This window comes from Neoaquamicrobium microcysteis, from assembly GCF_008180155.1.
Taxonomy (GTDB): Bacteria; Pseudomonadota; Alphaproteobacteria; order Rhizobiales; family Rhizobiaceae; genus Aerobium; species Aerobium microcysteis.
The window spans coordinates 1-56,601 of sequence record NZ_VSZS01000059.1 but is presented as its reverse complement, the minus strand read 5'-3'; the positions used below and the strand labels follow the sequence as shown (position 1 = coordinate 56,601).

Sequence of the window (56,601 nt, the reverse complement as noted above, 5' to 3'; positions counted from 1 at the left end):
GACCACTACATCGTCAAGCGCATGCCGCTCAGCGGCGGCGAGCACGACCCTTCATGCGAGTCTTTTGAATCACCATACGAACTTTCCGGTCTCGGCGCATTGCTGGGAAGTGCGATCCAGCTCGACTCGCAAAGCGGGATGGCGGCACTCAAGCTGGATTTCAGCCTGTCGAAGACCGGAAGCCGTGCGGCGGCAGCTCAGACCGGACCGGGGTCGAACAGTGTAGCAGGCGAGACGAAGAGGCTCTCGCTGCTAGGGCTTCTCCACTATCTCTGGCACGAAGCCGAGTTGACGGTCTGGACGTCGCGTTGGGCCGGCAAGCGGCACTGGTGGAACGTGCAGTGGCATATTGGCGAGGCCGCGAAGCAGATGATCGTCAAGGGAAGCTCCTTGGCCGAAATCCTCTACGTGCCGGAGGCATTTCGGAAGGAAAAGAAGGAGGCGATCGAGAAGCGGCGCATGGAGGCGCTCTTGCCGGCTATCCCGCCGAAGACGGGGTCGAGGCGGTTGATGGTTCTCGTCGGGGAGGTTAAATCGTTCGATCCCGCGCGCACCGGCCACAAGCTGGTGGTGAAGCACATGCCGGGTTTTCCGTTCATGGTGGACGATGTCCTGCACCGTCGCATTCTATCCCGGTGTGAGAAGGAAATTTCGCTGTGGGAGGCGGATGATCGATCTCATCTGATGGCGATCGCGACGTTCGGTCTGAATCCGGCCGGTTTGGCGATCATCGAGGAGACCGCCTTGATGGTCGTGGGTGAAAACTGGGTTCCCTATGAGACGATCCATGAAAAGAAGCTGGTCGATGCGCTTGCGAAGGTGAGCGAGAAGAGCGTGAAGGGCCTGCGCTACAATCTCCCGGCCGATCAGCCGATCGCGAATGCACTTTTCCAGCATAGGCCGAGCCCTGTGGCGCTCTACATTGTGCCGGTCGGCGCTGGTGAGAAATACGAGGCTGCGCTTGAGGAGATGATCGCCGCGCGACCGGAGATCGGCGCCTGGGTCTGGCGGGTCGGAGATGGCGACATTCCGCTTTTGCCGTAACGGCAACAGAAGATCTGGCGTTCGCGGTCCATCAGCACGGTGAATCGGTAAGGCTGGACCGATTCAAAATAGTCGTTGGACAGCTCAAGAGAAAAGATTGAGCGAGTCACAATGGCGAGGGACGAGGGATATCGCGATTTGAAGCTGAACGTGCTGCGGCTTTGTCCGGTGCCCCGGTTCGATGACGGGCTTTGCTTGCTTGTCGTTTCGGCGGGTGTAGGCTTCGCCGGCGACATCGGCGAATTCGACAATGGAAGCCTTGGAGAGCCTGTCGAGATATGGCTCGCACGTCGGCGCAACAAGCTGGGTACAGAACCCCTAGCGGGTGGACGATAGCGGTCCGTAGCGCTACATGCGATGCCGAGCCTTGCAACAATCCGGTTTTCATCAAGAGAAAGCAAATGAAGCGGCAGACCCGACCGTTCGTGGTGGAGGTCAAGAAGAGACGTGGTGGCCTGGTGGGGAAGCGTCCGATCTGGGCCGGCACCGATCTGGCGGCGTTTGCGAAGGACGCCGCTTTTTCGCCGGAGGCGCCCGATCAGCGTGCGCAATTGCCGGGGCGGTATACTCCGAAAGACGCATCATCGAACACGGAGGAACAGGACGCTCAGTCACATGGTGCTGAGACGATCGTCCAAGCAAAGTACGATTTTGATGTGACCAAGTCCGACACCGAAAAGGACAGCGCCGCGGTTCGGGCCGAACCGGCCGAGGGAGGATCGCGACGGATACGACGACGCTGCCGGTTGCACAGGCTAGCTGTCGCGGATCTACCGAGAGGTCAGCGCTGGAAGCGTCGACTGCCGGCGGTGCTCATGCGTCACAAGAAGCGGGAAGCATGTGCGTCGCCGTATCAGCGGATTAGTGGATCAGTGCGAGCGCGGAGGATCGCCGCTCGAGGGTCATGACCGTGTCAGTCATGAAGTTACGGGCTCGCCTTCCCGGAACGCGCCTTCTTTCGTCCAGATCAGGAGGGAGGGGGATAGCGGGAACAACCTCTCATTCGAGATCCCAGCCTCCTTCCAGAAGGTCTGCGTGAAAGTCGAGTAAGAGATCTGACGCGAAATCGGCGATCTCTATCGACCATTCGCAAATGTGCGGTGAGCCAACCTTGTCCCGTATAGATAGCGTGTGGGCCAAATCTGCAACATGGTGGTGCCTGAACTCAACATCGCCGTCCGCATGGGGGACGCCGCCCAGCATCTGTCAGGCATGAAGGACTCCAAGGTCATCATCGCCATCACAAGGACGAGAAGGCCAATCCTGCAGATGGCCGATTATGGCCTCGCTGGCGGCCCGTTCACAGCTGCGCTGGTCACCGTGAAAGCGCTGTGTTGCATCTTCGTCCGCTTTGCGGAGAGACAATTTACGACACCTCGGTGCTGTGCGCTTTTCGTGTTCGTGAGTCGGGATCTCGCAGATACCGCTTCATCTTGCCATCAACCAGAGGACGAACTATTCATCTCTGGATGTCGATCTTTTCTCGCCATCTTTGCGACGCCCGGCAACCCCTTGAGGGTGGATCGGCACAGCTACGCCTCAATTGTGCTCAGGCCAGGCTATTCCCTTGAACAACTGGTCGACAACCGCCTGCGCAACCTGATCAGGTGAAAGGTCTCCGTCAGGCTTGTACCAACGTCCAATGCCGTTGAGACTGCTCAAAACAGTGAAGGTGGCGATCTTGATGTCGCAGGGTGGTATCGAGCCGTCCTCGACCGCATCGCAGAACAACGATCGCACCTGGTTATCGAAGCGCCGTTTCTGCTGGCTGACGCGCTCGCGGCTTTCCTCCGACAAATCCGCAGTCGAGATGCGCGCGGTGCATTTGCCATAGTCTTGGGTCAGAATCTCCGAATAAGCGACCAGCACGTCGCGTAGACGTTCCGCGCCGGTCTTCGCCGCCTCGCCCTCTCTGTTTAACGTCGCCTGGATCATCTCGAAGCCGGCCTCGAAGCAGGCGACGAGTACATCCTCCTTGTTCTTGAAATAGTAGTAGATCGTCGGCTTGGTGACGCCCAGCTCGCTGGCGACGTCGCTCATCTGCGTGGCCGTGTAGCCTCGCTCGCAGAACATCGACGCAGCCGTCCGCATGACGGCCTCACGCTTCATCTGCCGCTCGCGGTCCTTGTCTTCCGCCGAAGGAAACGGGGAGGCCCGCGCCGTCATGATCGATTGCTGCACTGCGCTTTCCTTGAGAATCCGTTGGCCCGCCATCTGGAACCTACACCAACCCAACGCGAAATCATAGTCCCGGAGAAGCTGAATTTACCCGCTAGTAAGTCGACATTAAGTATGGTAGGACACCTTCATTGAAGTCAGGGAGGACCTCATGAAACCCAGCATTTGCACTCTCGCTTTCGCATCGGCCCTGCTGGCCGGCGCGGGAACCGCCATGGCCCAGACACGGGGCGTCACCGATACGGAAATCCTGCTCGGCAGCTCGGTCGATCTCACCGGCCCGGTCGCTTCGATCGGCGTGCCGATGAAGGCCGGTTTCGAGATCGCCGCAGAGATGATCAATGAAGCGGGAGGCATACACGGACGCAAGGTCCGCGTCCTCGTCGAGGACAACGGATACGACACGAGACGCGCGATCCTCGCCGTCCAGAAGCTGATCAACAGCGACGAGGCATTCGGGATCATCGGCCTCCTGGGCTCGGCGATCACCCAGGTTGCCCTGCCGATCACCACCGAGCAGGGCGTGCCTATGCTGTTTCCCGCCGCTCCGACGCATGTCGTCTACGATCCGCCTCAGGAGCTCTCCTTCGGGCTCGTGACCGGCTATGACCTTCAGATGGAGGCCGCGACAAGCTACGCCCATGACGAGCTCGGCCTGCGCAAGTTCTGCATGATGTATCAGGACGACGAAAGCGGCGAGCAGTCGCTCGCCGGCGTCGAAAGGAAGCTGGGCGAACTCGGACTCTCTCTCGTCGAGAAGACCAGCTACAAGCGGGGCGCGACCGACTACAGCGCCCAGTTCGCCCGCATGAAGGCGGCCGATTGCGACGCCGTGATGCTCGGTACGATCGTCAGGGAAACCGCCGGCGCGGCGCTCGAACGGGAGAAGATCGGCTGGGACGTGCCGCTTTTCGCGCCGCAGGGTGCCGTGTCGAACGCCGTGATCGCACTCGGCGGCGCGGCTGTCGAGGGGCTGTACGCCTTCACGCCGTCGCTGCCGATTTCGCTCGTCCTCGACGACGAGAAGATTGCGGCCGCCGTCGAAAGATACAAGCAGCAGAGCGGGCAGGACCGCAATCCCGACGACTACTTCCTCGTCAGCCTGGCGGGGATGCTGCTGTTCGCCGAAGGCGCGCGCAACGCCGGCCCCGACCTGACCGTCGAGAGCTTCGTGGCCGGAATGGAGCAGGTGAAGGATTTCGACGTCGGCAAGGGCTGGGGCCGGATGACATTCACCGCCGAGCGGCGTCTGGGTTCAACCAAGAACTTCGCCATGCAGGTCAAGGACGGCGCCTGGGCCATGATCAAGGAAATTGACTGATCCTCCCGGGGCCGCGGACGGCGTTCCGCGGCCCCGCCTTTTTTGTTCCGCTCCACGTGCAATCAACTGACAGGCGGCGAAGGTGGTTCAGTTCCTGCAACAGGTTATTTCCGGCGTTTCGATCGGATGCGTCTATGCGCTGATCGCCCTCGGCTTCGTGCTGATCTACAAGGCCACCGAGACGGTCAACTTCGCCATCGGCGAGTTGATGATGATCGGCGCATTTCTCGGCTTCACCTTCATCGTCATCTGGTCCCTGCCACTGTGGCTGGCGGCAATCATCGCCATCTCGGCGACCGCGCTCCTGGCGGCGATGCTCGAGCGCGTCTTCCTGCGGCCCATGGTCGGCGAGCCGGCCTTCGCGATCCTCGTGGTGACGATCGGCCTCGGCTTCTGCCTTCGCGCCGCCGCGCTCATGGTGCCGGAATGGTCGTCCGAGACCGTGCGCATCTTCACGCCGCTGAGCGGCTCGGTGGTACGGCTTGGTCCGATCGTCATCTCGGCCGACCATGCGGCGGTGATCGTGGCGACGGCGCTGATCGTCACCGGCTTCTTCGTCTTCTTCAAACGCACGCGCATGGGGCTTGCCATGCAGGCGGTGTCGCAGAGCCAGCTTGCGGCGACCTATATGGGCGTGCGCACCCGCTCGGTCTCCACACTCGCCTGGCTGCTCGCCGGCGCGATCACGGCGGTCGCCGGCCTGCTTCTCGCCCCGATCGCCTTCATCCACGTCAATATGGGCGTGCTGGGCCTGAAGGCGATCCCGGCGGCCATCATCGGCGGCTTCTCCAGCCTGCCTGGCGCGATCGTCGGCGGCATCCTTCTCGGCGTATGCGAGAGCCTTGCCGGCTTCTACCTGCCGGCAGGGTTCAGCGAAGTCGCCGCCTATATCCTCGTTCTTGTCGTTCTCACCATCCGGCCCGAGGGTCTGTTCGGCGAGACGATCCACAAGCGGGTGTAGCCATGCGATACGTTCTGCGCACCAGCTACCGACAGGATACCCGGCTCTTCAAGGAGGGACTGCCGCAATATGGCTGGTATCTCGTCTGGCTGGCTCTCGCACTGGTTGCTCCGCTGTTCCTCGGCGTCCATCTTGTCTCCCAGCTCACCTTCATCCTGATCTTCGCCATCGCGGGCATCGGCTATCAGATACTCCTGGGCTACACCGGGCTCTTGTCGCTCGGCCAGGCGGCGTTCCTGGCGATCGGAGCCTATGCCTGTGTCTTCCTGGAGAAACAGGGCCTGCATTTCGCGCTCGCCCTGCCGGCCGCCGCCCTGCTGACGGGCGTTGTCGGCGCGGTGCTCGGCCTGCCCGCCCTGCGGCTGAAGGGCCTCTATCTCGCTATGGCGACCATGGCGATCGGCTTCATCGTGGAAGAGGTCGCCGCGCGCTGGACCTTCGTCACCGGCGGCAACTCGGGTGCGTCGGTGCCGCGCATCGAGGCGTTCGGCTATGTGTTGAGTCGCGACGTGCCGTTCTACTTCCTTTGCCTCGCGCTTTGCATCGCTTCGCTGTGGTTCGCCGCCAACATCCTGCGCTCGCCGACAGGCCGCGCAATGGCGGCCGTGCGCGACAGCGACATCGCCGCGCAGTCGATCGGCGTCGAGGTCGCGCAGGTGAAGACCAAGGCCTTTGCGCTGTCAGCCTTCTTCACCGGCATCGCCGGCGCGTTGATGGCGCACAAGCTCAGCTTTATCAGCCCCGAACAGTTCACGCTGCATCTGTCCATCGAGCTGCTGCTGATGATCCTGATCGGCGGCATCGGCTCGCTGCGCGGCGTGGTCTTCGGCGCGGCCTTCTTGGTCGCGATGCCCGAGCTGATCGCCGAGATCGAGAGGATGCTGCCCGGCGGCAGCCAGCCGGCGTTGCGGCCGATGGCCTTCGGCCTGCTGCTCGTCCTCGTCATGCTGTTCGAGCCGCGCGGCATCAACGGGCTCGTCGAGAAGATCACGGGATATTTCCGGCTGATGCCGCTTTACCGCAAAGGCATGTTCGCTCGCCAGCGGGGCTTCGCCAAATCGGAGCGCTGGTGATGCTGCTGGAGGCGCGCGAGCTGTCGGTTTCGTTTGGCGGCATCAAGGCCGTGGACAGCATTTCCTTCGCCGTCGAGCCGGGCGAAATATTCACCATCATCGGTCCGAACGGGGCCGGCAAGACGACAATCTTCAATCTTGTCAGCCGCATCTACAATCCGACCGGCGGGGAGATCGTCTTTGACGGCCGGCCGATCACCCGCGTTCCGCCTCAGGCGATCGCCCGCATGGGCATCGCCCGCACCTTCCAGAACATCGAGCTGTTCGACCACGCCTCCGTGATCGACAACCTGCTGGTCGGCTGCCACATCAGGAGCCGGACCAACCTTCTCGCCGACATGCTCTTCCTGCCGGTCGTGCAACGCCAGGAAGAAACGTTCCGGCGCAAGGTGGAGGAGATCATCGAGTTCCTGGAACTGGAGCACCATCGCGAGGCGACGATCGGCTCGCTGGCATACGGTATCCGCAAGGTGGTCGAAATCGGCCGGGCACTTGCGCTTGAACCGAAACTGCTGCTGCTCGACGAACCGTCCTCCGGCCTCAATCCGGAAGAGACGGACGATATGGTTCACTGGATCCGCGACATCCGCGACGATCTCGGCGTGACGATCATCATGGTCGAGCACGACATGTCGCTGGTGCGGCGGGTCTCGGACCGCGTGCTGGCAATGGAATCGGGGCGCATAATCGCGCTCGGCGCGCCGGACGCGGTGGTGTCCGATCCGCAGGTGGTGCGCGCCTACCTCGGGGATTGAAGACGATGACCCAGCCGCTCCTGACCTTGTCGAACGTCGAGACCTATTACGGTCGCATCATGGCCGTGCGCGGCGTCAGCCTCGCCGTGCCGGAAGGGGCGATCGTCACCATTCTCGGCTCCAACGGGGCCGGAAAGTCGACGATCCTCAAGACCATCAGCGGAGTTATGAGACCGCGCAAGGGTGCGATCACCTTCGCCGACAAGCCGCTCGCCGGCGTCGAGGCCGCCGACATCGTCGGCCTCGGAATCTCGCACGTCCCCGAGGGGCGTGAGATTTTCCCGTTCATGACGGTGCGGGAGAACATCCTCATGGGCGCCTATCTGCGCGCCGACCGTACGCACATCGAGCAGGACATCGAGGATTGGCTCGACCGCTTCCCCATCCTGCGCGAGCGCGCCGGGCTACCGGCCGGGCTCCTGTCGGGCGGCCAGCAGCAGATGCTAGCGATCTGTCGCGCGATGATGAGCCGGCCGAAGCTGCTTTTGATGGACGAGCCGTCGCTGGGCCTCTCGCCGATGCTGACCAGGCAGATCTTCGAGATCATACGCGAGATCAACGAGCGTTTCGGCACGACGATCCTGCTTGTCGAGCAGAACGCGAAGCTGGCGCTTTCGACGGCCCATCTCGGATACGTGCTGGAAGTGGGGCGCATCGTTCTGGAAGGCCCGACGACCGAATTGATGGACAATGCCGACGTGAAGGAATTCTACCTCGGCCTCTCCAACGAAGGCGTGCGCGGCGAGCGGCGCTGGAAACGCAAGAAGATGTGGCACTGAAGGCATGGCGGAAACGATGACGGCGACGACCCCGGCCACCAAGCAAACAGACTTCGACGATCTTTCGTGGAAGGAGACGCCGCCCTTCATCCGCAATTTTTCGGACCTGTTCCTCGCCCGCGCGCACAAATCAGGCGACCGTCCGGCCCTGTTCGAAAAACGGCTCGGCCTGTGGGAGCAAGTCACCTGGCGGAGCTATGCCGAGCGCGCCGCCACGATAGGCCATGCGCTGATGGCGCTCGGTCTCGCGAAAGGCGACGTCGTCAGCGTGCTGGCGCAGAACTGTGTGGACTGGGTCGCGGTCGACATGGGCACGCTCGGCATGGGCGGCGTGTGCAGCGGCATCTACACCACCGACGCACCGGCCCAGGCCGAGTATCTCCTGAGGGACTCGCGCACGCGTGTCGTCTTCGTCGAGGACGAGGAGCAGCTCGACAAGGTGCTGCTCGGCCGCGAGCGCTGCCCCGACCTGATCAGGATCGTCGTCCTCGACATGAAGGGCCTGTCGCATTTCTCCGATCCGGCGGTCATGGGCATGGAAGCTCTTCTCGACCTTGGCCGGTCGCACGCCGCAGCGCACCCGGGCGCGTGGCACGAGGCGGCGGCCAGGCAGTCGCCCGACGATCCGGCGATCATCGTCTACACCTCCGGCACGACCGGCCCGGCAAAGGGCGCGCTGGTCACCCATCGCAGCCTCACCTTCATCTGCTACAGCGTGCGCCAGTGCTTCGACAGGCCGGAAGGGGATGCGCTGCTGTCCTTCCTGCCGCTTTGCCACATGGCCGAGCGCATCGTCGGCTCCTACCTGTCGATCATGTGCGGCAATGTCGTCTACTTCGCCGAGAGCATGGAGACGGTTCCCGAGAACCTGCGCGAGGTGCAGCCTCATTTCGTGCTTGCGGTGCCGCGCATCTGGGAGAAGCTGTCAAGCCAGGTGACGGTCGCGCTCAAGGACGGCGTGCCGCTGCAACGCTGGCTCCATGCAACCGTCCTTGCAGCGGGACAGCGCCGCGTACTCGCCGCGGAAGGGGGCCGGCAGCCGGCCTTCGCCGACCGGCTCGTCTTCGCGGTCGGCGAAAGGCTGATCCTGCGCAATTTGAAGCGCATGATGGGGCTGTCGCGCGCCCACAGCCTGCTCACGGGCGCGGCTCCGATCTCACCCGACCTGATCCGCTGGTTCCGCGCGCTGGGCTTGAGGATGCAGGAAGCCTACGGGCAGACCGAATCGACCTGTTTCCTTACCGTGACGCCGAAGGAGTATCCGAGGCCGGGCGTGGTCGGGAAGGCGATCCCCGGCTGCGAGGTGAGGCTGTCGGAGGAGGGCGAGATCGTCGCGCGCGGCGACAACGTCTTCCTCGAATATCTGAACAAGCGCGACAAGACCGAGGAGGCCAAGGCCGGAGGCTGGCTGCATACGGGCGATGTCGGCCGCTTCGACGAGCACGGCATGCTCAAGATCGTCGACCGGCTGAAGGACATCATCATCACCGCCGGCGGCAAGAACATCACGCCATCGGAGATCGAGAACCAGCTGAAGTTCAGTGCCTACATCACAGATGCGGTCGTCATCGGCGACGCGAAGCCGTATCTCACCTGCCTGATCATGATCGACCACGAGAACGTGGCCAAGTTCGCGCAGGAGAAGAACGTCCCCTTCTCGAACTTCGCCAGCCTGACGCGAGCCTCCGAGATCGTGAAGCTGATCGGAGAGGAAGTGGAGCGCGTCAACGCCCTCTTCGCGCGGGTCGAGCAGATCAAGCAGTTCCGCATCATCGACCGGGTACTGACGCCCGAGGACGAGGAAATCACCCCGACGATGAAGCTCAAGCGCAAGTTCGTGCACCAGAAGTTCGCAACCTTGATTGAGGAGATGTATCGTTAGCGATCCGAGTCAGGAAGGGATCGCATGGACCCGAATCCGGTCAGGCTGTGGCATCACGCCATCGAGACGAACGACCTCAGCGGCTTCGAAGCGGCCCTCGCCGAGCACGCCGTCTTCCAGTCGCCGGCCGTGCATGCGCCGCAAGCGGGCAAGGCGCTGGTGGCGAAGTATCTGCGCGCTGCCTTCGCCGTGCTCAACAGTCCGACCTTCCGCTATGTCGAGGAATGGCACGGCGACGGCTCCGCCGTGCTGGAGTTCGAGGCGATGCTGGGCGACATCCACGTCAACGGCGTCGACATCATCCGCTGGAACGGTGACGGCCAAGTCGTCTCGTTCAAGGTCATGGTGCGGCCGATCAGGGCTCTGAACACGCTGGTTGCCCTGATGGGCGCGGAGTTGAGACGCGGCGAAGCCTGAGCCGCTACAGGATCAGCCCGCCGCCGGCGACGACGATCTGGCCGCTGATATAATTCGATTCCGGGCTGCAGAACAGGAACACCGCGTCGGCGCCCTCTTCCGGCGTGGCGCCGCGGCCGAGCGGGATGAGCTGGCGCATCGTCTGGATCAGGTTTTCCTGAACACCAACCTTGATCTCCCGCCCTCCGACGTCGATGGTCTGCTGCTCGGTCTGGATCGGCTGCGTCAGGCGCGTCTCGACATAGCCGAACGCCACGCAATTGACGTTGACCTTGTGACGGCCCCATTCCTTTGCGAGCGTGCGCGTCATGCCGACCAGCGCCGCCTTGGCCGAGGAATAGGCGACCTGTCCGAAATTGCCGTAGAGCCCGGCGATCGACGAGATGTTGACCACCTTGCGGAACACCTCGCGGCCTTCGGCCGCCTCCTTCTTCGCGGCGATGCGGATCGGCTCCGACGCCGCCCGCAGGATGCGGAACGGCGCGAGCACATGCACGTCGAGCATGGCCTGGAACTGCTCGTCGCTCGCCTTGCCGACGGTTGCGTCCCATGTGTAGCCGGCATTGTTGACGATGATGTCCACGCCGCCGAACTCCGAAAGCGCTGCGCCGACGAAGCGGTCGCCGAAATCGCCCGCCGTCACGTCGCCGTTGACGGCGATGGCACGGCCGCCCGCCTCCCGGATCTCGCGGGCGACCGCATCGCCCGGTGCTTCATCCAGATCGTTGACGACCACGCTCGCGCCTTCGGCCGCGAGCTTGAGCGCGATGGCGCGACCGATGCCACGACCGGAGCCGGAGACCAGTGCCGTCTTTTCTTCGAGCTTTCCCATCGGTTTCCTCCCTCAGATCGCCACGACCGCTTCGCCGGCCAGCTTGACGTCGCCATTCTGGTCGACGGCCCTCAATTCCAGGAAGGCGACCCGTTCGCCATTGCGCTCCGTCACCTCCGCCAGCGTTCCCGTGCAGGTGAGTTCCGCGCCGAGTTGGGTGATGGCCACGAACCGCGCCGAGAATGAGCGCAGCCTCTCTGGCGATACGGCGTCGGTGATCGCCTGGCCGAGCCAGGCCATAGCGAGCATTCCGTGCGCGAAGACGTCGGGAAAGCCGGAGGCCTTGGCGAAGTCGATGTCGACATGGATGGGGTTGTGGTCGCCGGAAGCGCCGCAGTAGAGCGCCAGCCGATGGCGGGTGATCGCCGGAAACGTCCTCGACAGGACCTGCGCTCCGATCTCGGCGCTCGCAATACCACTCATTGCGTCCCCTCCCCGTTGCGCACCACGATGGTGCGGCGCATCGAGGCGACCTTCTCGCCGCGCTGGTTCTCGACCTCGGTGGACTGGATGACGAAGGTGAGCGCGCCGCCCTTCTTGTCGAACACGTCGCCCACCCGCGAGCGATAGGTCAGCCGGTCGCCGATCCCGACCGGGGCGTGATACTCGAAACTCTGGTCACCGTGCAGCACGCGACCAAGGTCGATATCAAGCTCTTTGAGGAACACGAACGGGTCCGGCGCATCCATCATCTCAAGGCAGAACAGGTAGGTCGGCGGGATAGTTTTCGGCGTTCCGTCCTCTATGATAGCGGGATTTTCCTCACCGATCGTCTGAAGGAAGAAGCGCAGCCTGCCGGGCTCGACGGAAGCGAAGGTCGGCTCGAAACTGCGGCCGATGGCGGAGCGGTCAACCATGGCCGGCCTCGCGCTCGTAGAGTGTCACCACGCAGGCGCCGCCGAGGCCGAGATTGTGCTGGAGCGCGATGCGCGCGCCCTCGACCTGACGCGGGCCGGCCTGCCCGCGAAGCTGCCAGACGAGCTCGGCGCACTGCGCCAGCCCGGTCGCGCCGAGCGGATGGCCCTTGGCGAGCAGGCCGCCCGAGGGGTTCGTCACCACGCGGCCGCCATAGGTGTTGTCGCCGTCCTCGACGAAGCGTTCGGCCGTGCCCGCGGGCGTGAGGCCGAGCCCCTCGTAGGAGATGATCTCGTTGGCGGTGAAGCAGTCGTGCAGCTCGACCACGTCGACATCGTCCGCGCCGAGCCCTGCTTCGGCGTAAATCTGCGCCGCGGCGGCGGCGGTCAGGTCGAACCCCACCACCTTCATCATGCTGTTGTCCTCGAAGGTGGAGGCGAAGTCGGTGGTCATCGCCTGACCGCGTATCAGGACGCTGCGGTCGAGCCCGCGCTTCCTCGCAAAATCCTCCGAGACGAGGATCGCGGCGGCCGCGCCGCAGGTGGGCGGACAGCATTGCAGGCGGGTCAGCGGGCCGATCATCTTCTGCGAGGCAAGCACCTCCTCCACCGTCACGGGCGCGCGGAAGATCGCCCGCTCGTTGTGCTCGGCATGCCGCCGCGCCTTCCGGGTGATCTTCGCGAACGTCTCGTCCTTCGCGCCGTAGCGCGCCTGGTACTCCGCACCTGCCCCGCCGAACAGCCTGATCGCCATGGGTGCCGCGCTGGCCTCGGGGTCGACGGCGTCGGCGATGTCGAGGAAGCGGCCGAGCGGATTCGGCCGGTCGGAATAGACCGCCTGAAGCGCGCCCGGCGCCATCTGCTCGAAGCCGAAGGCGATGGCGCAGTCGACCGCGCCGGACGCGACCGCCTGCCGCGCGAGATAGAGGGCGGAGGAGCCGGTCGAGCAGTTGTTGTTGACGTTGACGACGGGTATGCCCGTCACGCCCACCTGATAGAGCGCGCGCTGGCCGCTGGTGGAGTCGCCGTAGACATAGCCGGCATAGGCCTGCTGCACGTCCTGATAGCCCAGCCGCGCATCCGCCAGGGCAAGCCGGACAGCCTCAGCGCCCATGTCCGGATAATCCGCGCTTGTGCCAGGCTTGACGAAGGGGATCATGCCCACGCCCGCCACGTAAACCCTGCCCATCGCCACCTCCCTGACCCAAAGTCTCCATATTTACTTTCGGGTAACGTATCGGAGTGATTCCGGCAACGTCAAGCGGGAGGCGCAGGAAATTTACCTTATAAATTTTATTTTACCCATGAGTAGGATGTGATGTATGCTTTGTCGGACTCAGAGGTTGGCAAGCGAACTGGATCGATAGATGAACGAGCATGTGATGGTTGGCGACGGCGTATTTCCGACGACGCTTTTCGCGGGCAAGCGGGTGTTCGTGACCGGAGGCGGTAGCGGCATCAACCTCGGCATCGCCCGGGCGTTCGCGCGGCTCGGAGCGGACATCGCCATTTGCGGCCGCACGCAGGAAAGGCTTGACCGCGCCGCGCAAGAACTGGGTGGACTGGGCGCGAGAGTCGTCGCCAAGGCCGCGGACGTACGTCAGCCCGACGAGATGCAGGCCGCCTTCGAGGCGGCGCGAGAGACCATCGGGGACATCGACGTACTCGTCTGCGGCGCTGCGGGGAATTTTCTCGCGCCGGCCGATCAGCTCTCTCCCAACGGCTTCCGCACGGTGATGGACATCGACCTCTACGGCTCGTTCAACGCGGCTCGGCTGGCTTTCGACCAACTCGTCCGCTCGCGCGGTTCGATCATTTTCATCACCGCCCCGATGGCGCATGTGGCGCACGCCTACCAGGCCCATGTCGGTGCCGCCAAGGCCGGCGTGGAAATGCTGATGAAGAACCTCGCCCTGGAATGGGGGCCTTACGGAATACGCTGCAACAGCATCATCCCCGGCCTCGTCGAGGACACGGAAGGGCTTCACCGCATCAGCGACGAGGCCGGCCGGCAGAGCTTCCTCGACCACATACCCTTGCGCCGCATGGGCGTGGTCGAAGAGATCGGCCATGCCGCCACCTTCCTCGCCTCGCCGCTGGCGTCCTACATAACGGGAACCTCGCTGTGGGTGGATGGTGGGCAGGGACTGCCCGGCTCCGGCTTTTTCAACCGCAACGGGGCCGATTTCCTGGCCGCCAATCCGCGCGGCGGCCGCTGACCGATACTGGGAGGAAACGATGTCTGAAAATCCCGTGCTGTTCAAGATCGACGGGCCGGTCGCGCGTATCACCTTCAATCGGCCCGATGTGCTCAATGCGTTCGACCGCGTCTGCGCAATGGCCTTGCTGGAAGCCTTCCGGTCGATCGAAGCCGATCCCCGCATCCGCGTGGTGGTCATGAAGGGCAACGGCCGCGCCTTCATGGCCGGTGGCGACGTAAGCACCTTCTCGGTCGGCCCCGAGGATGCCCCGGCCTACTTCAAGGGCCTGCTCGACCCGTTCCACGAGGCGATCGAGATCATGATGGGCCTCGACCGGCCCGTGGTCGCTGCGGTTCACGGCGCGGTCGCGGGCGCCGGCTTCAGCCTCGCCATGGCGGCCGATCTGGTGATCACCTCGGCGGATGCCCGGTTCACGATGGCCTACACGAAGCTTGGGGTCTCGGCCGACGGCTCCATCTCCTGGTCCCTGCCGCGACTGGTAGGCTTGCGCAAGGCGCTCGAAATGGCGCTTCTCTCCGACCTCTACGACGCAGAACAGGCGCTGTCCCTCGGGCTCGTGAACAGTATCGTGCCAACCGACCAGTTTGAAGGGGAAGCGGAGCGCGTTGTGCAGCGCCTCGCCGCGGGACCGACCATCGCCTTCGGCCGGATGAAGAAACTGCTTCGCCTGTCTCTCGAACGAACGCTGCCGGAGCAGTTGCGCGCCGAGGAGGATGCCTTGATCGATTGCGTGGTGACGCAGGATTTCGCGGTGGGGGTCAGCGCCTTCCAGAAGAAGGAAGAAGCGCGCTTCACGGGGAAGTAGACCGCACGCGAGGCATGGGACTGCGGCTGGCGTCCGCCGTCATCCGTTCTCCTGCCCGGATCCGGCCGCACGTTCAAGCCGCGCCGCGACCTCCTCCAGCCGCTCGACTACATCGGGCGGCTTCGCCCTGTCGCTGACGAGCCCGCGATAGATCATGTCGGCAATACCGTCGGCGGTGTTGTCGAGGTCGAAATCGCCCTCGTTGCGCAGGAACGACCATGTCCGGTGCTCGATGCAGCCGTAGACCATGTCGCGCACCAGCGAGGGGGATGCGTCGGCGCGGAACTCGCCGGTCTCGATCGCGGCCCTGACGACATCGGTGAGCTTGTGCGTGTAGATCCTGTTCAGTTCGAACACTTGCGAGCCTCGATAGCCCGGATCGGGCCGCAGTTCCTGGAAGACCAGACGGCTCAGCGCCGGATCACGCCGGATGGTCAGAAGGTGCCGGTGGATGATGAAGCGGAGCTGGTTCCAGGTTCCGCGCATGCTCGCGAAAAGCTCTTCTTCCTCCTCGATGAGCGCCTGATACCAGTCTTCGACCACCCGGACCAGCAATTCGCGCTTGTTGGCGAAGAAACGATAGATGCTGCCTTCGACCACCCCTGCCCGCTCGGCGATGTCCGATATCAGCGCCTCCTGATAGCCCTTCTCCGCGAAAACCGCACCCGCGGCAGCCATGATGTCGGCAATGCGGCGCTCGGCCGGAAGCCGGCTCACCTTGCGTCGCTTCGCGCGAACCAGTTGTTCCACCGCCATCTCATGCCTCCTGCGCCTGCCCTGTTCTCTATCTCAACTTAAGCGGTGCCTTGCAAGCCGGCCTCCGCGCGCCAGCCCGTAAGCCGTCAAGGCTCCCGCCGCTACGTCACCACGCGCTTGAAGAGAATTCAATTCAATAACTTTTCGTGAGCAGTCGACGCCTGCCTCCCACAGATCCCGGGGGTTTCGGATCGGCGACTAATCCTTGTTCGACAGGCAAAGGACTCATTCAAATTCCGGGCTCCCGATGAGCGTGGACTTGGTGGCTGAGCGACCTTTTCGCGGTGCTCCGCGAGGACAAGGCTTGACTAAATGAATGAAGTTCATTTGAATGCCGGCAAGAGGAAGGAAGATCGCCCATTGAAGGCGATCCGGGAGGAAACGGTTGACCAACGCGCCGACAAGAACGGCGGCTGGCCGGCGTGAATCGTCGGCGGCCTCCGCGACCGAAACCGGACGCATCCCGGTGGGTCAACAGGCTGTCCTGTCCTGCGCCGGCATCGAGCGGTCGTTCGGCGGGCTGAAGGCGCTCAAGGGCGTCGGGCTGCATGTCGAGGAAGGCGAGATCTTCGGCCTCGTCGGCCCCAACGGCTCCGGCAAGACCACCATGGTCAACGTCATGACCGGCTTCTATCCGCCGAACGCCGGCACGGTGACGCTGTTCGGCCGTGATGTGACCGGCATGGCCCCGCACCGGATCGCCTCGCTCGGCGTGTCGCGCACCTTCCAGAACCTCGCCCTGTTCAAGGGCATGAGCGTGCTCGACAACATCCTGCTCGGCCGCCACACCCATATGCGGCCGGGCGCGCTCGCCTCGCTGTTCTACTGGGTGTGGGCGCAGCGCGAGGAGCTGGCCAACCGGCGCGTGGTCGAGGAGATCATCGAGTTCATGCAGCTCGAGGACATCCGCGACGAGCCGGTCGAGGTCATCCCGATCGGGCTTCAGAAACGCGTCGAGCTGGCGCGCGCGCTCGCGGCCGAACCGCGCTTCCTGATCCTCGACGAGCCGATGGCCGGCATGAACCAGGAGGAGAAGGAATATATCGCCCGCTTCATCCTCGACGCGCGCGACGAGCGCGACGTGTCGATCCTGATCATCGAGCATCACATGGACGTGGTCACCGCGATCTGCGACCGCGTCGTCGTTCTGTCCTACGGCGAGATCATCGCCGAGGGCGAGCCGAGGGCGGCGATCGCCGATCCGAAGGTGGTGAAGGCCTATCTCGGCGAGCGCGCCGCCGCCCGGCATGCGGGGATCGCGCCATGACCGTCCATGCCGGCAGCGCGCACTCCGCGAAGGGCTGGGCCGTCCGCGACGACGGCTTTCCCGCCACGCTGGTCGATGCCGTGGCGCGCAATGCCGGCGAGGCGGGCGGACGCGTCGCCTTCCGCGAGCGGCAATACGGCATCTGGCGCGAATGGAGCTGGAGCGAGGTGCGCGACCAGGTGCTGGCGCTCGCCGCCGGCCTCGATGCCATCGGGCTGGAGCGCGGCCACGCGCTCACCGTGGTCGGCGACAACCGCGCCTCGATCTATTTCTCCATGCTCGCGGCCAACGCGTTGGGCGCGTTCCCAGCGCCGGTCTATCCGGACGTTCCCGTCGACGAGTTCGGCGCCTACATGCGCTTCGGCAACCCCCGCCTCGCGCTGGCCGAGGACCAGGAGCAGGTCGACAAGCTGATCGACCTGCGCGCCCGCACCGGCCAGCCGGAGATGATCCTGTTCGACGACCGCCGCGGCATGGCGGCCTACGGCGTGGACGGTATCCTCCCCCTCGATGCCGTGCGCGAGAAGGGTGCGGCGCGGCTCAAGGCCGAACCGGGTCTGCGCGCCGACCTTTCCGGGCGCGCGAAGCCGGACGACATTGCGGTGCTGCTCTACTCCTCCGGCACCACCGGCATGCCCAAGGGCATCCCGCTCAGGCACCGCAACGTCGTCGGCGGCGTGCGCAACGCCGAGGCCGGCGGCTATTTCGGCCGCCACGAGGAACTGTTCGCCTATCTGCCGACGGCCTGGGTGGGCGATTTCATCTTCACGCTCGGGGCCGGCGTGCTGCTTCAGGCGACGATCAACATCCCCGAGCGGCAGGAGACGGCGCTGCACGATTTGCGCGAGGTCGCGCCGACCTTCTATCTCGCCGCCCCGCGCGCCTGGGACAACATGCTCACCCGCGTGCAGGTCGGCATGGCGGACTCCACGCCGCTCAAGCGAAGGCTGTTCGACTTCTTCATGCCGCGCGCCATCGCGCACGAGCGCAATCGGCTTGCCGGCGAGCGGCTGGGGCTAAGCGAAAGGCTGCTCGACCTCGTCGGCGAGGCGCTCGTCTACGGGCCGATCAAGGATTTCCTCGGCCTGTCGCGCGCGCGCCGCGCTTTCACCGGCGGCGAGGCGATGGGCGAGGAGACCTTCCTGTTCTTTCGTGGGCTCGGCATCCGTCTCAAGCAGTTCTACGGCCAGACCGAGACCTGCGCGCTGTCGGCTGCCCAGACGGAAGGCGCGGTGAAGCTGCATACCGTCGGCCGCGCCATGCCCGGCACCGAGGTCCGCGTCGACGACAATGGCGAGATCATGCTGAAGTCGGAATCAGTGATCGACGCCTATTACGACGACCCGGAGGCGAGCGCCAAGGCGTTCGCGGACGGCTGGCTGAGGACGGGCGACGCCGGCTATCTCGAAGCCGACGGCGACCTCGTCGTGCTCGGCCGCGTCAGCGAGGTGGTGAGAACCGCCGCCGGTGAGCGCTTCATCCCCAACTTCATCGAGAACCGGATCAAGTTCAGTTCCTATGTGCGCAACGTCGCCGTGTTCGGCACCGGCCGCGACATGCTGACGGCGATCGTCTGCATAGACTACGAGGCGGTCGGCCACTGGGCCGAGCGGCGCGCCATCACCTACGGCTCCTATGCCGAGCTGTCGCAGAAGCCGGAGGTGCTCGCGCTGATCGAAGGCGTGCTGGCGCATGTCAACACCATGCAGCCCGAGGGCCTGCGCATCCGCCGCTTCGCCAACCTGCACAAGGACTTCGACCCCGACGACGGCGAGATCACCCGCACCCGCAAGCTCAGGCGCGCCGTCATCGAGGAGAGCTACGCGACGCTGATCGACGCGCTCTACGGCGGCGCGGCCAGCGTCACCTTCGAGGCGACCGTCGCCTATGAGGACGGCACGCGCGGCGTGCTCAGGCGCGATCTGGCAATCCGGGAGGTGCCAGCCTGATGGACATGCTTCTCATCGCCGAACTGTCGATCAACGGCGTCTTCGTCGGCCTGATGTATGCGCTGGTCGCGGCCGGCATCGTGCTGATCTACAAGACCTCCGGCATCGCCAATCTCGCGCAGGGCGCGCTCGCCATGATGGGCGGCTACGCGGCCTGGGCGTTCGCGACGCTGGCCGGCCTGCCGATCTGGCTGTGGCTGCCCGCCGCGCTCGTCGCCATGTTCTTCGCCGGCGCGCTTCTCGAGCGTCTTGCGCTGCGGCGCATGGTCGGCCAGCCGATCATCATGGTCATCATGCTGACGCTGGGCATCGAGATCATGCTGCGCGGCATATTGCCGGGCTTCTTCGGCTCGTCGGTCAAGCGGCTCGACATCGGCATTCCCACCACCCCGCTCTTCGTCGGCGAATTGTTCCTCAACCGCGCGACGCTGATCGGCGGGGCGGTCTCGCTCGCGACGATCCTGCTGGCGATCCTGTTCTTCAACTCCCGCCTCGGCATCATCATGCGCGCCGTGTCCGACGACCAGACGGCCTCGTGGTCGGTCGGCATCAAGGTGGAGCGGGCGATCGCGCTGGCCTGGGGACTTTCGGCGGTGATGGCCACGATAGCGGGCGTGCTGTGGGGCGCGACCCAGGGCGTGGACTGGTCGCTGTCGCTGCTGCTCATCAAGGCGCTCGCCATCGCCATCCTCGGCGGGCTCGATTCGCTGCCGGGCGTCGTCATCGCGGGCATCATCGTCGGCCTCGCCGAGAGCCTGGCCACCGGCATCGTCGACCCGATCGTCGGCGGGGGCACGCGCGACGTGGTGGCCTCCGTCATCATCGTTCTCACCCTGATCCTGCGGCCGCACGGGCTGTTCGGCCGCGAGCATATCGAGAGGGTCTGATGTTCTATCGCCGCGCCGGCATCCGCCATACCCGCTACCAGGACGAGCGCCAGATCTGGCCGCTGCCCTTCGACCGCGGGCTGGTGATCGCCGTCTTCCTGCTGGCGCTGGCCGCGCCCTTCTTCCTCGACCGGCTCTATCTGGTCGGCTACATGCTGCCCTGGATCATCTGGTCGACCGCGGCGCTTGGCCTCAATTTCCTGATGGGCGGGGCGGGACAGATCCATCTGGGCTACGGCGCGGTGATCGCCATCGGCGCCTACGGCTCGGTGCACATGGTGCGCTCCGGCATTCCCTTCGAGATCGCGATGATCGGCGGAGGGCTGCTCAGCGCCTCGGTCGGTATCGTGTTCGGCGCGGCAGCACTCAGGGTCAAGGGCCTCTATCTCGCCATGGCCACGCTCGCCATGCAGTACATCGTCGACTTCGTCATCGTCCATTTCCCGACGATCAGCGGCGGCACGCAGGCCACCATCCAGGTGCCGCGCGTCTCCTTCCTCGGCTTGGCCGTCGTGGGCGACGCGCCGACCTACTACGTCGCGCTCTTCGTCTGCATCGTGGTGACGCTGTTCATGCTCAACGTGAAGCGGACGAGCCTCGGCCGCGCGCTCGCTGCCGTGCGCGAAAAGGACTACGCGGCCGCCATCATCGGCGTGAACACCTTCCGCTACAAGCTGCTCGCCTTCTGGGTGTCGTCCTTCATCGGCGGCGTGGTCGGCTCGGTGCTGGCGGTCTGCTACTATCGCGCCATCTCGCCCGACCAGTTCCATCTGGAGCTGTCGATCCAGCTCGTCGCCATGGTGATCGTCGGCGGGCTGGGCAGCGTGCTCGGCTCGTTCTTCGGTGCGGCGCTGATCCTGTTCGCGCCGATCCTGCTCAACCAGGCGATCGGCTTCATGGCGGGCGGCATGGGCGTCGCCATCTCGACCGACCTGCGGTCGCACGTCCCGTTGATGCTCTACGGCGCGATGATCATCGGCTTCCTGCTGTGGGAGCCGCTCGGCCTCGCCAAGATCTACAGCAACATAAGGAATTACTTCCTGGTCTGGCCTTTCCGCCACGCCCGGCAGTGAGGCATGCCCAACGACAACGATATGGAGGAGAAGATGACTATCAAACGCAGGACTTTTCTGGCGGGAAGCGCGGCCGCGGCCATCGCCTCCCAGTTCCCCATCCGGCTCGCCTCGGCGCAGGACAATGTGATCCGCTTTTCGATGCCGCAGGACTTCACGAGGGTCTATACCTTCGTGACCGCCGAATACAGCCAGGGCCAGCGCGACTACCTCACCCTGATCAACGAGCGCGGCGGCATCAACGGCCACCGCTTCGTCGCCGACGTCTCCGACCACGGCAACGATCTGCCCCGCGCCATCGAGGCCTATGAGAGGGCCAAGTCGGAAGGCGCGGTGCTGGTCGACCCGCTGTCGACGCCGGTGGCGCGCGCGCTGGTGCCGCGGGCGCTGGAGGACAAGATCAACATGATCACCGCCTTTTCCGGCCGCAGCGACGCGGCCGACGGCTCGGTGTTCCCTTACGTGCTGCCGCTGTCGCCCAACTACTGGACGCAGGCCGGCCTGCTGATCGACTATTTCCGCCAGGTCGACGGCGACCTTTCCGGCAAGAAGATCTGCTTCGTCCACATCGACACGCCCTTCGGCAAGGAACCGCTGCCGATCCTGGAAAAGCTCGCCGAGAGCCAAGGCTTCGAGCTGCTCGCCTTCCCCTATACGCCGCCCGGCAACGACCAGTCGGCAATCTGGCCGCAGGTCAGGCGTGCGCGGCCCGACTGGATCATGTTCTGGGGCGCGGGCGTGGGGCAGACGGTCGCGCTGACCGAGGCGATCCGCAACGGCCTGCCGATGGACCGGCTGTCCTCCAGCGTATGGCTTTCCGAATCCGACATGGAGGTGGTGGGCGCCGCGCAGGCGGCCGGCGTCATGAAGGTCGAGCCCTGCGTGTCGGGCCGCGAGCCGAGGCTGATACAGGACATCCTCGCCGAGGTGGTGGGCGCGGGCAAGGGCGCGGGGCCGGAGGACAAGGTCGGCACGAGCTATTACAATTACGGCGTCATGCTGGCCTCGCTCATGGTAGAGGGCGTGCGCGTCGCCTTCGAGAAGGCGCCGGACGGGCCGGTCACCGGCGAATGGCTCAATGCGGGCCTGCGCGCGATAACCGGCTTCGACGCCGAAGGCCTGATCCCCCCCACCACCATCACGCCGGAGGACCATCAGGGCGGCGGACAGGCGCGCATCGGCCGCTGGGACGGCGAGAAGTTCGTCGCCGAGACCGACTGGTTCTCCGCCAACCAGGACGTGGTGTGGGAGGAGATCCGCAAATACTCGGCCGAGTTCAAGGAGACCGGCCAGTAGCGCCCGTGAAGCATCGCGCGGGGCTTTCTGTGCGGAGCCCCGCGCCGCATGAACCATGCCGGAGCACCCGATGTCCCTCCTGACGCTCAACAATATCGAGGTCGTCTACGACAGCGTCTTCCTTGCCGTGAAGGGCGTGTCGATCGAGGTGCCCGATGGCGGGCTGGTGGCGCTGCTGGGCGCGAACGGGGCCGGCAAGAGCACCATCCTCAAGGTGATCAGCGGCCTGCTCAAGCCGGAGCGCGGGCTGGTCACGCGCGGGCAGGTCCGGTTCGCGGGCGAGGACATCCTCGCGCTCGACCCGCCGGAGCGCGTGCGCCGCGGCCTCGTGCACGTGCTCGAGGGGCGGCGGGTCTTCGAGCACCTGACGCCGGAGGAAAACCTTCTGGCGGCGACGTCGATGCACCGCGACAGGGCGCGCATCCGGCAGCTGGTCGACGAGATGTTCTCGCTGTTTCCGCGGCTGGCCGAGCGCAACAAGGCGAAAGCCGGCTACCTTTCCGGCGGCGAGCAGCAGATGCTGGCGATCGCCCGCGCGCTGATGACGCAGCCGAAGCTGATCCTGCTCGACGAGCCCAGCCTGGGCTTGGCCCCTTTCCTCGTCGACGAGATCTTCGACACGATCCGCCGCATCAACGCCGAATCCGGTACCGCCGTTCTGCTGGTGGAGCAGAACGCGGTCGCCGCCCTCGACGTCGCGCAGTCGGCCTATCTGATCGAGCAGGGCCGCATCGTCATGAGTGGGACCGCCGAGGTGCTGAAGTCCAATCCCGACATCCAGCAGGCCTATCTCGGCGGCAGCAGTCAGGTCGATTACCACGCCGTCAAGCACTACCGCCGCCGCAAGCGCTGGCTGGCCTGAGGACATCGGTACATCATCTGGACTATCTTTCGGGAAGGGAGGCGGCACTCGCCGCCTCCTTGTTCGTCAGCGCATGAAGCGCCACAGCATCGGGAACACCAGCGCGGCCAGCGCCGACTTGACCAGATCGCCCACGACAAACGGGTAGAGCCCGAATTCGAGAACGGGCTTGTCGAAGCCGATCAAGGCCCCGAGCCAGAGAAGGCCCGCTGGATAGATCGCGGCCGCCGCGAGCAGTGCGGCCGCCAGGGTTCTCGCTGGCGTGCGGTCCCATCCGCGATCCGCGAGCATGCCAGCGACCGTGGCCTGAATCACAAAGCCGATGAGGAAGCCACCGGTCGGTCCCGCCATATAGGCGAGCCCGACTCCCCTCTCCGGCGAGCCTGCGAACACCGGGAAGCCGGCCGCGCCCTGAGCCAGATAGAGCAGGACGGCCAGCGCCCCCCGCACGGGGCCGAGGGCGAGTCCGAGGCCGATCGCGACGAAGGTCTGCATGGAAAGCGGTACGGGATAGAACGGGATCGAAACCTTGGCGGCCGCCGTCATCAGCAGGGAGCCCGCGACGATCACCACCATATCGGCCGCACGCTCCAGATGCGGATGGGTGGCGTGTTGCGGAAGGAATGCCTTGTAGAGTGTCATGGTGTTGTCTCCTGGCTTCGGCGGTGGAAAAGGATCGCGCCAACTCGAGGCAGAGGCCGATGCAGGCGAGTTCCGGAACGACAGCCGATGTCATCGAAACCGCTCATCATCCCCCTCCGGCAAGAAACCAGCGGAGCTGCGGAACCCTGTCCGCCCCGAAGAAGCTTTCGCCGTCGACCACAAAATAGGGCGAGCCGATCATCTTCTCCGCGATGGCGTTCTCGACCGCCTGCTCCAGCAGCGCGCGTCCCGTGGGTCCCTTCATGCCGTCATGCGCCGCCTTGGCGGAAATGCCTGCATCGGCGGCGAGATCGGTCAGCACCGCCTCGTCGGAGATGTCCTTGCGCTCGACGAAGAAGGCGCGGAACAGCCGGTGGGCCAGCGCCGCGGCCTTGTCCGCGCTTTCCTGCCTTGTCGCATGGTAGAGCCGCGCGGCCAGATGCGAGGAGAGCGGCAGCTTCACCGGCTCCCGGTAGGGCAGGCCGAAGAAGTCTGCCGAGCGCTGCATGTCGCGCAGGAAATAGGCGCGCTTTGCCGGAACATCCATTGGCGGCGCGACGCCGTGCGCCTTGAACACGGCCCACAGCAGGACCGGACGCCATTCCACCTGGCGGCCGAACTCCGCGCCGATCCTGTCGATCTCCCCCGTCGCGAAATAAGCGTAGGGCGAGGCGAAGTCGAACCAGAAGCGGATCGGTCCGGCCATGGCTCAGAACCTGAACACGCCGTAGCCGGGCTCGCTGAGCGGGGCGTTGAGCGAGGCCGAGATGGCGATGCCGAGCGCGTTGCGGGTGTCGACGGGGTCGATGATGCCGTCGTCCCAAAGCTCGGAGGTGGAGTAGTAGGCGGAAAGCTGCTCGTGATAGGCCTTTCGCGTTTCCTCCCACAGCCGGTCGACCTCGTCGCGGTCGACCGTGCCGCCGTTGCGCTTCATCTGGTTGACCTTGACCTCGGCCAGCGTGTTGGCGGCTTGGTCGCCGCCCATCACGCCGATCTGGTGGTTCGGCCAGGTGAACAGGAAGCGGCCGTCGAAGGCGCGCCCGCACATGCCGTAATTGCCGGCCCCGAACGAGCCGTTGCACATGACGGTGAACTTCGGCACGCGTGAGCAGCTTTGCGCCATGATCATCTTGGCGCCGTCCTTGGTGATGCCGCGCCGCTCGTATTCGCGGCCGATCATGTAGCCGGTGATGTTCTGGAGGAACACCAGCGGCGTGTTGTTCTGGTTGCACAGCTCGATGAAGTGGCCGCCCTTCAACGAGGAATCGTTGAAGAGCACGCCGTTGTTGGCGAGGATGCCGACCTTGTAGCCCCAGATGTTGGCGAAGCCGCAGATAAGCGTGGTGCCGTAGGCCGGCTGGTACTCGTGGAAGCGGCTGCCGTCGACGATTCGGGCGATCACCTCGCGCATGTCGAACTGCTTCTTGATGTCGTCGGGGATGATCCCGTAGAGTTCTTCCGGGTCGTAGGCGGGGTCTTCCGGCGCTTCCTGCTGGCAGTCCCATTTCCTCGGGCGGTCCCACTGCGCCACGATCTCGCGGCCGATGTGGATCGCCTCCTCCTCGTTCGCCGCTGGATAGTCGGCGGTTCCGGAAACGGACGTGTGCATGTCGGCCCCGCCCAGCTCTTCCACTGTCACCTCCTCGCCGGTCGCGGCCTTGACCAGCGGCGGGCCGCCGAGGAACACCGCGCCGGTGCCGCGCACGATGACGCTGTAGTCGGAAAGGCCCGGAATGTAGGCCCCGCCCGCCGTGCAATGGCCGAACACCAGGGAAAGCTGCTTCACGCCCAACTTCGACAGGATCGACTGGTTGCGGAAGATGCGCCCGGCCATGTACTTGTCCGGGAACACTTCCGACTGGAGCTGGAGGAAGCCGCCGGCCGAATCGCACAGGTGGATCACCGGCAGCCGGTTCTCCATGGCGATGTCGAGCGCGCGCACGATCTTCTTGGCCGTCAGCGGATACCACGCGCCGCCCTTCACCGTCGGGTCGTCGGCGCGGATGACGACCTCGCGGCCCGAGACGACGCCGATGCCGACGATCGAGCTGGCCGAAGGCGAGTCGCCGTCATAGGCCATGTTGGCGGCCAGCGACGACAGTTCGAGGAACGGCGTGCCGGGGTCGAGCAGCTTCTCGATGCGCTCGCGCGGCCGCATCTTGCCCTGCTTGGAGAGCCGTTCGAGATCGCGCTGCGGGCGGGCGTGGCGCGCCGCCTCCTGCCTCTCGCGGAATTCGGCAAGGAGGCGGCGGTTGTGGGTCTCGTATCGCCGGAAGTCGGCCGACGAGGTGCTGATCATCGACTGGATCTTGCGCATGGATCAGGCGTCCTCGGTCTCGGGTTCCAGCGTGGCGATCACCTCGTCCTTCTCGAAGGTCTCGCCCTCCGCGCGCAGGATGCCGGCGACCACGCCGTCGCGGGGCGCGGGCAGCGCGGTCTGCAACTTCATGCTCTCGATGGTGACGAGCGGCTCGCCGCGCACGACGCGGTCGCCGGGCTGGCGGTGCACCGTGACGACCGCACCGGGCATCGGCGCCCTCAGCGCATCCTGCGCGCCGCCGGCGGCCCCGCCCTTCGAGAACGGGTCGACGCGGCTCACGTCGAAGGTCCGGCCGCCGAGGCGCACGACCTGCCGGTCGCCGAGCGTGGCGCGGGCGAAGCCGACGTCGTGGCCGCCGATCGACATGGTCCCGCGCCCGTCACCGGGACCGGGCAGGCGGGTGATCTCGTGCTCCTCGCCGTCGATGACGAGGACGAGATGGGGATGCCGCCGCAGGATGGTGACGTGATGGACCTTGTCGTCGAGGCTGAGCCTGATGGCCATGGTCAGTTTCTCCATCCGCCGATGGCGGCGTAGGGTTCGGGCGTGCCGAGCGCGAGGTCCTGGAACTCGCGGAAGCCGAGCGCGGCGGCGGCGAGCACCTGCGGCAGCGTCGCCGCCGGGATCGCGGCCGACGCCAGCGCCTCCTTGTGCTCGCTCACGAAGCCGGTGTGGAGCTCGCCGGCGCGGAACGCGCCGTGGTCGAGCACGCGTGCGAGATAGTCGATGTTGGTCTTCACGCCGAGCAGGGCGAGGCCGTCGAGCGCGGCGATCGAGCGGTCGACCGCCTCGTGCCGGTCCTTGCCGTGGACGACGAGCTTGGCCAGCATCGGGTCGAAGTCGGCGGTCACCTTCTGGCCCTGGTCGAGCGCGCTCTCGAAGCGCAGCCAGCCTTCCTCCGGAACGCCGAGATACTGCACCTGCCCGGTCTCGGGCATGAAGTCGCGGTCGGGGTCCTCCGCGCAGATACGGCATTCGATCGCGTGGCCGCGCGCGGTCACGTCCGCCTGCGCCAGCGGCAGGCCCTTGCCGGCGGCGATCTCGATCTGCGCGCGCACGAGGTCGAGCCCGGTGATCATCTCCGTCACCGGATGCTCGACCTGGAGGCGCGTGTTCATCTCGAGGAAGAAGAAGCGCCCGTCGGCGCCGAGGATGTATTCGACCGTGCCGGCGTTCTTGTAGTTCGCCGCCGCCGCGAGACGAACGGCCGAGGCGCAGATGTCCTCGCGCAGCTTCTCCGGCAAGTTCGCCGAAGGCGCTTCCTCGATGATCTTCTGGAACCGGCGCTGCACCGAGCACTCGCGCTCGAAGAGATGGATCGCGCCGCCCTCGCCGTCGCCCAGCACCTGCACCTCGATGTGGCGCGGCCGCTCGACATAGGTCTCGGCATAGACGCGGCCGTCGCCGAAATAGCGTTGCGCCTCGCTGGCGGCGATGCGCGCGGCCTCGGCGAGGTCGGCGGCCGAGCGGACGATGCTCATGCCCTTGCCGCCGCCGCCGGCGGCCGCCTTGATGAGAAGCGGGAAGCCTATTTTCTCGGCCCTCGCGATGAACTGGTCGAGGTCGTCGGTCGGCATCACGGAGGGCGCGACCGCCACGCCGTTCTCCTCGGCGAAATTGCGGGCGGAAATCTTGTCGCCCATCAGCGAGATGGTGGCGGCGTCAGGCCCGATGAAGGCGATGCCGGCCGCCGCGACGGCTTCCGCGAAGCGGGCGTTCTCGGAAAGGAAGCCGTAGCCGGGATGAATGGCGTCCGCCCCGGTCGCGCGGGCAGCGGCGACGATCTGGTCGATGTCGAGATGTGCGGCGACCGGTGTGTCGCCGGTGATCTCCACCGCCTCGTTTGCCATCCTCACATGCCTGGCGCGCGCCTCGACCCGGTGGTTGATGGCGACGGAGGCGATGCCCATCTCGGCCAGCGTGCGCATCACGCGGCAGGCGATCTCGCCGCGATTGGCAACGAGAATCTTGCGGAAGTGGGGCGCGGTCATGCGGCAGGCTCCTTGTCCCAGCCGTCGAGCGCGCCGCCCTTCGCGACCCACGACGCGGGCACCTCGACCGGAAAATCCATCATGATCTGCGCGAGCGCCTTGCCCTGCGGGTCGTGGCGCAGCGAGGCGATGCCGCCGCCGCCGAGCCCGCCATGCAGCATGAAGTTCAGCCCGTTCAGCCCGGGCCAGTCGAACCGCTCGACCCGTCCCTTGACGAAATGGGCGAAGTAGCGCCCGACCGCTTCCGAAGTGGCGCTGCGGCGTATCCACGGCAGGTATTCGGCCTTGCGGGCGAGCACGCCGATATTGCCGATGTCGCCCTTGTCGCCGCTGCGGCCATGGGCCACCGCGATCAGCGGCACCTCGACGAGGGGTTCGTCCGCCGCCGGCGTCTCGATGACGGCCGTGGCGGCTTCCGGCTCGGGCGCGGCGTTCGGCAGGTGCGGCGCAACGGCGTGGACCTCGCCGTCGAGCTCGAAGCTGGCGTCGGCGTCGGCCTTGGGCGCGAGGAAGGAGAACAGCCGCACCACGGGCTGCGGCTCCGGCCGGCCGCCGGCGAAGCCGGTGATGCCTTGCGCCATCGCGGTCGCGGCCGGATAGATCTCGCGAGCGAAGATCTGGAGCGCGTCCTTGCTGGAGTGCCTGACGGAGATCTTCAGCACCACCTCGCGCGCCTCTCCCGCCCTCGACTGCGCGCCGTAGTTCGTCTCGCTGCCCAAAACCTCGACGGACGTGTCCTCGAAATTCTCGAAGCCCGCCGCCTGCATCAGCCGTCCGGCGCGGCGCAGGATCGCGTCGGCGGTGGCGCGCGCCTTGGCGACGGCGTCGCGGCCCGCGATCATCATGGTGACGCCGGCGCGGTAGCCGTCCGCATAGGTGGCGCTGACCTTGTAGCTGTCCGTGGGCGCTGTCCCACGCGCGCCGGAGACACGCACGCGGTCCGGCCCGGCCTGTTCGAGCCGGACCGCGCTCCAGTCGGCGATCACGTCCGGGAGGATGTAACGCGCAGGATTGCCGACCTCATAGACGATCTGCTCGGCGACCGTCGCCGTGCTGACGAGACCGCCGGTGCCTTCGGGCTTGGTGACGACGAAGCTGCCGTCGGCGGCGCATTCGGCGATGGGGAAGCCCATGTCGTCCCAGCCGGAGACGTCGCGCCAGTCGGTGAAGATGCCGCCGGTGGCCTGCGTGCCGCATTCGACGACATGGCCGGCGAGGCTGCCGGCGGACAAAAGGTCATGGTCGGTCGCCCGCCAGCCGAATTCGTGGATCAGCGGGCCGAGCACGACCGCCGAATCGACCACGCGGCCGGTGATGACGACATCGGCGCCCGCGTCGAGCGCGGCGGCGATCGGGAAGGCGCCGAGATAGGCGTTGACGCTGGCGAGCCGTTCCGGCATCGGCGCGCCGGAAAACATCTCGGCCACACCTTCGGCGCGGTAGCGATCGGCCTGCGCCGACAGGTCGTCGCCATGCACTACGGCCACCTTGAGGTCGACGCCGGCTTCCCTGAACACGGCAAGCAATGCGTCGCGGCAGGCGTCCGGGTTGACGCCGCCGGCATTGGTGACGACGCGGATCTTCTTCCCGGCGATCTCGCGGGCGAGCGGCTTCATCACCATGGTGACGAAGTCTGCCGCATAGCCGAGCTCCGGGCGCCTGGCCTTCATGCGCGCCAGGATCGACATGGTGATCTCGGCCAGATAGTCCATCACGAGATAGTCGATGCCGCCTGCGCGGACGAGCTGGGCCGGCCCTTCCGGGCTGTCGCCCCAGAAGCCCGCGCCGCAGCCGATGCGAACGGTCCCGCCCATCGCCGTCACTTTGCCGTCCAGTTCGGGGGGCGCTTTTCGCTGAAGGCGGTGAAGCCTTCGCGCGCGTCCCTGGTGCGGGCCATGTTGGCGAGCATGAACTGCGCGTATTCGAGCGCGCTGTCGGTCGACATCTCGCGGACCTTGGCGAGCGCCTGCTTGCCGAGCCGGATGCCCGTCGGTGATTTGTCGACAATGCGGGCGAGCAGCCAGTCGAGCTTCGCGTCCAGTTCCGTCGCAGGCACGGCGTAGTTGACGATGCTGTCGGCGACGGCGTCGCGCGCGGAGATCGTTTCACCGGTGATGCAGAGCTCCATCATCCGCCGGTAGGAGACCACGCGCAGAAGGTAGGGCAGGATCATCATGGGGAAGAGCCCTACCCTCACCTCGGTCACGCCGATCAGCGCGTCCTCGCGCGCCACCGCCAGATCGCAGGCGCAAACGAGGCCCAGGCCTCCGCCCAGGGCATGACCGTTGACGCGGGCGATCAGCGGCAGCCTGCACGAATCCATCCGGCGCAGCAGCCTGGCGACGTAGTGGCGCGGATCGGCCGCGTCGATGGTGAACGGCGTTCCGTCCGCGGCGGGCTGCATGTCGCCCCCGGCGCAGAACGCCTTCTCGCCCGCGCCGGTAAGCACCACCGCGCGAACCGAGCGGTCAGCCTCCGCCAGGTCGAGACCCGCCTCTATCCCGGCGGCCACGGCCTCGTTAAGGGCATTGCGCCGCGCTTCGCGATCGATCGCAATGGTGAGGATAGCGTCGCGGCGCTCGATGCGAACCTGATCGGTCACGATGCGTTTCCTGGGCTCCCTGCATTCGGTCTTGCGCCGAGTTCCCTTATAAATGATTTCAGTTCATCAACTTTGTCAACCGTCGCCGTCATGCGGTGCCAACCAAGCAATCAAATTTTCAGATGATCGGTCTAGATTGATGGTTTCCTGTTGACACACAGACGGAATTTGATTGATGAAGTGAGTTCATTACAGCCAAAGACCGCGCGGAAAGCCACCGCGCCGCGAAGGGAGGAGGACCCGACGTGAACCATTCCACCGGCAGTATGGCGGGTGTCAACCGGCCGTCCCCCTTCGACCTCGATGAGGATCAGCGCGCCATCCTCGATCAGGCCGACCGCTTTGCGCGCAACGAGCTCTACGGCCTCTCGGAACGGATGGACGCCGAGGAGTGGTGGCCGCAGGACGCGTTCGCGAAGATCGGCGACAACGGCCTTTTCGGTGTCACCATCCCGGAAGATTATGGCGGCGCGGGGCTGGACCTCGTCGCGGCCGGGCTCGTCCTGCAGGGTCTGGCGCGCTGGAACCATGCGCTTGCGCTGGCCTGGGTCGCTCACGACAATCTGTGCGCCAACAACATCTACCGCAACGGCGACGAGACGCTGCGACGCAAGTACCTGCCGGGCCTCTGCTCCGGCCGCAAGATTGGCGCTCTCGGCCTGACGGAACCCGGTGCCGGCTCGGACGCACTCGGCTCGATGCGCACCACGGCGCGCCGCGACGGCGACGACTACGTGCTCAATGGCAGCAAGATCTACATCACCAACGGGCCGGTCGCCGACGTGATCCTCGTCTATGCCAAGACCGACAGGGAGCGTGGCGCGCAGGGCATTTCGGCCTTCGTGGTCGAGAAGGGGTTTCGGGGCTTCAAGGTGGCGCAGAAGCTCACGAAGATGGGCTATCGCGGCAGCCAGACGGGCGAGCTGGTGTTCGAGGACTGCCGCGTGCCGGCGGAAAACCTCGTCGGTGGCGAGAACCGCGGCGTCGCCGTGGTCATGAGCGGGCTCGACCTCGAGCGGGCGATGATTTCGCCGCTGTGCCTCGGCATCGCCGAGCGCGCGCTGGAGCTGTCGGTGGACTATGCGCGGACGCGAAGGCAATTCGGCAAGCCGATCGGCTCGTTCCAGATGGTGCAGTCGATGCTGGCCGAGATGTATGTTCTGGTCGAAGCCATGCGCAGCTTCACCTACCGCACGCTTGCCGCCGCCGCGCCGCTGGAGATCGGCGAGGGCGGACGCGGCGACATCCACATGATGACAGCCGCCTCGGTCATGCACGCCGCGGAATCGGTCCATGCGGTGCTCGACAAGGCCGTGCAGGTCCACGGAGGCACGGGCTATATCTGGGAGTCGGAGATCAACAGGCTCTACCGTTCGATCAAGCTGATGGAGATCGGCGCGGGCACGACCGAGGTGCGCAAGATGATCATCGCCGGCGAGCTTCTGAAGGGCATGAAGGTCGATGACTGACGCCACGGACGGAACCGGCTCCGGCCAGGACGACGCCGCGCTGGCGGCGCATCCGACCGTCTATTCTTCCGGCTCGCTCGATGGGCAGGTGGTTGCCATATCCGGCGGAGCCGGAGGCATCGGCCGCGCGACAGCCTGGCTGTTCGCGCGGCTCGGAGCCCGTGTGGTTGTCAGCGGGCGAAGCAAGGACAAGATCGACGGCACGGTCGGCGCGATCACCGCGAACGGCCTGAAATGCAGCGGCCACCCGGTCGACATCCGTGACCCCGAAGGCGTCGCCGCCTTCCTCGATCTCATCTGGTCGGAACACGGACGGCTCGACATCCTCGTCAACAGCGCCGGCGGACAGTTCCCTCAAGCAGCGATCGACTTCAGCGTGAAGGGTTGGAACGCCGTCATCGACACCAACCTCAACGGCACCTGGTTCATGATGCAGGCGGCCGCGCGCAAATGGCGCGATGCCGGGCAACCGGGCAGCGTCGTCAACATCGTGGTGGTGACGACGCACGGACTCTATGGCGTAGCGCATACGGTCGCGGCGCGGACGGGCGTCATCGGGCTGTCGCGGAGCGTCGCGGTGGAATGGGCGCCGCTCGGCATCCGCGTCAACTGCATCGCACCCGGCGCGATCGAGACCGAAGGCTGGAAGGTCTACACGCCCGAGGTCCGCGCCACCTATCGGCGCGCAAATCCTATGATGCGCGCGGGCAGCGCCTGGGACATCGCGGAGGCTTGCGTCTATCTCGGCGGACCTTCGGGCAAGTTCATCACCGGCGAGTTGCTGACCGTCGACGGCGGAGGGCAACTCTGGGGCGAGACCTGGACGACCGGCAAGCCGGAATATTTCAGGGAATAGCGGCCTGCGGAGTCCGTTGGTAAGACTTGAACGCGAGAAGGCGTCAAAGCGCCTTTTCCAGCTCCGGGAGGATCGTGAAGAGGTCACCGACGAGGCCATAGTCGGCCACCTGGAAGATGGGAGCCTCCTCGTCCTTGTTGATGGCGACGATGACCTTGCTATCCTTCATGCCGGCCAGATGCTGGATAGCGCCGGAGATGCCGACGGCGATGTAGAGATCGGGCGCGACCACCTTGCCGGTCTGGCCGACCTGCCAGTCGTTGGGCGCATAGCCGGCGTCGACGGCGGCGCGCGATGCGCCCACGGCGGCACCTAGCTTGTCGGCCACCGGCAGGATGACCTCGGTGAACTTCTCGGAACTGCCCAGCGCGCGGCCGCCCGAAATGATGATCTTCGCCGAGGTCAGCTCGGGACGGTCGCTCGCCGACAGCGCGTTGCCGACGAAGCTGGACAGGCCCGGATTGGCGGCGGCGCTCACGCTCTCGACCGAGGCCGAGCCGCCTTCGCCCGCCGCCTGGAAGGAGGCGGTGCGCACCGTGACGACCTTCTTGGCGTCGGTGGCCTGCACGGTCTGGATGGCGTTGCCGGCATAGATCGGCCGCTTGAAGGTGTCGGCCGACACAACCTCGACGATCTCGGAGACCTGCATCACGTTGAGAAGGGCTGCGACGCGCGGCAGCACGTTCTTGCCCATGGTGGTGGCCGGCGCGACGATGGCGTCATAGTTGCCGGCGAGCGAGACGACGAGGGCCGCAAGCGGCTCGGCGAGGCGGTGCTCCAGCTCGTCGGCTTCGGCCAGCAGAACCTTGCGCACGCCCTTGAGCTTGGCTGCCGCGTCGGCGGCAGGCTTTGCGCCCTTGCCGGCGACGAGGATGTCGACGTCCGCGCCGATCTGGCTGGCGGCCGTCAGCGCCTTGGCGGTCTGGTCGGAAACGGTTGCGTTGTCGTGCTCGGCAACGAGAAGAATGGCCATTTGAATAATCTCCCTATCCGAACCTTAAAGCACACCAGCGGACTTGAGGCTGGAAACGAGTTCCGCCACGTCCTTGACCTTGACGCCCGCCTTGCGGCCGCCCGGCTCCTCGGTCTTGAGGACCTTGAGGCGCGGCGCGGCGTCGACGCCGTAGTCGGCCGGGCTCTTCTCGTCCAGCGGCTTCTTCTTGGCCTTCATGATGTTGGGCAGCGAGGCGTAGCGCGGCTGGTTCAAGCGCAGGTCGGTGGTCACCACCGCCGGCAGCGAAAGCTCGATCGTCTGCAGGCCGCCGTCGACCTCGCGCGTCACCTTGGCCTTGCCGCCGGCGATCTCGACCTTGGAGGCGAACGTGCCCTGCGACCAGCCCAGAAGGGCCGCCAGCATCTGGCCGGTCTGGTTGGCGTCGTCGTCGATGGCCTGCTTGCCGAGGATCACCAGCTCCGGCTTCTCCTCGTCCACCACGCCCTTGAGCAGCTTGGCCACCGTCAGCGGCTCGGTGGTCTCGTCGACCTTGATCAGGATGCCGCGGTCGGCGCCCATGGCGAGCGCGGTGCGGATCGTCTCGGCCGCCTGCGCCGGCCCGATCGAGACCGCGATGATCTCCGTGACCGTGCCGGCCTCCTTCAGACGGATCGCCTCTTCCACGGCGATCTCGTCGAACGGGTTCATCGACATCTTCACATTCGCCAGCTCGACGCCGGACCCGTCCGACTTCACACGGATCTTGACGTTGAAATCGACGACCCGCTTCACTGGGACAAGAACTTTCATATCCGGCCGATCCTATTTTCCCTGAAACCGCGGCGCGCGCTTTTCGAGGAAAGCGCTGAGCCCTTCCCATGCGTCGTCCGAGCGGGAGATCGCGGCGAGCGCCTGCGCCTCGTCCTCCATCTGGCTCTCAAGCCCCTGCACACGCGCCCGCAGCATCGTCTGCTTGATCCCGCCATAGGCGAGCGTCGCGCCGGCGGCGAATTTTTTCGCGGCGGCTTCCGCCTCGACCATGATCGCATCGGGAGTGGTGACAAAATCGACCAGCCCCGCCGCCAGTGCGTCAGTCGCGCCGAGCGTCTCCGACATCATCAGGAACCGTTTCGCGCGCGAAAACCCCATGCGTTGCGACAGGGTCACCGTGGAGCCGGAATCGGCGCTGAAGCCGATCATCGGAAAGGCGGCGGTGAAGCTGACCGTGTTGGCGGCATAGATGATATCTGCGGACGCGACCAGCGACACGCTGCCGCCCGCCACGTTGCCATGGATAGCGGCCACGACAGGGGCCGGCATACGCATGAAACGGGCAATAGCGGAATGAAGGTCGGCCGTCCAGTTCTTGACGATGCCGGGGATGGCCGAGCGCTCGCGTGCGAAGGACTTTATATCGCCGCCGACGCTGAAAAAACGGCCCCTGGCGCTCAGAAGCACGGCTCGCACATCGGCACGCTCGCTGAGTTCGACCGCCAGTTCCTTGAACTCGCGGCAGAAGGTTCCGTCGATCGGGTTGCCCCTGTCAGGCGCGTTGAGCACGACGCGCGCCAGACCGTCCGAAACGGTGCATTCCATTGTCTGGAGCTGATTCAAATCCATTGTCGCTTTCCTCCTGCGCCGCACCGCTAGCAAAGTGCCCGGCGCGCCTCCTCATATTCCCGCGTCATCGCGCCGACGATGTCGGCGGCCGGAGACAGACGCCTGACCGAACCAGCGCCATGGCCGGCGCTCCAGACGTCGCGCCAGGCCTTGTAGCTGCCTCCGTCCTCGCCGAATCCCTTTTCAGCCGGATCGCCCCGTGCCAGAGCGGCCGGGTCGAGCCCGTTGGCGGACAGCGACTGACCCATGAAATTGGCCTTCACGCCGGTGAGCCTGTCGGACATGACGATGTCCTGAGCGGATGCGCCGAGCAACATCCGCTTGTAGCCTTCCTGCGCGTTCGACTCGTCCGCAGCTATGAACGCCGATCCGACATAGGCGAAATCCGCGCCGAGGGCCTGTGCGGCCAGAACCCCGCGACCCGTGGCGATGGCGCCGCCGAGGCCGAGCGGCCCATCCCAGAAGGCACGAATCTCCTCGACCAGGGCGAAGGGGGAGATCGTTCCGGTATGGCCGCCCGCCCCGGCCGAGACGGCAATGAGCCCGTCCACGCCGGCCTCGGCGCATTTGCGCGCGTGACGGGCATTGACCACGTCGTTAAACACCAGCCCGCCATAGGAATGGACCGCGCTCAGGATATGCTCGGGCGCGGCGAGGCTGACGATGACGATCGGCACTTCGGCCTCGGCGATCACGTCCATGTCATCGCCGAGGCGGTCGTTGGTGCGGTGGGCAATCTGATTGAGCGCGAACGGCGCCGCCGGCGCTTCGGGGTGGACGCGGTCATGGGCGGCGAGGGCTTCCCTGATCTCCGCGATCCAGTCCTTCAGCAACTCCTTGGGCCGCGCGTTGAGCGCCGGGATGGCCCCAACCACGCCTGCCTTGCACTGCTCGACGACGAGGCGCGGCGTGGACACGATGAACATCGGCGCGGCGACCACGGGCAGGCGCAGGCGCGCCAGAAAGGCGCTTGCGACCGACCGTGAGCCGAACCTGCTGCCGGCTCCCGCGACCGCATCCGTCTGGTCCAATCCGATTTCCTCCTCCAAACAGGCGCGCGCAAGCTACACCTTATTATGGTAATATAGCGTACTATCTCCGCATGCTGTCAAGCCTGTTGCATTCGTACACAACCGTACTATTTTGCTGCGCACGATGTGCGCGGGTCGAATGGTCGTCGAGTCGAGCCAATCGGCGGGGGGAGGAGACGAAGGCATGCTGTCCAACAGGGCGATCCACGGCGAGGAGCATCGTCAGCTTCGCGAGACGGCACGCCGCTTCCTCGCCTCCGAGGTAGCGCCGCATTTCGCGCGCTGGGAAGAGGCGGGCATCGTCGACCGGGCAATGTGGACGAAGGGCGGCGAGGCGGGACTCCTTTGCCCGCAGGTCGGCGAGGACTATGACGGCGCGGGCGGCGATTTCAGCATGAACGCGGTGATCGTCGAGGAGTTCGCCTATTCCGGCTTCGCCGGCCCCACCTCCGACTTTTCCGTCCACAGCGACGTCTGCTGCGGCTATCTGCTGTCCTATGGAACGCCCGAACAGAAGCGGCGCTGGCTGCCGCGCATGGTCAGCGGCGAGGCGGTTTGCGCGATCGCGATGACGGAGCCGGGCACCGGCAGCGACCTTCAGGGCATCCGCACGCGGGCCGTCCGCGACGGCGACGACTATGTGGTGACCGGCCAGAAGACCTTCATCTCCAACGGCCAGATGTGCGACCTCGTCATCGTCGTCGCGCGCACCGGCGACGAGCCCGGTTCGCGCGGCATGAGCCTGATCCTCGTCGAGACGGATAGGGAAGGGTTCCGGCGCGGCAGGAACCTCGAAAAGCTCGGCCAGCTTTCCGCCGACACGTCGGAGCTGTTCTTCGACGGCGTCCGGGTTCCGGCCACAAACCTGCTCGGCGTCGAAGGCGGCGCGATGGGCGCGCTGATGAGCGAGCTTCCGCAGGAACGGCTGATCATCGCCATCACCTCGATGGGAGCGGCCCAGAAGGCGTTCGACATCACCCGCGACTATACGCGCGAGCGCAAGGCGTTCGGCAAGCCGATCGCCGACATGCAGAACACGCGCTACAGGCTCGCGGACCTGAAGACCGAGCTCGCCGTCGGCTGGGCGTTCGTCGACCAGTGCCTCGCCCGGCACGTCGAGGGAAAGCTCGGCCAGTCCGAAGCCTCGATGGCCAAGCTGTGGACGAGCGAGATGCACGGGCGCGTCGTCGATCAGTGCCTCCAGCTCTTCGGCGGCTACGGCTTCATGCGCGAATACGAGATCTGCCGGCTCTACGCCGACGCGCGTGTACAGCGCATCTATGGCGGCACCTCCGAGATCATGCGCGAGCTGATATCGAGAAGCCTCTGATCCTATGCCAAGCCAGGAACGGACACCGACGATGAGCACCATGCCGGCCATGAAGGAATTCCGCACGGAGACGACGCCAGAGGGCATCCTCCACCTGATCTTCGATATGCCCGGCCGCTCGATGAACGTGTTCTCGAACGCAGCGATCCACGAGATCGACGCCTTCGCGACGTGGCTGAAGACGAGCACGGTGCGCGGGGTCGTCATTCGCTCCGGCAAAACGTCGGCGTTCTGCGCCGGAGCCGACCTCGGCGAGCTCGGCGAGGCGTACGACATGATCGTGGCCGCCCGTCCGGCCGAGCGCAAGCGCATCGCGCGCGACCATTTCGCGCCGATCGGCAGGGCGTTCCGCAAGCTGGAGACGGCCGGCAAGCCCGTCGCCGCAGCGATCGACGGGCTCGCGCTTGGCGGCGGCTGCGAGTTCGCCATGGGGTGCCACTACCGTGTGCTCACCGATACGCCCCGAACGGCCCTCGGGCTGCCGGAATCGCTGGTCGGCCTGCTGCCGGGCGGCGGCGGCACGCAGCGGATGCCCCGGCTCGTCGGACTGGAAAGGTCGCTGCCGATCCTGCTCGAAGGCGCGCGGCTTTCGCCGCAGGAGGCACTGGAAGCAGGAGCCGCCGACGAGGTGGTCGCGGCGGGCGGGGAAGTCGCCACCGCCGAGCGGTGGGTGCTCGGCGCCACGGTTCCCGCACAGCCCTGGGACCGGCCGGACTGGCACGCGCCGGACGTGCAAGCCGTCTCCGAGGCGCTCGGACAGACGCGGGCGCGCATACTGGCCGAGACCGGCGGCCACTACCCTGCCCCGCTTGCCATCCTCGACTGCATCGAGCAAGGCTTGCCCGCCGCGATCGATGACGCGCTAGGCTCCGAGATCGACATCTTCGCCGACCTGATAAAACGCCCGGAGCCGCGCAACATGATCCGGTCGCTCTTCATCGGCAGGCAGGACTACGACAAGCGGCGGAAGGCGGACGCCCTGCCCGGCGCGCTTGCGAGCTTCGTCGCGGATGTCCGCGCCGCGGTCGAAAGCGCGGACGCAGGGCTGGGAGATATGCGGCCGGAGGCGCTGCGGTTTGCCGGCTTCACCGCCGAAGGCTCATATCCCGCCGATCCCGCGGAAATTGCCGGCCGCGAGGTTCCCTGGTTCGAAAAACCCGGATCACCGATGGAGGAAGCCGCGCTGAAGATCGTCGCCGCAACGGCCGGGGTCGCGCGCGCGTACGGCTCCGCATTTGCCGAGAGCGAGCGTGCCCTGGCCGATTTCGCCGCCGTGACCCAGGCCGGTTTCCCCTCTTATCTCGGCGGACCGTTCGCCGTGCTGGAGCAGTAAAGAGAGGACTCGGGCGAAGATCCGCATCCGAACCGCCCGGTCGAGTTCGCAGAGCAGTCAGCCGGGCAAACGCAAATGATCGGTTTCGGCTTGCCTAGATTATTGTATGCTAGTGTAATATACGCTATCAATCACTCTGGATGGAGTTGATAGCGTGGCGACCGGTCCCTCATGACCGATCCGACGCACGATACCGGATCGAACGACAGGGAGGATGGAATGTTGAGGAAATCAGTCTCGAAGTACTCGATGTCCGCGATATTCGCGACGGGGCTCGCCTTGGCGGTTGCCGCGGAAGCGCAGGCGCAGACGGTCCTGCGCTTCGCCGATTATGGTCCCAATCGCGGGTCGCGGGCAGAGGAGCAGATGTGGTTCGCCGACGAGCTTGCCAAGCGGACGGATGGCCGCGTCAGGATCGAGTTCCACTGGGGCGGGGCGCTGCTGAGCGCGACCGGCATGTTCGACGGCATTGCATCGGGCGTGGCGGCCATGGGCGCGATCACGGCCGCCTACTTCCCGCAGCAGCTCTACGCCTACAGCGTTGGCGACGCCATGATCGCGGTGCCGGATTCGGTAGCGAGCTCGATGGCGCTCTACGAGATGGGCACGAGCGACGAGCAGATGCTTGCCGAGTTCGATCGCTCCGGCCTCGTCTATATCGCAAACTACACGGTCGGCCCTATCCAGTTCATCTGCACCGGCGGCCCGATCGGCTCGCTCGACGACCTGCGAGGCAAGAAGATCCGATACAGCGGCGACATCGGCAAGGTTCTCGAGCAGCTCGGCGCGAACGCCGTTCCCCTGCCCCTGCCGGAGACCTATCAGGGGCTCGACACCGGCCTGGTCGATTGCGCTCAGACCTATGCCTATACGGCCGTCTCCTACAAGCTGTTCGAGGTGACAAACCAGTATCTCGACGTCAACTGGGCCACGCTCGGCTCGAACGGAGTTCTCATGAACAAGAGCCAGTTCGAGGCGCTCGGAGAAGAGGACCAGCAGGTGTTGCGGGAACTGGGCCGCGAGTTCACCGAGCGGCTCGCCAGACGCATCGAAGGCGACAACCGGGAAGTGATCGAGAATTTCCGAGCCGGCTATGAAGGCCGCACGATCGATGTCGTCACGCCCGGGCCGGAGGAGATCGCCCGGCTGGACGAGCTCGGCCAGCCGTTCGTCGACGAGTGGGTGGCCCGGGGAGCGAGCGTGGGCGCGGACGGCGCGCGACTTCTCGAAACCTACCGCACGCTCACCACAAAATATGCGACCGAGGCGCAAGAATAGCCCAATAGTCAGCCCGACGGCGCAAGAACACCGGCGCCGGCAAGGAACCATTGCGGGAGGATGAATCGTTGCGGCGATTTCTGGACCTGTTCGACAAGGGGCTCGGCCACCTGGAAAAGACGCTGTTCGCCGTCTCCGTCAGCGCGCTCGTCCTGATTGCGGCGATCATGATCACCGCGATCTCGATCCGCAACATCGGCCTGAGCATCCCCGACCATGTCCTGATCACCCAGCAGCTCATGCTGGTTTCCATCGCCTGCGGCCTGGGCTATGCGACGGGGCAGCGGGCGCACATAGCCGTCGACCTTCTCTACGACCGCTTCGGGCCGAAAGGCCGGACGGCGGCGGAGCTGGTCGCGGTGGCCGCCGGTCTTGTCGCCGTCGTCCCGGTCGCGCTCTGGGCCGTCGGCGATTTTCTCGCCTTCCTCCGGAGCGGGCGGTACTATTACGGGCAGCTCAACATGCCCGAATGGCCCGCCCGCCTCTTCTTCGCAACAGGCTTCATCCTCGTCTGGCTGAGATTGACGCATCACCTCCTGGCCGAGCTGGCCGGCGAAGGCGAGGTCTATCGCAGCAGGCACAAACCGCACGGTTGACATCCAATGGAACCCGTCCTGATGGGCACGCTCGGCCTCGGGCTGTCTCTGGTGCTGATCCTCCTGCGCGTGCCCATCGCCTTCGCCCTCGGCGCGATGGCCGTCTCCTGCATCTACGCCTTCTTCGCCTTTCCGGCGGCCGGGGGCATGCAACTTCAGGGCGCGATCGCTCCGGCGCTCACGCTCGTCACCAACACCTATTTCGGGCTGTTCCATTCCTACGACCTGACGGCCGTGCCGCTGTTCATCGCGCTCGGCCATATCTGCTACCGGGCCGGCATCACCAGCGACATCTATTTCGCAGCGAGAACCTGGCTTACCCGCGTGCCGGGCGGCCTTGCTGTCGCGTCGATCCTGGGCTGCTGCGGCTTTTCCGCCATTTCGGGGTCGAGCGTCGCCTGCGCGGCGACCATGGGGCGAATCGCGGTGCCGGAAATGCGCAAATACGGCTACAGCGACCGGCTGGCGAGCGGCGCGGTGGCGGCGGGCGGGACGCTCGGAGCGTTGATCCCGCCGAGCCTGCTGTTCATCCTCTACGGTATCTTCGCCGAGCAGTCGATCAGCCGGCTCTTTCTCGCGGGCGTGGTGCCCGGCATCATCTCGATGCTGAGCTACTGCCTGGTCGTGGCGATCTGGGCGACATGGAACCCTGCTTCCGCGCCGCCCGCGACCGAGCAGTATTCGCTCAGGGACCGCATGGTTGCCGCCGCGCGCTCCTGGCCGGCGGTCCTCATTCTCGTCATCATCATCGGAGGCATCTACGGCGGCTATTTCACGGCGACGGAGGCGGCTGCCGTGACGTTCTTCATCGCGCTGTTCATCAGCGCCGTAGGCCGCAGGATCACGATGGCGGATTTCATCGAGGCGATGCGCGAGACGGCGGTCCAGTCCGCCGCGATCTTCGTCATCGCGGGCGCCGCCAAGGTGTTCGTCACCTTCGTTTCGCTGACCGGCGTCGCCACCTGGCTCGTCGATCTCGTCCAGCAGGCGGATCTCTCGACCGTCTGGCTGATCCTGGCGATCGTCCTCGTCTATCTCGTGCTCGGCATGTTCCTCGACCCGCTCGGCATCATGCTGCTGACCCTGCCCTTCACCATCCCGCTGGTCGAGAGCCACGGCTTCAACCTGATCTGGTTCGGCGTCATCGTCGTGAAGCTCCTGGAGATGGGGCTGATCACGCCGCCGGTCGGGCTGAACGTGTTCGTCCTCAACAGCGTGGTGACGCCGAAGATCCCGGTCGAGCGCATGTTCGTCGGGGTCGCGCCCTTCTTCCTGATGGACCTGGTGGTTCTGGCGCTGCTGCTGGTCTTCCCGGCACTGTCGCTGTGGATGGCGAGCGCCATCTGAGCCGGAGTTTGTTCAGTCGCCGATTTTCCGAAGCTCGCGGCGCAGCAGCTTTCCGGTCGGCGAGCGGGGCAGTTCGGCGACGAAGCGGATTTCGCGCGGCCATTTGATGCGGCCCAGGCGCTGCCTGACATGCGTCTCCAGACGGGCGAGCAGATCGCCGGAAGCTTCGCGCCGACCAGCCGCAGGCACCACGAAGGCCACCGGCCTTTCCTGGAATTCCTCGTCCGGAAATCCGACCACGCCGCATTCGGCGACCCCTTCGGCCTCCTCGATCGCGGCCTCGATCTCCTGCGGATAGACGTTGACGCCGCCCGAAATGATCATGTCGTCGAGCCGGTCGGAGAGAAAGAGGTGTCCCTCCCCGTCGACATGGCCGATGTCCCCGAAGGTCTGGTAGCCCTGACGGCTCGTCCGGCCGGCCGTCTTGGCCTCGTCGCCGAAATAGGCGAAGGGCGGCGTGCCGCTGAAAAAGACGCGGCCGCTCTCCCCCGGCCCCAGCTCGGCGTCATCGTCGCCGAGAATGTGGATCGTCCCCTTCTTCGCCGCGCCGACCGAGCCGGGCTTGCGGAGCCATTCGGCGCTGCCGATGCTCGTCAGGCCCACGCCTTCCGAACCGGAATAGTATTCCTCGATGATCGGCCCCCACCACTCGATCATCGCCCGCTTGAGGGCCGGCGTGCAGGGCGCGGCGCCGTGAATCGCGCGGACATGCCGGGGCGCGTCATATGATCTGCGCCGCTCCTCCGGCAGGGCGAGGAGCCGCTGGAACATGGTCGGCACCCATTGCGACATGGTCAGCCTGTGCTCCTCGATGAGATCCAGCGAGCGCGCCGCGTCGAACTTCTCCATCACGGTCGACTGCCCGCCGGCCGCGGAGACCGCGAGCACGAAGCGCAGCGGAGCGGCGTGGTAGAGCGGAGCGGTCGACAGATAGCGCGTTTCGGCCGTGAAGCCGAAAAGCGAGATCAGGTCGCGCGCGAAGGCGGGCGGGCCGCCGGCAAGCTGCTCCATGGCCGGAAGCGGCCTCCAGATGCCCTTCGGCGCGCCGGTGGTTCCCGACGAGTACATCATCAGCGAGCCGGGGCTTTCGTCGGAGCGCGGATCGGCGGACATCGCCGCCAGACGCGGCTCCGCGGGCTCGAAGCCCTCGATGCCGCCATTGAGCGAGAGAAAGCTCGCGACGTGGGCGCATCGCGCCGGCAGCTCGGCCGCGACCCCGCCGTAGCGCGGATCCGCGATCACCAGCTTCGCCGTCGAGTTGTCGACGATATAGGCCGTCTCCACCGGACCGAGCGAATTGGGCATCGGGGTCAGGTAGATCGCGGAACGCGAGGCCGCCCAGCACAGGGCGACGATGTGGGGGCCGTTGCCGAGCAGCACCGCGACATGGTCTCCATGCCGCAGCCCGCAATCTGCGAAGAGGTTGGCGAACCGGTTGGCCATCCGCTCCAGCTCGCCGAAGCTGAGGACCGCACCGCCGTCGAACCGGAGCGCGACACGATCGGGCTCTCTTCGCGCCCATTCGCGCAGTCCGTAGTCCATGGTCGACCGCATCATCCGCTGTCCCGCCGTGTTCACGAGCCGTCGTCGACGAGCGCGAAACCCTGGTCCAGCACAGTCCGAGGCCCCGTCTTCGCCTCGAAAAGCACGGCGTCTCCCTCCCGCCACATGGAAAAGTCGATCCGGTCGCCCGGCATGACGACGCCGCTGAAGCGCATCGAAAGACTTTTCAGACGCATCGGATCGTCGCCGCAGAAATGCTTCAGGATCTGCGCGCCGGCGATCCCGTACGAGGCGAGCCCGTGCAGGATCGGCCGGTCGAATCCTGCCTTGCGCGCCACCTCGGGGTCGGCATGAAGCGGATTGAGGTCGCCGGAAAGACGATAGATCAGGGCGGCGCGCGGCGAAACCGCCACCTGAGCGACCGCGTCCGGGGCGCGTCCCGGCAGGTGCCGCGGCTCGACCCTTGGCGGGGCATCGCCGCCGAAGCCGCCATTGCCCCGCAGGATAAGCGTCTGCTCGACGGTGCAGTAGGACTCCCGCGTCGCTGCGTCCGATATGCGGCGCTCGACGACGCATACCGCGCCCTTTTCCACGCCGCGATCATGGAGCGACCTGATCCGCGCCTCGGCGCGCACCTTCGCCGCCCGGGGCAGCGGCGCATGGAAGGTCGCCGCCTGCGCCGAATGCAAAAGCCGTACCCAGTCGATGCCGAAGGACGGATCGCGTACCCACATGCCGAGCGTCGCCAGCGTAGCCGCATAGGTCGGCAGCACCTTCAGCCGGTCCTCCAGCAGGAACGCAAGATCGCCTGCGTCGAGCGGATCGCCGGGAAGTCCGACGCCGAGCGCATAGAGGATCGCGTCGCGTTCCGAATATTGCTGCTCGACCGGCGCGAAGCGGTGCCGGCCCAGCCTTTCAGCGTCGAAAGCCATCGTCCCTACACCGGGTCCCAGGTGAAGACGTCGCCGGAGCGATGGAGCGGATAAAAATCCCGCTCGAACATCGGGAACACGCGCTCGGCGATCGCTTCCGGCGTCCACCCTCCAGCCGTATGGGCCGAACGGATCGGCCGCGGCTGGGAGAACAGGAAGATCTCATTGTTGCGCACGCCGAAGATCTGCCCCGTGACGGAAGCCCCGGCATCACCGCACAACGCCACCACGAAGGGCGCGATCTTTTCCGGCACGAGCTTCTTCAGCCCTTCGACGCGCCTCTTCTGCTCTGGCGTGTCCTCGGGAATCGAGCCGACCATGCGCGTCCAGGCAAAGGGCGCGACGGCGTTGGAGCGCACGTTGAAGCGGGCCATGTCGAGGGCGATAGACTTCGACAGGGCGGCGATGCCGAGCTTGGCGGCGGAATAGTTCGCCTGCCCGAAATTCCCGATCAGGCCGGAGGTGGACGTCATGTGGACGTAGGCCCCGGAGGCCTGCGTCTTGAAATGCGGCGCGGCGGCACGGCTGACGTTGAACGCGCCCTTGAGATGGACCGCGATCACGGCGTCGAAATCGTCCTCCTCCATCTTGTGGAACAGCACGTCGCGCAGGTTTCCGGCGTTGTTCACCACCGCGTCGATCCGGCCGAAGCGGTCGGTCGCGGCCTGCACCATCGCCTGCGCGCCGTCCCAGTCGGCGACGCTGTTTCCGTCTGCGACCGCCTCGCCGCCCGCCGCCTCGATCTCGGCGGCCACCGCCTGCGCGGGCGAAAGGTCGCCGCTATCGTCGCCCTTCAGCGAAGCGCCGAGGTCGTTGACGACCACCCTGGCTCCGGCCTTCGCCATGTCGAGCGCGATGCCGCGGCCGACCCCCCTGCCTCCGCCCGTCACCAGGACGACCTTGCCTTGCATGCTGCCGGTCAAGCTTGTCTCCATCTCAGTAGGATTTGGGAAGGTCGAGCACCTTCTCGGCGATGAAGCAGAGGATGAGCTGCTCGGTGATCGGCGCGATGCGCGTCACCGTCACCTCCCTGAGAAGCCGCTCGACATGGTACTCCTTGGCGTAGCCGAAGCCGCCATGGGTCAGCACCGCCTGAAGGCAGGCGTCGTAGCCGGCGCGCGCGCCGAGGAATTTCGCCGAGTTGGCCTCGGCGCCGCAGGGCCTGCCGGAATCGTAAAGCTCGGCGGCGCGCATCGCCATCAGGAACGCGGATTCCAGATACATCCATTTCTCGGCGAGCGGATGCTGGATGCCCTGGTTCTGGCCGATCGGCCGGTCGAACACGACCCGCTCGCGGGCATAGGCGGTGGCGCGGCGCAGCGCGTCCTGGCCGATGCCGATCGCCTCCATCGCCACCAGCACGCGCTCGGGGTTGAGGCTGTCGAGGATGTAGGAGAAGCCCCTGCCCTCCTCACCGATGCGGTGCTCCTCGGGAATGAACAGCCCGTCGATGAAGATGGCGTTGGAGTCGACCGCCTTGCGACCCATCTTCGGGATCTTGCGCACCTCGATCTTCGAGCGGTCGAGGTCGGTGTAGAAGATGGTGATGCCGTCGGTCGGCCGCCGCGCGTCCTCGTAGCGCGTGGTGCGCGTCAGAAGCATGATCTTGCTGGCGACCTGCGCCGTCGAGGTCCAGACCTTCTGGCCGTGGACGAGATAGCCGCCGGGCACCTTCTCGGCGAAGGTCTTGATCCGCGTGGTGTTCAGCCCCGCATCCGGCTCGGTGAAGCCGAAGCAGCACTGGTCCTCGCCGGAGACGAGGCGGGGCACCCACTCCTTCTTCTGCTCGGGCGTCCCGTGCACCACGATCGGATGCGGTCCGAACAGGTTGACATGCACCGAGGATGCGGCCGCCATGCCGCCGCCGTGGCTGGAAACCTCGTGCATCATGACGGCCGCCTCGCTGACGCCGAGGCCCGAACCGCCATATTCCTCCGGCATGGTGATGCCGAGCCAGCCGGCCTCGGCCATCGCCTTGTGGAACTCCCGCGGAAACTTCCCGTCCTCGTCGCGCTGCAGCCAGTACTCGTCATCGAAGCGCGCGACGACCGAGCGAACCCCTTCGCGGATGACCTCCAGATCCTCGGGCGAACTCACGCGACCTGACGATTGGGCGTTCATGGCCTCTTCAACTCCCCGGGATCGACGCGAGCACGCGCCTTGCCTGCTTCAGATGCGGTATGTCGACCATCCTGCCGTCGATGCCGATCGTGCCCGCGTCGGGCTGCGCGGCGAAGGCTGCGACGATCTTCTGCGCCTCGGCAATGTCTTCTTCGGAGGGCGAGAAGCACGTATTGATCGTTGCGACCTGATCGGGATGGATCGCGATGCGGCCCAGAAAACCGTCGCGGCGCGAGCGCCGGCAGCTCTCAGCAAGGCCGTCAGCGTCGCGGAAATCGGCATAGAGCGTATCGATCGGCGTCACGTCCGATGCGGCAGCCGCGAACAGGCACATCGAGCGCGCCACCTGATAGGGCATGGTCCACGCGCCGTCCGCCTCCTTGTTGGCGGTCGCACCGATGGCCGCGCCCAGATCCTCCGCGCCCCAGGTCAGCGCGGCCAGCCGCGGATGGGCGGGCGTGTAGGAGCCGAGGTTGAACATGGCCTGCGGGGTTTCTGTCGACACGACCAGCACCTTGATCCCGCCGGCCGGCATTTCCGCTTTGGCTTCCAGCGCGTCGAGACAGTGGCCGAGCCGGACGAGATCGGCGGCACCGTTCGACTTCGGGAAGACGATGCCGGCAAGCCCCGGCGCGACGACGGCTGCAAGATCGTCCAGCGTCATTCCGGTGTCGAAGGCGTTGACGCGAACCCAGAAGCTCCAGTCGTGGGGGCTGCCGTCCCGCAGGAAGTGCTGGACGAGCGCGCGCGCCTCGACCTTGCGCGACGGCGCGACCGCGTCCTCCAGATCGAGGATCAGCGCGTCGGCGCCGCAGTTGCGCGCCTTGTCGAACTTGCGCTCGCTGTCGCCGGGAACGAAGAGGAGCGACCGCAGCCTCATGCCGGCCTCCTCAGCATCAGCGCCACGCGCCGGCACACGCACACTTCCTCGTCGCGCTGGTTGAACCCCGTGTGCTCGAAGGTGACGATCCCCTGCGTCGGGCGCGACCGGCTTTCCTTGAGCGCGACGACGCTGGTCTCGGCGCGCAGGGTGTCACCGGAGAAGACGGGTTTCGGAAACTTCACCTCCTCCCAGCCGAGGTTGCCCACCGTGGTGCCGAGCGTCGTGTCCTGGATCGAGAGCCCGACCACCAGCCCGAGCGTGAAGATGGAGTTCATCAGCGGCTTTCCGAACTCCGTCGTCTTGGCATATTCATGGTCGATATGGATCGCGGCCGGGTTGTGCGTCAGCGTCGAGAACAGGATGTTGTCCATGTCGGTGACCGTCCGGCGCACTTCGTGGACGAAACGCTGGCCGACCTCGAATTCCTCGAAATAGCGTCCTCCCATGGTTCTCTCCTATTCGAGCCTGCCGAAGATCGAGACCGCCGACACGCTGTTGGCCGGCGCGCCGCCGAGATTGTGGGTGAGGCCGAGATTGATACGGTCCCGCTGGCGCTCTCCGGCGCGACCGAGAAGCTGGCCGTAGACCTCGTAGGCCATGCGCAGGCCGGACGCCCCGACGGGATGGCCGAAGCACTTCAGCCCGCCATCGATCTGGCAAGGGATTGCGCCGTCGCGATCGAACCTTCCGTCGAGGATGTCGAAGACCGCCCTGCCCTCGTCGGACAGGCCCAGATCCTCCATCGTCACCAGTTCCGTCACCGAGAAGCAGTCATGCACCTCGGTCATGCCGATCTCGGCGCGCGGATCGGAAACGCCGGCTTCCGCATAGGCGCGCCGCGCCGCCTCGCGCGTGTTTCGGACATAGGAGCCGTCCCATTCGCCGTACTGGCTTTCCCAGCCGTTGCTGGCGGAGAGCTGGATCGCCTTGACGCTCACCAGCGCGTCCTTGCCGAGCCCGCGGGCGATGTCTGGCGTGGTGACGATGGCGCAGGCCGCGCCGTCCGACACCCCGCAGCAGTCGAACAGGCCGAGCGGGTCGGCGATCAGCGGCGCGTTGAGGATCGTCTCCATCGATACGGGTTTGCGCAGATGCGCCTTAGGATTCAGCGCCCCGTTCTGGTGGCTCTTCCATGAGACATGCGCCATGGCGCGCTTGAGGTCGCCCGCCTCGACGCCGTGCTTCGCCGTATAGGCCCCGGCAAGCTGGGCGAAGGTGCCCGGCGCGGAGCCGTAGGGCATCCACAGATCGTTGGCGAGCCCCTTGGTGCGCAGGGGCAGACCGCCGTAGCCGGTGTCCTTCAGCTTCTCGACGCCGAGCGCCAGCGCCACGTCGCAGGCCCCGGCCGCGACCGCATAGGTAGCGGCGCGCAGCGCCTCCGTGCCCGTGGCGCACATGTTCTCGACACGGGTGACGGGGATGTTCCTGAGGCGCAGCGCGGTGGCGAGCGGCAGCGCCGAATTGCCGACATTCATGTCGTCGAGCGCGACGCCCAGCCAGGCCGCCTCGATGTCGCCGCGCCCGATGCCCGCATCGGCCAGCGCCTCCTCGAAGGCCTCGACCATCAGCGCCTCGGGACCCTTGTCCCAACGCTCGCCGAATTCGGTGCAGCCCATGCCGGCGATGACGACGCGGTCGCGGATGCCGGAAGCCATCAGCCTTCCTCCAGTTTCGGCCGCTCAAGAGGGGCGGCCTTCCAGAAGTAGGTGCGGAAACCGCGCTTGCGGTCGATCGACTTGACGCGGAAGCGCATCCGGACCCTGTCGCCGACCTGCGGTGTCGCTCCCTCGATGTCCCGAAACTCCATCGAAACCCGCGCCCCGTTGTCGAACTGGACGAGCCCGAAATGGAACGGAGGGTCCGGGGTGAAGTTGAGCCGGTCAGCGGTGACGGAGACGATGCTGGCCTCGAGGTCGGCCAGACGCACGTCCGCCAGCGGCTCCGGTCCGTCCGCCAGCGGCGAGACGGGAATCAGCGTCTTCGGGAACTGGACGTTTCCGCGTGCGTCGCGGCCGCCGATGAAGCCGTGCATGTCGCGACCGTGACGGGCGAGGACGGAGGCGGCGGTCTTCTGGTCGAGTTCGGATCGCGGCCCCCAGTCGAGGTCGAGCGAGCCGGCGAGCGACAGGAAGCGGGTGATGTTCGTGAGCGCGGCGCCTTCGCGAAGCGATGTTTCCGCCGAAGCCGACCCGTCACAGGGCGCGGTCATTTCGAGGACGAGCGCGTCGCAGCCGCTGCCGAAGCCCGCGACGAGGATGCGGTCGCCGGGCTTGCCGCGCTCCAGGGCGAGCGCCAGCCCGAACAGCGCGTGCGCGGCACCGAGGTCTCCGGCCGCGGCGGTGATGTCGTCGCACAGGTTCGGCGCCTTCAATCCCGCCACGGCGGCAAGGCCCTTGTAGACGCCTCCGACAGGCTCATGCACAACCGCGAGCGCGATCTCGGCGGCGGAAACGCCAGCGTTCGCGCAGGCCGCCTCGATGGCGGGAACGAAGGCCAGCGCGATCGCTTCCTCGCGCACGAAGCGTTCCTCCGACGCATATGGCAGGGGCCGTTCGTCAGAGACGTAGACATCGACGAAGTCGACATTGATGCAGGCGCTTCCCAGCAGCCGCGCGCAGCCGTCGTCGCCAATGAGCGCCGCCGCGGCGCCGTCTCCCCAGGTGAGTTGGAAGGCGCTGCCGGGCATCGTCGCGCGCCGCTCCCCGGCAGCGACCAGAGCGTCGCCGCCGCCGTTCAGCAGAGCCTGACGCAGCGCCGAGACGCCGCAACGCCGCGAGCCCGCCACATCTGACACAGAGACATCGCGCGGCAGGCCGAGCGCCTCGCACAGAAGATTGGCTTGCAGCCTTTCGCGGAAGGGAGCTGAGGTCGAGGCGAAGACGACGCTGTCAGCATGATGGCCAGCAAGCGCCGTGCGCCCGGCTTCCACCGCCATGGTCAAGGCGTCCTCGTCCCAGGCCGCCACGCTTCGGCGGCCGCTGCGGGGCATCGCCAGCCCCGACCAGCCGAACGCTCCTGAAGCTGCCTTGCGGTCGAGCCGCAACAGCGGCAGATAAGCGCCGACGCTCCTTACATATCGCTGAGCCATCTTTCCGGTCGTTCCTCCCGATCGCCGATAAATAGCTTGCAGGTGTATCGTACGCAAGTATATTGTTTTCAGGAGCGCCGTCCTGGACGTGTGGGAGGATGAAAAATTGCGTGGACTGAAGGGAAAGACCGCCATCGTGACGGGCGGCGGCCAGGGCATCGGACGGGCGATCACGCTCAGGCTCGCGGAGGAAGGCTGCAATGTCGCGATCTTCGACCTGAAGCCCGACACCGCGGAGGAAACCGCCGCCGAGGCGAAGGGCGGCGCGGTCAAGGTCTATGGCGTCGATGTCGGCGATCGCGAAGCCGTCGACGCGGCCGTCGCGCAGGTGACGCAGGATTTCGGCGACATCTGGCTGCTGGTCAACAATGCCGGCTGGGACAAGCCGATGCCGTTCCTCAAGACCGACCGCGCGCTGTGGGACAGGATCATCAACATCAACCTCTACGGGCCGCTGAACACGCACCATGCGGTGTGCCCCGGCATGGTGGAGCGCGGCGGCGGCCGCGTCGTCAACATCGCATCCGATGCCGCCCGCGTCGGCACTAGCGACGAGGCGGTCTACTCGGCCTGCAAGGGCGGCCTGATCGCCTTCACCAAGTCGGTGGCGCGCGAGCTGGCGCGCAAGGGGGTGCTGCTCAACGCCGTATGTCCGGGGCCGACCAACACGCCGATGATGGCGTCGGTCCTCGGCACGGGCGATGATGCGGTCAAGTGGAAGGACGCCATGGTGCGCGGCATTCCGCTCAAGCGCATGGGCGAGCCGGAGGACTATGCCGGCATCGTCGCCTTTCTTGCATCGGAGGACGGCAATTTCATCACCGGGCAGACGATCTCGGTCTCCGGCGGCATGAACATGATCTGACGATGGATCCGATCGCCGAGCTGATAGCGCAGGACATCGCCGATGATCCGCCGCCGGGTTTCCATCGCATTCCGATCGGTGGTGGCTTCAATTTGTTCATCGGCGCGATCTACGGCCGTGTTCGTGACGGAAAGCTCGCGCTCGGCATGCGCATCAAGCCAAGATTGCTGAACCCGCACCAGACACTGCATGGCGGGGTGGTCGCGTGTTTCGCCGACATGCAGGCCTATGTGGCGCAGCGCGAGGGCGGAGTGCCCGACCATCTGACGCCGACGATCAGCATGAGCATCGACTACCTCGAGCCGATCGTCAGCGGCAATTGGTTGCAGGCGGACACGTCGCTGCTGAAGGCGACCCGCAACCTGCTCTTCACGCAGACCGTCGGAGCGGTCGCAGACAGGCCGGTGTTCCGGTCAAGCTGCGTCTACAAGATCGGGCCGAAATCGATCTATCCCGGATCGACGCTGGCTGGCTTCTTCGAATCCCTGGAGGAAAAATCATGACGACCACACCCGCCTTTGAGGATGTCATCTACGAGGTTCGCGGCCGCGCCGCATGGATCACCATCAACCGTCCCAAGGTCTACAACGCCTTTCGCGGACGCACCGTCGAGGAACTGATCCAGGCGTTCCAGATCGCCGCCAACGACGGGGAGGTATCGAGCGTCGTGCTGACCGGCGCGGGCGACAAGGCGTTCTGCACCGGCGGCGACCAGTCGGCGCATGACGGCAACTATGACGGGCGCGGCGTGGTCGGCCTGCCGATCGAGGAGTTGCAGGGCATCATCCGCGACATCCCGAAGCCGGTGATCGCTCGCGTCAACGGCTTCGCGATCGGCGGCGGCAACGTGCTCGCCACACTGTGCGATCTGACCATCGCGGCCGATTCCGCCCAGTTCGGCCAGGTCGGGCCCAAGGTCGGCTCCTTCGATGCCGGCTGGGGCACGGCCTTCCTCGCCCGCCATGTCGGCGACAAGCGCGCCCGCGAGATCTGGTACCTCAACGAGCGCTACACGGCCCAGGAAGCGCTGGCGATGGGCCTCGTCAACAAGGTCGTGCCGCTGGCCGAGCTCGACGCGGCAGTGGAGGACTGGACAACGAAGCTCGGCGAACGGTCCCCCACCGCGCTCGCCTTTCTCAAGCGCTCCTTCAACGCCGATTCCGACGCCATCCGCGGCATCAGCAACATGGCGCTGCATGCGGTCAAGCTCTACTACGCGACGCCGGAATCGAAGGAAGGCGTCAACGCCTTCAACGAAAAGCGCAAGCCGGACTTCCACAAGTTCGTCGAGTAGTCTTGTGGCTCCGAAGATCATCCGGCCCGACCGGCTCGCGGAGGTGCTGCCGCCAGGCGGCCTGACCTGGCTTCAGGCATGCTCTGCGGAGTCGGCCCTGCTGCGCGACGGCATCGTCGCCGCCGGGGACCGGCTCGGGCCGATGACCTTCACCGGCATCTTCGTTCCCGGCCTGAACAGGCTGGATTATCTGGTTCAGGACCGACGCCGGGCGAAGACCTTCTTCCTGACGCCCGAACTGCGGCGGCGGCCCGACGCGACGGAATTCCTTCCCTTCAACTATCGGGAGATCATCCGGCACCTCTACGCCACGCCGATCTCGGCCGCGCTGTTCATGGTGTCGCCTCCCGACGAGAACGGGCTGTGCGGCGTCGGCCCGGTCGCGGATTTCGTGCCGGATTTCTGGAAGAGAATCCCGATCAGGATCGCGCACGTCAACCCGCGGCTCCCTGAGACGAGGGGCTATGCCGGGATACCATGGGAGGAACTCACCGCGGTGGTCGAAGGTGAGCAGGATCTTCCGACATCGCAAACCGGCGCGCCGGACGCGGTCACCGAGGCGATCGGCCGGCATGTGGCCGCAATCGTCCCGGACAGGGCCACGATACAGACCGGGCTCGGCCGCGTCCCGGACGCGGCGCTACGCGGCCTTGCGGATCACAGGAACCTGAGAATCCACTCCGGCCTGATCGGCGACGCGGTCGTCGATCTGCTGGAAGCAGGCGCCATCGCGCCGGGCCTGTCGATCACGACCGGGGTGGCAATCGGCACGGCACGGCTCTACGAAGCGGTCGCCGACGACCGTTTCCGGTTCAGGCCGGCGGTCTTCACGCACTCGCCGAAAGTGATCACGACACTCCAGCGATTCGTCACGATCAATTCCGTGGTGGAAATCGACCTGCTTGCAAACGGGTTCGCCGAGCATCAGGCCGCCGGTCTGATGTCCGGACCGGGCGGCGCATCGGACTTCGCTTCCGCTGGACGCGCCAATGACGCGATACGCATCATCGTTCTGCCGTCCACGGCCGACGGCGGACGGACGAGCCGCATCGTGCCGACCGGAGCCAATCCCGCACCGGTCTCGTTGAACCGCTTCGACATCGACGTCGTGGTGACCGAGCACGGGGCGGCCGACCTGCGGCTCAAGTCCCATCATGAGCGCGCCGAGGCGCTGATCGCCGTCGCGGCCCCCGCTCATCGGCCGATGCTGGAAGAGAGCTGGGGCCGGTGGACAGGTCGGTTCTGGCAGCGATGATAAACTTGCGTACGATATGGGCGAATGGTATTAGTACGCCAGTGCATTGTTAGCTGATATCCGCATTGAGAAAGCTTTGGCATGATTGAGCGCACGCTGTTCCGCGAGGAACACAACATCTTTCGGGAATCCGTGCGCCGTTTCGTGGAGCGAGAGATCGTGCCTTTCCACGCGCAATGGGAAAAGGACGGCGTCGTCCCGCGCGAACTGTGGCTGAAGGCCGGCGCCGAGGGCCTGCTGTGCTGCACGGTGCCGGAAGAGTATGGCGGGCTCGGCCTCGATTACCTGTTCGACGTCGTGGTGTTCGAGGAATTGTGGCGCGCCGGGGCGAGCGGTCCCGGCTTCCTGATCCATACAGACCTCGTGGCTTCCTACATCCTCTCCTTCGGCACCGAGGAGCAGAAGCGCACCTGGCTTCCCAGGATGGTCAGCGGCGAGGCGATCGGCTCGCTCGGCATGACGGAGCCGCACGCCGGCAGCGACCTGAAGGCGATCCGCACGCGCGCCACGCGCGACGGCGACGACTATGTCATCAGCGGCCAGAAGGTGTTCATCTCCAACGGCCAGTTGTGCGACATCCTCGTGCTCGCGACCAAGACCGACAGCCAGGCCGGCGCGAAAGGCATCACGCTGTTTCTTGTCGAAGGCGACCGCGAAGGATTCCGGCGCGGCAAGAACCTCGAAAAGCTGGGCATGCACGCGCAGGACACCTCGGAGCTGTTCTTCGACAATGTCCGCGTACCGGCCACCAACCTGCTCGGCCAGGAGGGGCGCGGCTTCGCCCACATGATGACCAAGCTGGCGCAGGAGCGGCTGGCGCAGGCGATCCGATCCGCGCTCGTCACCGAGACGATCATCGGATGGACGGTCGACTATACGTCCGAGCGCAAGGCGTTCGGCAAGACGATCGCCGATTTCCAGAACACCCAGTTCAAGCTCGCCGAACTGGAGACGGAAGCGACGGTGGCGCGCGTCTTCACCGACAAGTGCATCGACCTCTTCATGCAGGGCAAGCTCGATCCGGTCGAAGCGGCGATGGCCAAGATGTTTACCGCCAATCTTCACTGCAAGGCCGCCGACGAATGCCTGCAACTGTTCGGCGGGTGGGGCTACATGTGGGAATACCCGATCGCGCGCGCCTATGCCGACGCCCGCATCATCAAGATCGCGGGCGGGTCGATCGAGATCATGAAGACGATCATCGCCCGCCGCTTGTTCGCACACAAACATCCGATCCGCACACCCGCGGCGGCTGAATAGGCAGCCAGCCGGCGATCGGAGATCGCCCGTATGTCCCTCGGGTAGAATTTTTGGCTTTAAGTGAGCCGCCGTGGCTCTGGCGCCCAAACTTGGACTGCTGATCCAAGAAGGCAGGGCACCGACCTATCTGCCATGCCGGCCCACCCGCCTGCCGCCGGCTTTTCGTACGTCGGTGATGACGGTTCTGGGCGCCGGAATGAGAACGGATCGCTCTACGAGGGTTTGCCTTCCTTCTTCGGAACTTCAACCCGACCAAAATCCCGCCTGACCGCGTATGACGACCGCGCCCGGCGATTGCCGCGCCATTCCAGATACGTGCCCACGACGCCTTTGCGGAACGCCAATACGCAGAAGATGAAAACGATGCCTTGCAATATCAGGACCCAGGATCCCGTATGTGCAAGGTACTGCTCTGCAGAGACGAAGATCGTTGCGCCAACGATCGGTCCCCATATGGTGCCGATGCCGCCGATCAAGACCATGAGCAGAACATTCCCGGATGTCATATAGAACAGGTCGGTCAGGGAAGCGAGTTGAAATACCAGGGCCTTAAGGCTTCCGGCGGTTCCGGCCAGACCGGCCGACAACGTGAAAGCCAGCAGCTTGAAGGCGTCGGTGTTGTAGCCGAGCGAAGTTGCCCGGGCATCGTTGCCCTTTATGGCCTTTAGGACACGTCCGAAAGGCGAATAGACCGCCCGGTAGATCAGGGCAAATCCGGCGGCGCAAACTGAGAGCGGCGGTGCAAAAACCGGCCACGGTAGCGGCGGGATAGTCCGGCCGCGGGCGGAGTAAAATCCGGCCACCTATTTCCCTTCTGCATTGAACGCAGGAGGGACAG

Annotated in this window: 54 protein-coding genes (1 of these 54 only partly in view); 28 read left to right on the top strand and 26 right to left on the bottom strand. The window is 65.8% G+C overall.

The genetic code is table 11. The features are described 5' to 3' along the window. Positions 1-1,044: the 3' portion of a DUF1173 domain-containing protein gene (locus tag FY036_RS07520; protein ID WP_148914235.1), read on the top strand. Its footprint begins 147 nt before the window's first position; only the last 1,044 of its 1,191 coding nucleotides appear in the window; its start codon lies off the left edge, out of view; it ends in the stop codon at positions 1,042-1,044. A gap of 1,539 nt (positions 1,045-2,583) precedes the next feature. Here FY036_RS07520 and FY036_RS07510 read toward each other — a convergent pair. Beyond that, entirely contained in the window at positions 2,584-3,225 is a 642-nt protein-coding gene (locus FY036_RS07510; RefSeq protein ID WP_161601110.1) for a TetR/AcrR family transcriptional regulator, read from the bottom strand. Between the two features lie 148 nt (positions 3,226-3,373). On the opposite strand from FY036_RS07510, the gene FY036_RS07505 reads away from it, so the two are divergent. The 7 genes from FY036_RS07505 to FY036_RS07475 all read left to right on the top strand — a co-directional run bounded on the left by FY036_RS07505 (position 3,374) and on the right by FY036_RS07475 (position 10,410). Then, entirely contained in the window at positions 3,374-4,543 is a 1,170-nt protein-coding gene (locus tag FY036_RS07505) for an ABC transporter substrate-binding protein (protein WP_148914101.1), read from the top strand. Positions 4,544-4,625: 82 nt separating this feature from the next. Then, a complete protein-coding gene (locus FY036_RS07500; protein WP_148914100.1) occupies positions 4,626-5,504 on the top strand; it encodes a branched-chain amino acid ABC transporter permease in 879 nt (292 codons plus the stop codon). A gap of 2 nt (positions 5,505-5,506) precedes the next feature. After that, positions 5,507-6,577 (top strand): branched-chain amino acid ABC transporter permease, encoded by a 1,071-nt coding sequence (locus tag FY036_RS07495; protein WP_148914099.1) that lies wholly within the window; start codon positions 5,507-5,509, stop codon positions 6,575-6,577. Further along, complete coding sequence (locus tag FY036_RS07490) at positions 6,574-7,332, top strand: ABC transporter ATP-binding protein (RefSeq protein WP_407941139.1); 759 nt, start codon at positions 6,574-6,576, stop codon at positions 7,330-7,332. Before FY036_RS07495 ends, FY036_RS07490 begins: the two co-directional genes overlap by 4 nt. A 5-nt stretch (positions 7,333-7,337) precedes the next feature. Continuing rightward, the gene (locus tag FY036_RS07485) at positions 7,338-8,111 is read left to right on the top strand and encodes an ABC transporter ATP-binding protein (protein ID WP_148914098.1); all 774 of its coding nucleotides are present in this window, start codon (positions 7,338-7,340) and stop codon (positions 8,109-8,111) included. A gap of 16 nt (positions 8,112-8,127) precedes the next feature. Continuing rightward, positions 8,128-9,993: an AMP-dependent synthetase/ligase gene (locus tag FY036_RS07480; protein WP_148914097.1), complete on the top strand. Its 1,866-nt coding sequence runs from the start codon at positions 8,128-8,130 to the stop codon at positions 9,991-9,993. 24 nt (positions 9,994-10,017) lie between these two features. Continuing rightward, a complete protein-coding gene (locus FY036_RS07475) occupies positions 10,018-10,410 on the top strand; it encodes a nuclear transport factor 2 family protein (protein ID WP_148914096.1) in 393 nt (130 codons plus the stop codon). A gap of 4 nt (positions 10,411-10,414) precedes the next feature. Here FY036_RS07475 and FY036_RS07470 read toward each other — a convergent pair whose 3' ends face one another. Genes FY036_RS07470 through FY036_RS07455 form a run of 4 tightly spaced genes read right to left on the bottom strand, consistent with a single transcriptional unit; the run spans position 10,415 to position 13,285 of the window. Further along, the gene (locus tag FY036_RS07470; RefSeq protein WP_148914095.1) at positions 10,415-11,242 is read right to left on the bottom strand and encodes an SDR family NAD(P)-dependent oxidoreductase; all 828 of its coding nucleotides are present in this window, start codon (positions 11,240-11,242) and stop codon (positions 10,415-10,417) included. A gap of 12 nt (positions 11,243-11,254) precedes the next feature. Further along, a complete protein-coding gene (locus FY036_RS07465) occupies positions 11,255-11,665 on the bottom strand; it encodes a MaoC family dehydratase (protein WP_148914094.1) in 411 nt (136 codons plus the stop codon). Continuing rightward, positions 11,662-12,099 carry a MaoC family dehydratase N-terminal domain-containing protein gene (locus tag FY036_RS07460; protein WP_148914093.1) on the bottom strand — a complete coding sequence of 146 codons (438 nt, stop codon included), beginning with the start codon at positions 12,097-12,099 and terminating at the stop codon, positions 11,662-11,664. The genes FY036_RS07465 and FY036_RS07460 overlap by 4 nt, the downstream gene beginning before the upstream one ends. Further along, entirely contained in the window at positions 12,092-13,285 is a 1,194-nt protein-coding gene (locus FY036_RS07455; RefSeq protein WP_148914092.1) for a lipid-transfer protein, read from the bottom strand. Before FY036_RS07455 ends, FY036_RS07460 begins: the two co-directional genes overlap by 8 nt. Before the next feature lie 178 nt (positions 13,286-13,463). Between FY036_RS07455 and FY036_RS07450 the strand changes: the two genes are divergently transcribed. Then, on the top strand, positions 13,464-14,315 hold the full coding sequence (locus tag FY036_RS07450) for an SDR family oxidoreductase (protein WP_235897576.1): 852 nt from the start codon (positions 13,464-13,466) through the stop codon (positions 14,313-14,315). A 19-nt stretch (positions 14,316-14,334) separates the two neighbouring features. Continuing rightward, entirely contained in the window at positions 14,335-15,123 is a 789-nt protein-coding gene (locus FY036_RS07445) for an enoyl-CoA hydratase/isomerase family protein (RefSeq protein ID WP_148914091.1), read from the top strand. A gap of 39 nt (positions 15,124-15,162) precedes the next feature. On the opposite strand, the gene FY036_RS07440 is transcribed toward FY036_RS07445, so the two are convergent. After that, positions 15,163-15,879 carry a TetR/AcrR family transcriptional regulator gene (locus tag FY036_RS07440; RefSeq protein ID WP_148914090.1) on the bottom strand — a complete coding sequence of 239 codons (717 nt, stop codon included), beginning with the start codon at positions 15,877-15,879 and terminating at the stop codon, positions 15,163-15,165. A gap of 460 nt (positions 15,880-16,339) precedes the next feature. Here FY036_RS07440 and FY036_RS07435 point away from each other — a divergent pair, with 460 nt between their 5' ends. From FY036_RS07435 to FY036_RS07410, 6 genes are all read left to right on the top strand, one after another. Then, positions 16,340-17,146: an ABC transporter ATP-binding protein gene (locus FY036_RS07435; protein ID WP_148914232.1), complete on the top strand. Its 807-nt coding sequence runs from the start codon at positions 16,340-16,342 to the stop codon at positions 17,144-17,146. Continuing rightward, entirely contained in the window at positions 17,143-19,095 is a 1,953-nt protein-coding gene (locus FY036_RS07430; RefSeq protein ID WP_148914089.1) for an AMP-dependent synthetase/ligase, read from the top strand. Before FY036_RS07435 ends, FY036_RS07430 begins: the two co-directional genes overlap by 4 nt. Further along, positions 19,095-19,982 (top strand): branched-chain amino acid ABC transporter permease, encoded by an 888-nt coding sequence (locus tag FY036_RS07425; RefSeq protein WP_148914088.1) that lies wholly within the window; start codon positions 19,095-19,097, stop codon positions 19,980-19,982. Before FY036_RS07430 ends, FY036_RS07425 begins: the two co-directional genes overlap by 1 nt. Beyond that, positions 19,982-21,055, top strand: a complete 1,074-nt coding sequence (locus tag FY036_RS07420) for a branched-chain amino acid ABC transporter permease (protein ID WP_148914087.1) — start codon at positions 19,982-19,984, stop codon at positions 21,053-21,055. Before FY036_RS07425 ends, FY036_RS07420 begins: the two co-directional genes overlap by 1 nt. 33 nt (positions 21,056-21,088) lie before the next feature. After that, positions 21,089-22,351 carry an ABC transporter substrate-binding protein gene (locus tag FY036_RS07415; RefSeq protein WP_148914086.1) on the top strand — a complete coding sequence of 421 codons (1,263 nt, stop codon included), beginning with the start codon at positions 21,089-21,091 and terminating at the stop codon, positions 22,349-22,351. Between the two features lie 70 nt (positions 22,352-22,421). Next, a complete protein-coding gene (locus FY036_RS07410) occupies positions 22,422-23,213 on the top strand; it encodes an ABC transporter ATP-binding protein (RefSeq protein ID WP_148914085.1) in 792 nt (263 codons plus the stop codon). Positions 23,214-23,279: 66 nt separating this feature from the next. Here the strand turns inward: FY036_RS07410 and FY036_RS07405 are convergent, their stop codons facing one another. From FY036_RS07405 to FY036_RS07375, 7 genes are all read right to left on the bottom strand, one after another. Further along, entirely contained in the window at positions 23,280-23,855 is a 576-nt protein-coding gene (locus FY036_RS07405) for a biotin transporter BioY (protein WP_148914084.1), read from the bottom strand. Between the two features lie 106 nt (positions 23,856-23,961). After that, on the bottom strand, positions 23,962-24,561 hold the full coding sequence (locus FY036_RS07400; RefSeq protein ID WP_148914083.1) for a 2-hydroxychromene-2-carboxylate isomerase: 600 nt from the start codon (positions 24,559-24,561) through the stop codon (positions 23,962-23,964). A gap of 3 nt (positions 24,562-24,564) precedes the next feature. After that, complete coding sequence (locus FY036_RS07395; protein WP_148914082.1) at positions 24,565-26,172, bottom strand: acyl-CoA carboxylase subunit beta; 1,608 nt, start codon at positions 26,170-26,172, stop codon at positions 24,565-24,567. 3 nt (positions 26,173-26,175) lie between these two features. Continuing rightward, the gene (locus tag FY036_RS07390; RefSeq protein WP_161601109.1) at positions 26,176-26,679 is read right to left on the bottom strand and encodes an acetyl-CoA carboxylase biotin carboxyl carrier protein subunit; all 504 of its coding nucleotides are present in this window, start codon (positions 26,677-26,679) and stop codon (positions 26,176-26,178) included. Positions 26,680-26,681: 2 nt separating this feature from the next. Then, positions 26,682-28,166 (bottom strand): acetyl-CoA carboxylase biotin carboxylase subunit, encoded by a 1,485-nt coding sequence (locus FY036_RS07385; RefSeq protein WP_148914080.1) that lies wholly within the window; start codon positions 28,164-28,166, stop codon positions 26,682-26,684. Next, the gene (locus FY036_RS07380; protein WP_148914079.1) at positions 28,163-29,980 is read right to left on the bottom strand and encodes an acyclic terpene utilization AtuA family protein; all 1,818 of its coding nucleotides are present in this window, start codon (positions 29,978-29,980) and stop codon (positions 28,163-28,165) included. The genes FY036_RS07385 and FY036_RS07380 overlap by 4 nt, the downstream gene beginning before the upstream one ends. Before the next feature lie 5 nt (positions 29,981-29,985). Continuing rightward, entirely contained in the window at positions 29,986-30,768 is a 783-nt protein-coding gene (locus FY036_RS07375; RefSeq protein WP_235897575.1) for an enoyl-CoA hydratase-related protein, read from the bottom strand. Positions 30,769-31,013: 245 nt separating this feature from the next. Here FY036_RS07375 and FY036_RS07370 point away from each other — a divergent pair, with 245 nt between their 5' ends. Both FY036_RS07370 and FY036_RS07365 read left to right on the top strand, forming a co-directional pair. Next, positions 31,014-32,237: an acyl-CoA dehydrogenase family protein gene (locus FY036_RS07370; protein ID WP_201744710.1), complete on the top strand. Its 1,224-nt coding sequence runs from the start codon at positions 31,014-31,016 to the stop codon at positions 32,235-32,237. After that, on the top strand, positions 32,230-33,093 hold the full coding sequence (locus FY036_RS07365; RefSeq protein ID WP_148914077.1) for an SDR family oxidoreductase: 864 nt from the start codon (positions 32,230-32,232) through the stop codon (positions 33,091-33,093). Before FY036_RS07370 ends, FY036_RS07365 begins: the two co-directional genes overlap by 8 nt. 43 nt (positions 33,094-33,136) lie before the next feature. Here FY036_RS07365 and FY036_RS07360 read toward each other — a convergent pair whose 3' ends face one another. The 4 genes from FY036_RS07360 to FY036_RS07345 are packed head-to-tail and all read right to left on the bottom strand — an operon-like array spanning position 33,137 to position 36,609. After that, positions 33,137-34,066 (bottom strand): electron transfer flavoprotein subunit alpha/FixB family protein, encoded by a 930-nt coding sequence (locus tag FY036_RS07360; protein WP_148914076.1) that lies wholly within the window; start codon positions 34,064-34,066, stop codon positions 33,137-33,139. Positions 34,067-34,090: 24 nt separating this feature from the next. Continuing rightward, positions 34,091-34,837 (bottom strand): electron transfer flavoprotein subunit beta/FixA family protein, encoded by a 747-nt coding sequence (locus tag FY036_RS07355; protein WP_148914075.1) that lies wholly within the window; start codon positions 34,835-34,837, stop codon positions 34,091-34,093. A 12-nt stretch (positions 34,838-34,849) separates the two neighbouring features. Further along, the gene (locus FY036_RS07350) at positions 34,850-35,647 is read right to left on the bottom strand and encodes an enoyl-CoA hydratase/isomerase family protein (protein WP_148914074.1); all 798 of its coding nucleotides are present in this window, start codon (positions 35,645-35,647) and stop codon (positions 34,850-34,852) included. Positions 35,648-35,673: 26 nt separating this feature from the next. Further along, on the bottom strand, positions 35,674-36,609 hold the full coding sequence (locus tag FY036_RS07345; protein WP_407941145.1) for an NAD(P)H-dependent flavin oxidoreductase: 936 nt from the start codon (positions 36,607-36,609) through the stop codon (positions 35,674-35,676). Positions 36,610-36,862: 253 nt separating this feature from the next. On the opposite strand from FY036_RS07345, the gene FY036_RS07340 reads away from it, so the two are divergent. From FY036_RS07340 to FY036_RS07320, 5 genes are all read left to right on the top strand, one after another. After that, complete coding sequence (locus tag FY036_RS07340) at positions 36,863-38,008, top strand: acyl-CoA dehydrogenase family protein (RefSeq protein WP_148914073.1); 1,146 nt, start codon at positions 36,863-36,865, stop codon at positions 38,006-38,008. Positions 38,009-38,039: 31 nt separating this feature from the next. Continuing rightward, on the top strand, positions 38,040-39,341 hold the full coding sequence (locus FY036_RS07335; protein WP_161601108.1) for an enoyl-CoA hydratase-related protein: 1,302 nt from the start codon (positions 38,040-38,042) through the stop codon (positions 39,339-39,341). A 219-nt stretch (positions 39,342-39,560) separates the two neighbouring features. After that, positions 39,561-40,619: a C4-dicarboxylate TRAP transporter substrate-binding protein gene (locus FY036_RS07330; protein ID WP_161601107.1), complete on the top strand. Its 1,059-nt coding sequence runs from the start codon at positions 39,561-39,563 to the stop codon at positions 40,617-40,619. A 68-nt stretch (positions 40,620-40,687) separates the two neighbouring features. Beyond that, positions 40,688-41,215 carry a TRAP transporter small permease gene (locus FY036_RS07325; RefSeq protein WP_148914070.1) on the top strand — a complete coding sequence of 176 codons (528 nt, stop codon included), beginning with the start codon at positions 40,688-40,690 and terminating at the stop codon, positions 41,213-41,215. 6 nt (positions 41,216-41,221) lie between these two features. Then, on the top strand, positions 41,222-42,562 hold the full coding sequence (locus tag FY036_RS07320; RefSeq protein ID WP_148914069.1) for a TRAP transporter large permease: 1,341 nt from the start codon (positions 41,222-41,224) through the stop codon (positions 42,560-42,562). Between the two features lie 12 nt (positions 42,563-42,574). On the opposite strand, the gene FY036_RS07315 is transcribed toward FY036_RS07320, so the two are convergent. The 8 genes from FY036_RS07315 to FY036_RS07280 are packed head-to-tail and all read right to left on the bottom strand — an operon-like array spanning position 42,575 to position 51,089. Beyond that, the gene (locus tag FY036_RS07315) at positions 42,575-44,119 is read right to left on the bottom strand and encodes an AMP-binding protein (protein ID WP_210247465.1); all 1,545 of its coding nucleotides are present in this window, start codon (positions 44,117-44,119) and stop codon (positions 42,575-42,577) included. A 17-nt stretch (positions 44,120-44,136) separates the two neighbouring features. Next, entirely contained in the window at positions 44,137-44,997 is an 861-nt protein-coding gene (locus tag FY036_RS07310; protein ID WP_148914068.1) for a MaoC/PaaZ C-terminal domain-containing protein, read from the bottom strand. 5 nt (positions 44,998-45,002) lie between these two features. After that, on the bottom strand, positions 45,003-45,920 hold the full coding sequence (locus FY036_RS07305) for an SDR family NAD(P)-dependent oxidoreductase (RefSeq protein WP_201744708.1): 918 nt from the start codon (positions 45,918-45,920) through the stop codon (positions 45,003-45,005). Between the two features lie 13 nt (positions 45,921-45,933). Next, entirely contained in the window at positions 45,934-47,118 is a 1,185-nt protein-coding gene (locus tag FY036_RS07300; RefSeq protein ID WP_148914066.1) for an acyl-CoA dehydrogenase family protein, read from the bottom strand. 7 nt (positions 47,119-47,125) lie between these two features. Continuing rightward, positions 47,126-47,998 carry an HpcH/HpaI aldolase/citrate lyase family protein gene (locus tag FY036_RS07295; protein WP_148914065.1) on the bottom strand — a complete coding sequence of 291 codons (873 nt, stop codon included), beginning with the start codon at positions 47,996-47,998 and terminating at the stop codon, positions 47,126-47,128. Further along, positions 47,995-48,447 carry a MaoC family dehydratase gene (locus FY036_RS07290; RefSeq protein WP_148914064.1) on the bottom strand — a complete coding sequence of 151 codons (453 nt, stop codon included), beginning with the start codon at positions 48,445-48,447 and terminating at the stop codon, positions 47,995-47,997. The genes FY036_RS07295 and FY036_RS07290 overlap by 4 nt, the downstream gene beginning before the upstream one ends. A 9-nt stretch (positions 48,448-48,456) precedes the next feature. Beyond that, entirely contained in the window at positions 48,457-49,656 is a 1,200-nt protein-coding gene (locus FY036_RS07285; RefSeq protein ID WP_148914063.1) for an acetyl-CoA acetyltransferase, read from the bottom strand. Next, the gene (locus FY036_RS07280) at positions 49,656-51,089 is read right to left on the bottom strand and encodes an OB-fold domain-containing protein (RefSeq protein WP_161601106.1); all 1,434 of its coding nucleotides are present in this window, start codon (positions 51,087-51,089) and stop codon (positions 49,656-49,658) included. The genes FY036_RS07285 and FY036_RS07280 overlap by 1 nt, the downstream gene beginning before the upstream one ends. A 106-nt stretch (positions 51,090-51,195) precedes the next feature. On the opposite strand from FY036_RS07280, the gene FY036_RS07275 reads away from it, so the two are divergent. From FY036_RS07275 to FY036_RS07255, 5 genes are all read left to right on the top strand, one after another. Beyond that, positions 51,196-51,954: a glucose 1-dehydrogenase gene (locus FY036_RS07275; protein ID WP_148914061.1), complete on the top strand. Its 759-nt coding sequence runs from the start codon at positions 51,196-51,198 to the stop codon at positions 51,952-51,954. Between the two features lie 2 nt (positions 51,955-51,956). Continuing rightward, a complete protein-coding gene (locus tag FY036_RS07270; protein WP_148914060.1) occupies positions 51,957-52,457 on the top strand; it encodes a PaaI family thioesterase in 501 nt (166 codons plus the stop codon). Then, positions 52,454-53,248: an enoyl-CoA hydratase-related protein gene (locus FY036_RS07265; RefSeq protein ID WP_148914059.1), complete on the top strand. Its 795-nt coding sequence runs from the start codon at positions 52,454-52,456 to the stop codon at positions 53,246-53,248. The genes FY036_RS07270 and FY036_RS07265 overlap by 4 nt, the downstream gene beginning before the upstream one ends. 4 nt (positions 53,249-53,252) lie before the next feature. After that, the gene (locus FY036_RS07260) at positions 53,253-54,503 is read left to right on the top strand and encodes an acetyl-CoA hydrolase/transferase family protein (protein ID WP_161601105.1); all 1,251 of its coding nucleotides are present in this window, start codon (positions 53,253-53,255) and stop codon (positions 54,501-54,503) included. Positions 54,504-54,584: 81 nt separating this feature from the next. Continuing rightward, positions 54,585-55,763, top strand: a complete 1,179-nt coding sequence (locus FY036_RS07255; RefSeq protein WP_148914057.1) for an acyl-CoA dehydrogenase family protein — start codon at positions 54,585-54,587, stop codon at positions 55,761-55,763. A gap of 212 nt (positions 55,764-55,975) precedes the next feature. On the opposite strand, the gene FY036_RS07250 is transcribed toward FY036_RS07255, so the two are convergent. Then, a complete protein-coding gene (locus FY036_RS07250; protein WP_148914056.1) occupies positions 55,976-56,566 on the bottom strand; it encodes a branched-chain amino acid ABC transporter permease in 591 nt (196 codons plus the stop codon). Positions 56,567-56,601: the final 35 nt, after the last annotated feature.

Coding starts and splice junctions, on each gene's coding strand:
- FY036_RS07390 (WP_161601109.1), bottom strand. CDS start 26,679: ATGGCCATCAGGCTCAGCCTCGACGACAAGGTCCATCACGTCACCATC.
- FY036_RS07450 (WP_235897576.1), top strand. CDS start 13,464: ATGAACGAGCATGTGATGGTTGGCGACGGCGTATTTCCGACGACGCTT.
- FY036_RS07495 (WP_148914099.1), top strand. CDS start 5,507: ATGCGATACGTTCTGCGCACCAGCTACCGACAGGATACCCGGCTCTTC.
- FY036_RS07265 (WP_148914059.1), top strand. CDS start 52,454: ATGACGACCACACCCGCCTTTGAGGATGTCATCTACGAGGTTCGCGGC.
- FY036_RS07480 (WP_148914097.1), top strand. CDS start 8,128: ATGACGGCGACGACCCCGGCCACCAAGCAAACAGACTTCGACGATCTT.
- FY036_RS07365 (WP_148914077.1), top strand. CDS start 32,230: ATGACTGACGCCACGGACGGAACCGGCTCCGGCCAGGACGACGCCGCG.
- FY036_RS07440 (WP_148914090.1), bottom strand. CDS start 15,879: ATGGCGGTGGAACAACTGGTTCGCGCGAAGCGACGCAAGGTGAGCCGG.
- FY036_RS07380 (WP_148914079.1), bottom strand. CDS start 29,980: ATGGGCGGGACCGTTCGCATCGGCTGCGGCGCGGGCTTCTGGGGCGAC.
- FY036_RS07330 (WP_161601107.1), top strand. CDS start 39,561: ATGTTGAGGAAATCAGTCTCGAAGTACTCGATGTCCGCGATATTCGCG.
- FY036_RS07350 (WP_148914074.1), bottom strand. CDS start 35,647: ATGGATTTGAATCAGCTCCAGACAATGGAATGCACCGTTTCGGACGGT.
- FY036_RS07335 (WP_161601108.1), top strand. CDS start 38,040: ATGAGCACCATGCCGGCCATGAAGGAATTCCGCACGGAGACGACGCCA.
- FY036_RS07360 (WP_148914076.1), bottom strand. CDS start 34,066: ATGGCCATTCTTCTCGTTGCCGAGCACGACAACGCAACCGTTTCCGAC.
- FY036_RS07355 (WP_148914075.1), bottom strand. CDS start 34,837: ATGAAAGTTCTTGTCCCAGTGAAGCGGGTCGTCGATTTCAACGTCAAG.
- FY036_RS07290 (WP_148914064.1), bottom strand. CDS start 48,447: ATGGGAGGACGCTATTTCGAGGAATTCGAGGTCGGCCAGCGTTTCGTC.
- FY036_RS07405 (WP_148914084.1), bottom strand. CDS start 23,855: ATGACACTCTACAAGGCATTCCTTCCGCAACACGCCACCCATCCGCAT.
- FY036_RS07400 (WP_148914083.1), bottom strand. CDS start 24,561: ATGGCCGGACCGATCCGCTTCTGGTTCGACTTCGCCTCGCCCTACGCT.
- FY036_RS07395 (WP_148914082.1), bottom strand. CDS start 26,172: ATGCGCAAGATCCAGTCGATGATCAGCACCTCGTCGGCCGACTTCCGG.
- FY036_RS07385 (WP_148914080.1), bottom strand. CDS start 28,166: ATGACCGCGCCCCACTTCCGCAAGATTCTCGTTGCCAATCGCGGCGAG.
- FY036_RS07505 (WP_148914101.1), top strand. CDS start 3,374: ATGAAACCCAGCATTTGCACTCTCGCTTTCGCATCGGCCCTGCTGGCC.
- FY036_RS07455 (WP_148914092.1), bottom strand. CDS start 13,285: ATGGGCAGGGTTTACGTGGCGGGCGTGGGCATGATCCCCTTCGTCAAG.
- FY036_RS07320 (WP_148914069.1), top strand. CDS start 41,222: ATGGAACCCGTCCTGATGGGCACGCTCGGCCTCGGGCTGTCTCTGGTG.
- FY036_RS07340 (WP_148914073.1), top strand. CDS start 36,863: ATGCTGTCCAACAGGGCGATCCACGGCGAGGAGCATCGTCAGCTTCGC.
- FY036_RS07425 (WP_148914088.1), top strand. CDS start 19,095: ATGGACATGCTTCTCATCGCCGAACTGTCGATCAACGGCGTCTTCGTC.
- FY036_RS07460 (WP_148914093.1), bottom strand. CDS start 12,099: ATGGTTGACCGCTCCGCCATCGGCCGCAGTTTCGAGCCGACCTTCGCT.
- FY036_RS07470 (WP_148914095.1), bottom strand. CDS start 11,242: ATGGGAAAGCTCGAAGAAAAGACGGCACTGGTCTCCGGCTCCGGTCGT.
- FY036_RS07285 (WP_148914063.1), bottom strand. CDS start 49,656: ATGGCTTCCGGCATCCGCGACCGCGTCGTCATCGCCGGCATGGGCTGC.
- FY036_RS07475 (WP_148914096.1), top strand. CDS start 10,018: ATGGACCCGAATCCGGTCAGGCTGTGGCATCACGCCATCGAGACGAAC.
- FY036_RS07255 (WP_148914057.1), top strand. CDS start 54,585: ATGATTGAGCGCACGCTGTTCCGCGAGGAACACAACATCTTTCGGGAA.
- FY036_RS07295 (WP_148914065.1), bottom strand. CDS start 47,998: ATGAGGCTGCGGTCGCTCCTCTTCGTTCCCGGCGACAGCGAGCGCAAG.
- FY036_RS07445 (WP_148914091.1), top strand. CDS start 14,335: ATGTCTGAAAATCCCGTGCTGTTCAAGATCGACGGGCCGGTCGCGCGT.
- FY036_RS07415 (WP_148914086.1), top strand. CDS start 21,089: ATGACTATCAAACGCAGGACTTTTCTGGCGGGAAGCGCGGCCGCGGCC.
- FY036_RS07310 (WP_148914068.1), bottom strand. CDS start 44,997: ATGGCTTTCGACGCTGAAAGGCTGGGCCGGCACCGCTTCGCGCCGGTC.
- FY036_RS07270 (WP_148914060.1), top strand. CDS start 51,957: ATGGATCCGATCGCCGAGCTGATAGCGCAGGACATCGCCGATGATCCG.
- FY036_RS07420 (WP_148914087.1), top strand. CDS start 19,982: ATGTTCTATCGCCGCGCCGGCATCCGCCATACCCGCTACCAGGACGAG.
- FY036_RS07430 (WP_148914089.1), top strand. CDS start 17,143: ATGACCGTCCATGCCGGCAGCGCGCACTCCGCGAAGGGCTGGGCCGTC.
- FY036_RS07280 (WP_161601106.1), bottom strand. CDS start 51,089: ATGGCTCAGCGATATGTAAGGAGCGTCGGCGCTTATCTGCCGCTGTTG.
- FY036_RS07410 (WP_148914085.1), top strand. CDS start 22,422: ATGTCCCTCCTGACGCTCAACAATATCGAGGTCGTCTACGACAGCGTC.
- FY036_RS07465 (WP_148914094.1), bottom strand. CDS start 11,665: ATGAGTGGTATTGCGAGCGCCGAGATCGGAGCGCAGGTCCTGTCGAGG.
- FY036_RS07315 (WP_210247465.1), bottom strand. CDS start 44,119: ATGATGCGGTCGACCATGGACTACGGACTGCGCGAATGGGCGCGAAGA.
- FY036_RS07485 (WP_148914098.1), top strand. CDS start 7,338: ATGACCCAGCCGCTCCTGACCTTGTCGAACGTCGAGACCTATTACGGT.
- FY036_RS07300 (WP_148914066.1), bottom strand. CDS start 47,118: ATGAACGCCCAATCGTCAGGTCGCGTGAGTTCGCCCGAGGATCTGGAG.